A 57,671-nucleotide genomic window follows, 5' to 3' on the forward strand; every position below is an offset into this window, starting at 1 on the left:
GGTGGAGGAGTTGAACGGCATCGACAGCATGTTGCCGTTGGTGTCGGTGTAATAGCCGACGACGGCGGGCAGGAAGGCTTTCGGGTCGAACGCCTGACCGGTGTCCTTCATCATCTGGTAGACGGGATAGACAGCGCCCTCAGCCGCCATCATCGTGCCGGTGCCGACTTCAAAGACCTGAACGATGGTCGGCTGCTCTTTCGCACGGAAGGCGGCGATGGCCGAGGTCATGGTCTCGGAGTAGCTGCCCTTGTAGGTCGGGACAACTTTGTAATCGGACTGGCTGGCGTTGTAGCTCGCGACAATCTCTTCCAGCTTCTGGCCCAGCTCGCCACCCATGGCGTGCCACCACTGGATTTCGGTCTGTGCCTGAGCGGCGGTCAGCGAGGCGACAAGCGCCAGTGCGGAAACGGAAAACGTGCGGATCATAGGAAGCCCCATTGGTTCTGATGGGGCGCTTGTGCTGACCCCGCGTAACAGAACGGTTACAGTTTCTTGAAGCTTTGTGACAGCATGTCGGAATGCGTGAATAATCATCCGCCTGTCATCGAACCGTCACCCAAATGTCATCTTCGCGGCGCCGACTGTCCTTTTCGGGCAGGCGCGCACCGTCTGGTTAACGCGCCGCTGCGTGCGCCGCCTTAACCCGGCCTGTCGCGCGATATCGCACCGCCCGGATACCGTTCAGATACCGACCCGATACCGACAGCCGGATTCGCCGCTTTTCAGAGATTAACCATGATTCGGAGGGGGGCAGGGGCCGCACCCGGTCCAACACCGCCAAACCCCGTTAACCAGCCCCCGCACAAAGGGCCGCCCAGAGGTCGCAGCAAAGGCCTGAACGCCGCGCGCCCACAAAAGGGCATGCGCCCCAAGGGGAGGAAGCCCCTCAGCGCAAGCCGCCGAAATATATAGGGATTTAATGGTAGCGGAGGAGGGACTTGAACCCCCGACACGCGGATTATGATTCCGCTGCTCTAACCAACTGAGCTACTCCGCCAAACCGTGGCGCTACCTAGGGCAGAGATTTTCTGAGGTCAAGGCAAAATCATCGACGAAATTCGCAATTGCTCTCTTGGCGGGGTGTCGTGGCCGGTCCTCCCTTGCTCCCGCCCCTCAGCCAACGCATGATAACCCCGTAATACAAAGGGAAATTCCATGCTCGACCAGCTCCGCTCATGTCTCGGCCCGGCCCATGTCCTGACAGGAAAGGACGCCGAGCCCTACGGGTGGGATTGGGGGCATGAGTCGTTCGAGGCCCCTCTGGCCGTGGTCCGCCCCGGCTCCACCGCCGAGGTCGCCGAAGTTGTGAAATGGGCCAATGCCACCGGCACCCCCCTCATCCCGCTCGGTGGCCGCACCGGCATGGCCGGCGGCGGGCAGGGCGAGGGTGCTCTCGTGGTCTCGCTTGAGCGGATGAACCGCATCCGCGACATCCGCCCCGACGCACGCAGTATTGTCGTCGAAGCCGGTGTGATCATTGCGAAAATTCACGATGCAGTTGAACCGCATGGCCTGATCTTTCCGCTGTTTTTCGGGGCGCGCGGCTCGGCGATGATCGGCGGAGCCCTGGCGACAAATGCGGGCGGCTCCAACGTGCTGCGCTACGGCAATACCCGGGATCTGGTGCTGGGAATCGAAGCGGTGCTGCCCACGGGTGAGGTGGTCGAGCTGATGCACGACCTGCACAAGAACAACTCCGGCTACGATCTGCGGCACCTGCTGATCGGCTCCGAAGGCACGCTGGGCATCATCACCGGCGCCGTGCTGCGGCTTCGTCCCAAACCCGGTGCCTATGCGACGGCGCTGGTGGGGATGAAAAGCCTCGCCCCGGCGCTGGATCTGCTCAATCGGATCCAGCTGGCGACAGGCGGCGCGGTCGAGGCTTTTGAATATATGCCAGATACTTACATCACCGACTTCCTGCGCCTGCGCCCCGAGGCACGCGCGCCCTTTGCGGAAAACCACAAGGCCAATATCCTGATCGAAATCGGTGCCCTGGCGCCGCGCGATTGTGTCCCGCTCGCGGATGGCTCGGTGCCGATCGTGTCCTACCTCGAAGAGGTTCTGGCCGAACTGCATGACGCTGGCGTGATCCAGGATGCGCTGATCGCCACCTCTGAGGCGCAGCGGTCCGAGATCTGGTCCATGCGCGAAGCCGCGAGCGAGGTGGCCGCGATGAAAAAGCCCCTGATGATCATGGATGTCGCCGTGCCGGTGGACCGTATGGAAGCCTTTATTTTTAAAGCAAATATCGCATTGGCCGACCTGGATCCCTCGGCGACCACCTCCATCGTGGCGCATCTCGGGGACGGTAATATTCACTACACGATTTTCCCGACCAGCACCGATCTTTCCCACAAGGACAGGCTGGTGGAGGCCATCGAGGATGTGGTCGTCGAGATGAAAGGATCGTTTTCAGCTGAGCACGGGATCGGAACCCACAAACTCTCGACGATGGCACGGCGAAAGGACCCGGTGGCCCTGGCAGCGATGCGTGCCATCAAGGGGGCTCTGGATCCCAGAGGCATCATGAATCCGGGAAAACTCCTGCCTGGTGAATGAGGAAGGTAAATACTGCACAGCCTATGCCGCCAATGCCCACAAGATATTCGATGGCCCCACCCAATGAGAAACAAAGAGCAGCACTCATTTTATCGGCGTTCGTTTACCGTAAGTGTGCGCACTGCGTCTCGTTAACGGGCCAGAGCAATTGCGCAAAAAGTGGAAGGCTTGCCCAATCTATTCCTCGCAGTGCGCGCTGAAAGCTCGGATGCCTCCGGCGGAAGTATTTTCGGCAAGATGACACCGAGCCCCGCACCACATTATTTCCCTGTTGGAAATATCCCGGGGGAGGCAGCGCAGCTGGCGGGGGCAGAGCCCCCTGTCCCGACCGCAATCAACTGGCGTTGCGCAGCTCGGGTGCGACCTTTGTGCCGAGCACTTCGATGGCTTTGAGCATTTCCTTCTGCTCGATCACGCCAATGGCCATCTGCATGGTCACGCGGTCGAATCCGAGATCCTCTTTCAGGCCGAGGATCTTGTCGACCAGTTGCGCGGGGGAGCCGACGAACATCGCGCCTTCAGGGCTCATCGATGCGTCGAACTGGGCGCGGCTTTGCGGGCCCCAGCCGCGCTCGCGGCCGATCTGGTCCATCACCTGCTTCTGCGCCGGGAAGAAAAGGTCTGCAGCGGCCTTGCCATCTTCACCCACGAAGCCGTGGACGTTGAGGGAGACGCGGGCGGTATCGGCATGTCCGGCTTGTTCCGCGGCGCGGCGGTAGAGGTCGGCGAGGGGGGCGAAGCGACGCGGCTCGCCGCCGATGATGGCCAGAGCGAGGGGCGCGCCATAGGCGCCGGCGCGCACCATGCTTTGCGGTGTACCGCCGGCCGCGATCCAGATCGGCAGCTTGCCGTTCACGGGGCGCGGATAAACTCCCACGCCCTTGACACCTTGGGTATGCGCTGTCGCCTTCCAGTTCAGCTTTTCATCTTCATTGATGGCCATCAACATGGCCAGCTTTTCCTCGAACAATGCGTCGTAATCGTTCAGGTCATAGCCGAACAGCGGGAAGCTTTCGATGAAGCTGCCGCGCCCGACCATCAGTTCGGCACGCCCGTTTGTCAGGTTGTCGAGCGTAGCGAACTGCTGGTAGGCGCGCACCGGGTCCTCGGAGCTGAGGACGGTCACGGCGGAGCTGAGCTTGATGTTTTTCGTCGTGCGCGCGGCGGCGGCCAGCACGGTCGAGGGCGCGGTCACGGCGTAGTTCGGGCGGTGGTGTTCGCCCAGGCCGAAGACGTCGAGGCCAACCTGATCGGCCAGCTCGATCTCTTCCATCAGGTTGTTCAGGCGTTTCTGCGCATCGACCTTTTCGCCCGTGACCGGGTTGGTGCCGACGTCGCCAAATGTGTACAGACCGATTTCCATGAGTGCCTCCGAATTGCTTTGGCATCACCCTATGCGCGCGGCGCCGGGCGGGTTAGCCCCGCCGGGCGCACAGGGTCTGTGCGTATGGGAAGGGGCGTTACTTCGCTCGCCGCTCCTCCCGCCAGCGCGCAAAGCGGCTGCGGTCGTAGCTGTCTTCGACGTTTTCCAGCATCGGGTCGATACGGCGGCGGCGAAACCGCAGCCAGCGCACGCGGATCGCCCAGAACAGCGCGAAGACCAGGGCCAGGATGATGATGTTCAGCCAGGGGATCGACGTGACATCGGGGCCAGAGACACCCTTGAGGCCGACGGCATTCGGGAAGGTCGACAGAAACTCGTTGCGCCAGCCGTAATGTGTCACCTGAACCCATTGCGGATTGGCCGAGGTGGATTTCAGATCCGACGCCCTGGCCTGCAGGTTGTTGGTGTCGAACTTGAAATAGGGCGGCCAACCCCAGCCGGTATCTTCGTTGCGATAGACCATCGGCTTGCCGTTTTCACGGATCGACTGGATGAAGAAGACATCGCGGTTGGTGGTTCCGGTGGCGTTGCCGGTATTGGCATCGGCCCAGAAGATCGAATTGCTGCCGTAATCGACGCGTTTCTCGAACGTGTCGGTGATCCGCACGATGTCTTGCTGTGGCAGGGTATAGTGAAAGAAGGCTGCGACCACGGCCGCGATGATGCCCCAGAAAGCCCACTTAACATAGCGCATGCGCCGGTTCTCCTTACATGAAATTCACGGCGTAGATGATGAAGGCAACAATGACCACTGGCACGATATAGATCAGCAGGATCAGCTTGCGCGCCATGCTGTCGTCATAGTCGGCCAGCCCTTGCGCGACGTGCTCGTCACGGCTGCCGGGCAGGGCGTCTTCTTCCCATTCCTGCTCCAGCCGCGCGCGACGGGCGTGGCGCGCATAGAGCGAGACCACCACGTAAAGCAGCGTCAGAACGATGAAGGAGACGAAGGCGAGGCGAAACATGGCCCTATGATAACCGCTCTTGCGCGGGAGTGCATCCCGCAGGTGTATCGTTGCCGTGCAGGGGGCCTGCAGGCGTATCTGTTCATCAGATGGGGCGCGGGGGCGAGGCTGGAAACCCCGGCAGGCGAATAAACTTTACCGGCGCGACCGGACCCATCGCTGAGGCGAGTGCGGGCCGGAGGTGGCGCTCCGGCCCGCATGGTCAGGCGATGATGTTGTGTTCGGGGCCATAGGGAAAGCCGGTGATGTCTTCGGCGCCGTCCTCGGTCATCACGAGGATGTCGTGCTCGCGGTAGCCGCCGGCACCGGGCGTGCCCTGCGGCAGGGTCAGCATCGGCTCCATCGAGATCACCATGTCGGCGTGCAGCACGGTGTCGATATCCTCGCGCAGTTCCAGACCGGCTTCGCGGCCATAGTAATGCGACAGGACCCCGAAGGAGTGGCCATAGCCGAAGGTGCGGTATTGCAGCAGGTCGCGCTCCTCAAGGAAGGCATTGATCTGCTGGGTGACTTCGGCGCAGCTGACGCCGGGTTTCAGCAGCGACATGCCATACTCATGCGTGTCGACATTGGCCTGCCAGATCTTCAGCGAGGCGGCGTCAGGCTCGCCCAGAAACAGCGTCCGCTCCAGCGCGGTGTAGTAGCCCGAGATCATCGGGAAGGTGTTCAGCGACAGGATGTCGCCCTGCTTCAACTTGCGCGAGGTGACGGGGTTATGCGCGCCGTCCGTGTTCAGGCCGGACTGGAACCAGACCCAGGTGTCGCGGTATTCGGCGTCGGGAAAGGCGCGGGCAATCTCAAGCTCCATCGCGTTGCGGCCTGCCATGGCGACGTCGATCTCGCGCGTGCCTTCGCGGATGGCGTCGCGGATCGCTTGGCCGCCGATGTCGGCAACGCGCGCTCCGGCGCGGATCAGGGCGATCTCGGCCTCGCTCTTGAACAGGCGCTGACGCATGGTGGCGGGGGCGATGTCGACCATGACGATCGGGTCGAGGAACTCCTCCAGCTTGTCGCGCATGCTCAGGGTCAGGTGATCGCCCTCATAGCCCACAAGCTTGCCCTTGCCGGTGACATGGGCGACGGCGCGCCAGAAGTTGTCGCGCCCCCAGTCGGTATAGGTCAGGCTGTCGCCATGGCAGCGCCGCCAGGGCTGGCCCGCGTCAATCCCGGCTGAGATGGTAACGCAGGTCTCCTCGGTCACGACCAGCGCGTAGGGCCGCCCAAAGCTGCAATAAAGAAAGCCCGAATAATAGGCGATGTTGTGCATCGATGTCAGGACAACGACGCCAGCACCGGTGAACTCCATCGCTTCGCGCAGACCGGCGAGGCGGGCGTCATATTCGGCCGGGGAAAAGGGCAGAGCGACCTTGTCGCCGTTGTGGACAGGGTGAAAGGCGGGGCGTTTGGTCAAGGTGACCTCCTGAGACAGAGGTCCCGGCGTGCAGGACGTGGTAAGGCCCGCCCGGAGAGCTCCCGGGTTGCGACGCCATCGCTTGGGCCGGGGCCATCTTGCCCATCCCGCGCCATCTGGCAAGATGCGCCGCGATGACAGAGGCACTCTCAGCCCCGAATGAAGGACAACGTGATGACCATTTCAGCTTCGCAAGCCTGGCGGCCCGGCCCGCGCAATGCGATTTCCGATATCAAGGGGCTGCTGGTCGGTCAGTCACAGGATCTGGCGGTGAAGACGGGTGTGACGGTGCTGAGCGCGGATCGCCCCTTCACCGCCGGGGTCAGCGTCATGGGTGGCGCGCCGGGCAGCCGGGAGACGGATCTGCTGGCCCCCGACAAGACGGTGCAACAGGTGGATGCGCTGGTGCTGTCGGGCGGCTCGGCCTTCGGGCTGGATGCGGCGGGCGGTGTCACGGATGCGCTGCGCGAGGCCGGGCGCGGCTATCAGGCGGGGCCGGTGCGTGTGCCCATCGTGCCCTCGGCGATCCTGTTCGACCTGATCAATGGCGGCAACAAGGACTGGGTGGATAACCCCTACAAGGCGCTTGGGCGTCAGGCCTACGGTGCGCTGAGCGATCAGATCCAGCTGGGCAGCCATGGCGCGGGCACTGGTGCTGTGACGGCGGGGCTGAAGGGCGGGCTCGGCACCGCCTCTGTCGTGCTGCCCTCGGGGCATATCGTGGCGGCGATCGTGGCGGTGAATGCGCTCGGCACGGCGACGGTCAATGCGGGCGAACACTTCTGGGCCGCCCCATGGGAGATGGACGACGAGTTCGGCGGTCGTGGTATGGCGCAGACCTTTCCCAACCCGCATGAGCCCCTGACCAAGCTGACCATGCTGGAGCGGATGGGCCTGCCCTCACCCGGGACGCGCGGCAACACCACCATCGGCATCGTCGCGACCGACGCCGATCTCAATCAGGCGCAATGCACCCGCCTTGCCACCACGGCCCACGACGGCTTTGCCCGCGCATTGGTGCCCAGCCATACGCCCGCCGACGGAGACCTGATCTTTGGTGCCGCCACCGGAGAGAAACCGTTGGACCAGCCTGAGGTCGATATGCTGACGCTGTGTCATGCCGCCGCCATCGTCATGGCGCGCGCCATTGCGCGGGGGGTGCATGCCGCGACCCCGGCAGCGGGCGATCCGTTCCCCTGCTGGCAGGCTCAATTTGGCTGAGTCGCGTCGAAAACGGGTGGCGTCGCGGCGCTTCGGCGCTAGGTTGCGACGCATACCCAAACCTCGGCCCGCGTCAGGGGATGCGGCGCCACTCTGATAAAGGGATACCCCATGCTCGATTCCAAGACGGACCTGCGGTCCTTGCTGAAAGACCCCTCGCTGCTGGTCGAAGCGGCCTATCTGGCCGGCGACTGGGTCGAGGGCGACGAGGGCACCTTTGACGTGCTCAACCCTGCGCGCGGCGATGTCATCGCCCGCGTCGCCGACCTCAGCCGCGACCAGATGGCTCTGGCCATCGACAAGGCCTACGTCGCGCAAAAGGAATGGGCGGCGATGACCGGCAAGGAACGCGCCAACATCATGCGCAAATGGTACGATCTGATGATGGAGAACCAGGACGATCTGGGCACCATCCTGACCGCCGAACAGGGCAAGCCGCTGGCCGAAGCCAAGGGCGAGATCGCCTATGGCGCGTCCTTCATCGAGTTCTTCGCCGAAGAGGCCAAGCGCATCTACGGTGAAACCATCCCCGGCCACCAGCGCGACAAGCGCATCACCGTGATCAAGCAGCCCATCGGTGTGGCCGCCTCGATCACGCCGTGGAACTTCCCCAACGCGATGATCACCCGCAAGGCCGCCCCCGCGTTGGCCGCAGGCTGTGCCTTCGTCGGTCGCCCTGCCAAGGAAACGCCGCTGTCGGCGCTTGTCATGGGCGTGCTGGCGGAACGCGCGGGCATCCCGAAGGGCGTCTTCTCGATCCTGACCTCCTCCAGGGCCTCCGATGCCGGCAAGGAGTTCTGCGAGAACCCGAAAGTGCGCAAGATCACCTTTACCGGTTCGACAGAGGTGGGGCGCATCCTGCTGAAGCAATCCGCCGAGCAGATCAAGAAATGCTCGATGGAGCTGGGCGGCAACGCACCCTTCATCGTCTTTGATGACGCCGATCTGGATGCGGCAGTCGAAGGCGCGATCATGTGCAAGTTCCGCAACAACGGCCAGACCTGCGTCTGCGCCAACCGGATCTATGTGCAGGACGGTGTCTATGACGCCTTCGCCGAAAAGCTGCGCGTCCGTGTCAGCCAGATGAAGGTGGGCGACGGGCTGGAAGAGGGCACGGACCTCGGTCCTCTCATCAACGCCGACGCCATCACCAAGGTGCAGGAACATATCGCCGACGCCAAAGCCAAGGGCGGCAAGGTGATCCTCGGCGGCGAGGCGCATGAGATGGAGGGCACGTTCTTCGGCCCGACCATCGTCACCGGTGCCACGAAAGAGATGCTGTTCTCGACCGAGGAAACCTTCGGCCCCCTCGCGCCGCTGTTCCGCTTCGACACCGTGGACGATGTGATCGAGCTGGCCAACGACACGATCTTCGGTCTGGCGAGCTATTTCTATGCCAAGGATCTCAGCCGTGTCTACAAGGTGGCCGAGGCGCTGGAATATGGCATCGTCGGCGTCAACACCGGCATCATCTCGACCGAGGTGGCCCCGTTCGGCGGCGTCAAGCAATCCGGTCTGGGCCGCGAAGGCAGCCACCACGGGATCGAGGATTATCTTGAGATGAAATACATCTGCATGTCGGTCTGATCTGACCGCTTGCAGGGATCTGGACCGGCGCCGAGCAGATCGGCGCCGGTCTTTTTTTATGCGAGCGCCGTGCGGGCGCGCATCCGGGCAGCGCTCAGGTGCACAGCGGCACCACCGCAATAGGCCACGACGCCGAAGATCACGAGGCCGGTCAGCCCCATGGCGCCGGTCATCGCCAGCAGGATCGGCGTGCCGATGAAGTTGCCAAGGTTGCCCATCTGCGCCAGCGCGCCATTCGCCAGCGCCCGGTCGGCAGGGTCGTGGTTGATCTGTGGGATGCTGGCAAAGCTGCTGCCCTGCACGAAGCCAAGCGCGCAGAACAACAGCACCGGCGGCCACGACGCGCCCGGCAGCACGCCCATCAGCAGCGCACATGTCGCCGCCGCCAGAAAGCCGCAGATCGCCACCGGCACCGCAGGCACCAGCCGCAGACAGAGCGCGCCAAGCGTCAGACCCGTCACGATCCCCGCCACCGGCAGCACCGTCACCAGCCCGTCTCGTGTGGCGTCGGGCAGGAACGGCGGCAGCACCGTCAGGATCGCCACGAAGGTCGCCGTGTAGCACACAAAGCCAAGGGCCGGCGCCGCGACATGAGGCGAGGTGTAAGCTTGGACATGACGCCTCAGGATCATCCCAAGGCCCAGCCGCTGCGCCGGGTGCGCGACCGCTCCGTCGCGTGGCAGCCGGTCATCGGGCAGCGTCATGAACAGCACGCCCGCCAGCACGACCATGTAGGCCGCGTGGCTCATCAGCACGACCGGCAGCCCGCCGAACGACAGCAGCGCCGGTCCGATCAGCGCGTACAGGGCGAAGGCGACGCCGAAGTACGTCCCCCACAGCGACATGGCGAGGGGGCGCGACTTGTCGTCGGTGATCTCGGCCATCAGGGTCGGGGCGGCGACGACAATGGCCAGATGCGACAGGCCTTCGATACCGCGCAGCACCAGCATCACCGGCAGCGGCAGCATCAGCGATTCAACCGCCGACAGGGCCGCACCCAGCAGCAGCGCCGCGATCATCATGCGCCGGAAGCCGACGCGCGCCACGACCATGCCAGCGACCAGCCCCAGCACCACCCCGATCAGCGAAATCATCGACAGCAGAAACCCAAGGCCCGCCCCGGAGTCCGGATAGGCGGCGGCCCAAGCGGGAAACAGCACCGAGATCTTGCCGAACTGCGCCGCCGCTCCCAGACCGGCAGCAAACAGAGCAAAAACGCGCAGCAGGATCATGCTTCGCGCCCCGGAATGTTGTTGCGGGTCTCGCCTGCGCCATCCCAGTTCTCGATCGCCTCAAACGCCTCGGCGGCGGTTTCGACGAACTTGAACAGCTTGAGGTCCTCGGGCGAGATCGTGCCTGCCTCGCAGAGGGCCTCGAAGTTGATGACCTTTTCCCAGAAGGCGCGGCCGAACAGCAGGAAGGGGATCTTCTGCATCCGTCCGGTCTGGATCAGGGTCAGCGCCTCAAAGGTCTCGTCCATGGTGCCGAAACCGCCGGGAAACACGCAGACGGCCCGCGCCCGCATCAGGAAGTGCATCTTGCGGATCGCGAAGTAATGGAAGTTGAAGCACAGATCCGGCGTGACGTATTCGTTCGGCGTCTGCTCATGCGGCAGCACGATGTTGAGGCCGATGGAGCTGCCACCGGCATCCTGTGCGCCACGGTTGCCCGCCTCCATCACGCCGGGGCCACCGCCGGTGCAGATGACGTTCTGCTTGCCGTAGGATTCCAGCGACTTCATCGTCATCAGCCGGGCAAACTCGCGCGCTTCGCTGTAAAAATGCGACAGATCGGCCATGCCTTTGGAGCGCGCCGTCTTGCCCGGCTCGGGGATGCGCGCGCCACCGAACAGCACCACGGTGCTCTCGATCCCGCGTTCGTCCATCACCATCTGCGGCTTGAGCAGCTCCAGCTGCAGGCGGACCGCGCGCAATTCGTCGCGGCACAGGAAATCGTTGTCGGCAAAGGCCAGGCGATAGGCGGGGGCGCGGCTTTGCGGGGTGTCGGGCAGGCTATGCGTGCTCTCGACGTCCTTCTGGGCTTCGCGGAGGGGGGATTGGCGGCTGTCGTCAGTCATGAGGCGTCCTTTGTGTTGCGCCTTTGCTAGCGCAGGGCGCAGGGCGGCGCCAGCGCAAGGCAGCCCGCAAAACGCGGGCAAGGGCGGGCACCAGCAAGATTGCGGCGCGGCGCACAAGTGATTATAGGGCCAAAGACCCGTATTTCAGGAGACGCCCCATGTCGAACGCTGCATTGGAAACCGCCATCGAAGCCGCCTGGGAGGCGCGCGATACGATTACCCCCGCCACCACCGGCGAAACCCGCGACGCCATCGAGACGACGCTGGCCGCGCTCGACGGCGGCACTCTGCGCGTCGCTGAAAAGCAGGACGACGGCAGCTGGTTCGTCAATCAGTGGGCCAAGAAAGCGGTTCTGCTCGGCTTTCGTCTCAAGGACATGGAAGAACAGTCCGGCGGCCCGCAAGGCGGCACCTGGTGGGACAAGGTCGACAGCAAGTTCAAGGGCTGGACCCCGGCCGAGTGGAAAGCTGCAGGCTTTCGCGCCGTGCCGAACTGCGTTGTCCGCAAATCCGCCTATATCGCGCCGGGCGTGGTGCTGATGCCGTCCTTCGTGAACCTCGGCGCTTATGTCGACACCGGCACGATGGTCGATGCCTGGGCGACCGTCGGCAGCTGCGCGCAGATCGGCAAGAACGTGCACCTGTCGGGCGGCGTGGGGATCGGCGGCGTGCTGGAGCCTATGCAGGCCGGCCCCACGATCATCGAGGACAACTGCTTCATCGGGGCGCGCTCCGAAGTGGTTGAGGGCGTGATCATCCGCGAAGGCTCGGTTCTGGGGATGGGCGTCTACATCGGCCAGTCGACCAAGATCGTCGATCGTGAAACCGGCGAAGTCACCTATGGCGAAGTGCCGCCCTATTCCGTCGTCGTCTCCGGCACGATGCCCTCGAAGAACGGCGTGAACCTCTATTGCGCCGTCATCGTCAAGCGCGTCGACGAACGGACCCGTTCGAAAACCGGCGTCAACGAGCTGTTGCGCGACTGATCCAGCCTCCCGGGCTAAGGATTATTTTGGGCGTCTGCGGTCTGTTACGGAACCGCAGGCGCCTTTTTCCGTTGTATCCTCGAAGCCGCGGATAGCTGCGGCACAGATATTTATTTGGATATTGAGGAAGGACCGTCTGATGGAAGGTTTGGGTTGGATTGCGGCGATCATCGTGGGTGCGCTCGCGGGGTGGATCGCCGAAAAGATCATGAAATCCGATATGGGGCTGATCCTGAACATCATCCTCGGCATCGTCGGTGCGATCGTGATGAACTTCCTGCTGATGGCCATCCTCGGCTCGACCCTGGGCGGCTGGATCGGTCAGCTGATCGTCGGCGTCATCGGTGCCTGTCTTCTGATCTTCCTCGCGCGGGCCTTCCGTCGCGGGTAAGCGTTAACGATTAGTCTTTTTCAGCGCCCGGAGCCTGCACAGGCCCCGGGCGTTTTGCGTTTTGCAGGGCGGATTTCAGGGGTCCTGCGGCAGGTTGTGCGGGCGATAATCGGGGTCCGCGTCCATGCGCGCGGTGACTGACAGGGCAATGCTGGCGCTCTGGGGGATGGTGCGCGCCGCGCCAAGCGGAAACGTCAGCCCGCAGAACTGCCTGCCCTGCGGAAACGCGCCTTTCGGGGTGCGGCCGGGGATGCACTCCAGCAGCCACCAGCCGCTTTTCAGCGACACATGCATCGGGGCCAGCGGGTCAGGGCGGGAGTATTTGCTCTGGCCTTCGCCCAGCACGATAGAGTTGATGGTGCGCGTCGAATAGGCCAGCCCCATGGCGCGGGTCTCCTCGATCATCCACTCCAGCGTCAGTTTGCCGAGGCCCGACTCCGGCTCCGGGTAGCCGCCGCCGATGTCACCGTGGACCCCGGCAAACCAACGCTCCTTCACGTCCTGCGGCTGGCTGTCTTCGGGGCGAAAGGGGTTGAGCAGGAACGCGCGGTCCTCGCCCCAGAGCTTGGGTCGGAACATCGCGCGGCGCTCGTCTATAGCCAGCGCCTGACGCACCGCCATGACACTGGGGTTGTTGCTGGTGAAGGCATGCGAGCGGACGCGCGGCCAGAACCGCCCCGGCTCGATCACAGAAGCGACGGTATCGAACAGCCCGAGGCAGCGGATCTTGGGTTTGGTCGGGTTGAGGATCCGTTCGTGCATGCGGATCTCGGCAAAGACCTCCGCGCTTTCTGCGGCGTCCGAGGCACCCTCGCCGATGCTCTTGTAGGCGCGATAGGCGTAGTGCAGCAGGTTGAACTGTTCCGGCGCGATCAGCCCGAAGGCATGCAGGAAACCCGCCAGCACCCGCGCCGAATAGGCCCCCCGGCTGAACCCGAACAGCCAGATCCGGTCGCTGTCGCGTGTGCCGTCCGCGCCTTTTTCACCATGCTGGTAATGGGTGCAGAGAAAGCGATAGGCCTCCATCACGTTTTCATCCAGACCATAGCCGGTGGCCTGGCCGAACAGCTCGACCAGCCAGCGACGGCTGGTGGACCAGGCATTGTCAGCCCCAAACGTGCCGACGCCCGGGTCGTAATAGACCACCTGCTCCGGTGTTTTCTTCAACGTGCCATAGAGGCGCAACACATTGCTGCGCTTGCGCGAAATCTGGTTCGATGTCCCGTCCAGCAGGATCACGATATCCTTGGCCATGGCGCTCTGCCCCTTCCGCGCCCGATGCCTGACGCCGCTGCACCAGGAGGAGCAGTTGAAATGTCTCGCTCAATCTGCAGGAGAGGTTAGCAGCTTTCGCACCCCAACGGAATATGGCCGCCCGTGCTGCGGGGCCTTTACTCAACGGGGTGTTTCTGACAGGCAGCGCGGATTGAGGTCCGGAGGCCCATGTGATGAACGACGAAGACGACAAGAGCATCCCGGCAGAGTCCTCTGCCGAAGCGCCCACACAGGCGCCTGCAGAGGTCAGTGCTGACAAGCCTGCCGAAAAGCCGGCCAAGAAAGCGCCCAAGCGGCAGCAGGTCTTTACCCTGCTGGTCGAAGTGGGCCGCAAGGCGGATGATGGTCTGCCCGAGGGCTGCACCGGTGCCGCGCTGATGTGCTACGCTTCTGGTATCGACGAGGCCGAGGCGGTGCGCGAAACCGTGGCTGTGCTCAAGCTGGCCGACCTCGCCCCGCTTGACGTGTCGGGCTATGGCACGCTTGAGGAACGGCTCGAGGAAGGCCACGACATTCCTGAGGAAGAGCGTGAGCTGATGGACCGCGCGCTGGCGGAAAACGCCGTGATCGTCGCCCAGATGACCCCGTTTTACGAGACGCCAGAGGGCGGCAAGCAACGCCCGAACTGACCGCAGCGGGCGCTTAGACGCGCCGGTGCAGGGCCAGGGTGATCGCCTCGAAGGGACGCAGCACGGGGATGTCCTCGGCCTGCGTCCGCGCAGCGGCACGCGGAAGTTTTTCGCGCGGATAGCTGGACAGCAGACTGGCGCGGTGCATCTCGGGCGATCTCAGCAAGGCATCGACGGGCAGGCTCTCCACGCGCACACCGGCGATGCCCAAGGGCTGCTGATCCTGCAGCAACAGCTGATACCAGGTGATCAGCGGCGGGCTCTGGGTGAACTGCGCCATGCGGTCACTGACAAGATAGGCCGCGGGAACCCGCACCGTTTCACAGCCAAACAGGTAATCGACGTCCGTGCCACTGACCAGCAGCCGCTGTTCGGCGGCCAGCGTGACGTCCTTGCGCAGCCCGAACCAGGGGGCCAGCAGACGCACGGGGCGGAACATGCCGCGCGCGGGCATCTGGCGGCGCAGCACGGCCAGCACGATGCGGGGCCCGGCGTCCGGGGTCAGCACCTGCGCGCCGGGGCGCAGCGTCTCGATCGGCGCGGGGCCTGCGGGTGTGTCGATTTCGGTGCCCGGGGCCAGACCGGGAATGGGGCCGACCGGCGCAATGCCCTCGGACAGCGAGATCGCTTCGACATGCGGGCCAAGATGCGCCCCGGCACGCGGGGTGCGGCTGGTGTCGAGGTCATGATCCGCCTCGACGACGGCCTGACACAGGGCGCGGCGGGGCAGCGCCGGCGGCGCGGGCAGGCGGGTGAAGCGGGCCGAGTTGGCATGGCAGGGCTGTTCGGCCACCAGCAGCGCCGCGCGGGCGCGCGCATCCCAGCAATAGCTGACCCTCAGCCGACCGGGAAAGGCCTCGGGCGGCAGCAGCAGACTGGCCTCGCGCTCGGTCCCGTTTTGCAGCAGGCGCAACGTCAGACGGCCCCCGGCGGCGGTGTCGGGGTGCGCGTCGCGGTCTTTTTCGATGTTCAGCGTGATGCGGCCGCGAAAGGGGGTCTCGTGCACCAGATCCAGCAAGGGGGCGTCGCTGTCAGGGGCGCTCAGCTCGGCCTCCAGCATCAAGGTGCCACGCACCAGCAGATCGTCTGCATCCTCCTGCCCGTCGGCCTGCCAGCCAGCGGCCCCGAAACCGGGGGAAATCGCAATCCAGCCCATCTGTCAGGCAGAACGCAATCTGCAAGGCTGAGGCCATCCATCACAGGATCGCCCGGCCGTAAACGCCATTTTTCAGGTGCCTCAATACACTCGACCCTGTCCCCCAGGGCCGTCCTTGCCAGAGGGTAGTCAGTGGTTGTGCAATTGTTAAGCAATATTTGACGCTGAGGCGCGTCATTCTCCTCCCGCTGTCGTCGCCGGGCTGGCCGCGGCCCCTTGCCTGCGGGCGCAGGGATGGCTTTCGCCTTTGCAGCGCTGATCAAAACCCGCTAGCCATGCCCCCGAGCAAGGAGACGACAATGACTGACACCCCCGCTGCCGCGCCTGCCGGCGTTGATCCCGTCGCGCTGACGGCCCGTTTGATCCAATGCCCCTCGGTCACGCCCGAAGACGGTGGCGCCCTGACGCTGCTGTCGGATCTGCTGAGCGAGGCCGGTTTCGAGTGCACGCATATCGAGCGCGGCGGCATCGCCAACCTCTTTGCCCGCTGGGGTGAAAAGGGCCATGCGCGCAGCTTCGGCTTCAACGGCCATACCGATGTCGTGCCGGTCGGCGATGCCGCTGCCTGGACCCACGCGCCCTTCAGCGGTGAGGTCCACGAGGGCGAGCTTTGGGGCCGGGGTGCGCAGGACATGAAGTCCGGTGTGGCTGCCTTCGCCGCTGCCGCTGTCGATTTTGTCCGCGACACGCCGCCCGACGGCGCGGTGGTGCTGGCGATCACGGGTGATGAGGAGGGCGATGCCACCGATGGCACCGTCGCTCTGCTCGACTGGATGCGCGAAAACGGCGAAACCCTCAGCCATTGCATCGTGGGCGAGCCGACCTCGCCCGACAGCATGGGTCAGATGATGAAGATCGGGCGGCGCGGCAGCATGACCGCCTGGTTCACGGCGACCGGCGTGCAGGGGCATTCCGCCTATCCGCACCGCGCGAAAAACCCGCTGCCCGCGATGGCGCGCCTGATCGACCGGCTGGCCAGCGCGACACTGGACGAAGGCACCGATCACTTCGATGCCTCGACCCTGGCCGTGGTGCAGTTCGACACCGGCAATACCGCCACCAACGTGATCCCCGCGCAGTGCCGCGCCGCCGTCAACATCCGCTTCAACGACACCCACACCGGGGCAGAGCTGAGCCAGTGGCTGCGGCGCGAGGCGCAGGATGTCAGCCGGATGTTCGACATCACCATCGACACAGAGGTGAAGATCAGCGGCGAAAGCTTCCTGACGCCTCCGGGCGAGCTGAGCGATCTGATCGGCAAGGCCGTCGCGGCGGAAACCGGCGTCACGCCGGACCTGTCGACAACGGGGGGCACGTCGGACGCACGCTTCGTCAAGGATCTCTGCCCGGTGGTCGAGTTCGGTCTGGTCGGCAACCGCATGCATCAGGTCGACGAACGCGTCCCGGTCGAGCAGATCACCCAGCTCAAGGCAATCTATGCCCGCATCCTGCGCGATTACTTCGCATGAGCTGGCATTTCGAGGAGGTCTCCGACCTCGCGCCCTGCTTTGCGCTGCGCCGTGCCGTTTTCATCGAAGAACAGGGCTTTGCCGAGGCGGATGAGTGGGATGCGCTGGACGCCGACGCCGTGCACCTGCTGGCCTCGGATGCCACAGGCCCCCTCGGCACCGCGCGGCTGCTGCGCGAAGGCGCGGAGTTCGCGGGCAACACTGGCAGGATCGGGCGGATCTGCGTCGCGAAATCGGCGCGTGGCACAGGCCTCGGCGCGGCCATCGTGCGCGACGCGATCGAGCGACTGCGCGCAAGGGGCTGCACCCGTGTGATCCTCGGCGGTCAGATGCGCGCGGCGGGGTTCTACGAAAAGCTCGGCTTTCGTCCCATCGGCCCGGTCTATGACGACGGCGGCGTGCCACATCAGGAGATGGAGCAGGCCCTGTAATCGCTGCTGCTTTCCCGGATGACCTGCCCTTCGGGGCGTGTTAATCAGGGGCATGTCACAACTCCCCTCCAAGCAGCAGATCCTTGACTGGATCGCCGCGAACCCCACCCAGACCGCCAAACGCGACATCGCCAAGGCGTTCAGCATCAAGGGCGCCGCCCGGATTGACCTCAAGCGTATCCTGAAGGAGCTTGAGGACGAAGGTCATCTTGAAAAACGCAAGAAGACCTATCGCGATCCCGACAGCCTGCCCCCCGTCAGCGTGCTGATGGTCAACGAACCTGACGCCGATGGCGACCTCACCGCCCGCCCGCTGGAATGGCAGGGCGAGGGGCCAGAGCCGCTGATCCGCATGATCACGCGCGCCGGCGAACCCGCGCTTGGCGCTGGCGACCGGATCCTCGCCAAGATGGCCCGTATCGGTAATGAAAACGCCTATGAGGCGCGGCTGATCCGCAAGATCGGCAGCAACCCTCTGCGCATCCTCGGCGTGTTCCGCGCCAACTCGGAAGGCGGGCGCATCCTGCCCGTCGACAAGGGCAGCGACCGCGAATGGATGGTGCCGATGGGCGCGACCCACGGCGCGCAGGACGGCGAGCTGGTCGAGGGCGAACAGAGCGGCCCCAAGGCCCGCATGGGTCTGCCGCGCGCCCGCATCGTCGCCCGTCTGGGCGACCCTTCGGCCCCCCGCGCCGTCAGCCTGATCGCGATCCACCAGCACGGCATCCCCGACGCCTTTCCCGATGAGGTCGTGGCCGAGGCCGATGCCCAGAAACCCGCAGGCCTGTCTGGCCGCGAGGATCTGCGCGAACTGCCCCTCGTCACCATCGACCCCTCGGACGCGCGCGACCACGATGACGCCTGCTTTGCCGAAGCCGATGACGATCCCAAGAACCCCGGTGGCCACCTGCTCTGGGTGGCAATTGCCGATGTCGCACACTACGTCCGCTCCGGCTCTGAGCTGGACCGCGAGGCGAAGAAACGCGGCAACTCGACCTATTTCCCCGACCGCGTCGTGCCGATGCTGCCCGACCGCCTGTCTGGCGACCTGTGCAGCCTGCACGAAGGCGTGCCGCGCGCCTGTATCGTGGTGCGCATGCAGATCGATGCGCAGGGCAACAAGCTGGCCCATACCTTCTACCGTGGCCTGATGCGCTCGGCCGCGTCGCTGCACTACGGCGAGGTGCAGGATGCCATCGAGGGGCGCACCAACGACAAGACCGGCCCCCTGATGGAGGACGTGATCGAGCCGCTGTATGCCGCCTATTACGCCCTGCGCGAGGCCCGCAAGGTGCGCCAGCCGCTCGACCTCGACCTGCCGGAACGCCGGATCGAGCTGTCCGAGGATGGCAAGGTCGCCTCGGTCAAGTTCCGCGATCGTCTCGATGCGCACCGTATGATCGAAGAGTTCATGGTGCTGGCCAACGTCGCCGCCGCCGAAACTCTGGTCGCCAAGGGGCAGCCGCTGCTGTTCAGGGTGCACGAAGAGCCGACGCCGGAAAAGATGGAATCGCTGCGCGAAACCGCTCAGGCCTCGGGCTACAACCTGCCCAAAGGGCAGGTGCTGAAGACCGCGCACCTGAACCGTCTGCTGAACGACGCCGCCGGTTCCGAGCAGGCCGAGCTGATCAACATGTCGACGCTGCGCGCCATGATGCAGGCCTATTACGCGCCGCACAACTTCGGCCACTTCGGGCTGGCGCTGCGCAACTATGCCCACTTCACCTCGCCCATCCGCCGCTACGCCGACCTGATCGTGCACCGCGCCCTGATCCGCGCCCACAGCTGGGGCAAGGACGGGCTGAACGAGCATGACATCGAGGCGCTGGATGTCACTGCCGGCCATATCTCGGAAACCGAGCGGCGCTCGATGACCGCCGAACGCGACACCACCGACCGCTATCTTGCCGCCTATCTGGCGGACCGGGTCGGGTCGGAATTTACCGGCCGGATCAGTGGTGTGGCGCGTTTTGGTGCCTTCGTGCGGCTGGATGAAACCGGCGCAGACGGGCTGATTCCGATCCGCTCTCTGGGGCGCGAATTCTTCCATCACGACCGTGAGGCGAATACCCTCATGGGCTCCGAGACCGGCATCATGATCCGGCCCGGTCAGCGCGTCACCGTCAAGCTGGCCGAAGCGACGCCCGTTACGGGCGGCATCGCGCTGGAGCTGCTGACGCTGGAGGGGGCAGAGGTCGCGCGCGGCCCCTCGCTGGATCGTGGGCGCGGGCGCAGGCCCGGTGGCAAACCCAAAAGCAGCGCCGGTGCGTCCAAACGCAAACTGGTGCGCGCCAAGGTCAAAAAAGACAAGACGGCCCGCAAACTCAAGCGGACCCGTTGATCCAATGGTGCTGCGCCGGTCGGCGCGGCACCGCCTGTTCCCCGCTGCAGACCACCCGAAAGCGAAAGCCCGCTGTAAATTGTCGCGCAAGCGACGGCTTTGCTTTGGTTTTGCGCCGGATCAGGCTATGCTTGGTTAACAATAAAAAATCGAGCAGCCGGAAAATATCAGATATGCGCGCACCATTTCGGGCGATCGCCCATACTCTTCTGGTCCTGCCGCTGACGGGCGCGGCACTGACCCCTTTCGCTTTCACCGTGGCGGCTCTGGCCAATCCGGTGGACCAGTCGTTGCGCCCCAAGGCGCGGCCGGCTGGCGCTTTGCTGGCGGCCAAAAGCGCAAAGGTCAACGTGCCACAGGTCAGCACACAGGACGCGATTGCGCTCGCCTCGGCGACGCTCGCGATCCTTGGCGCGCATCCCTTGCCCACGCCCGCCAAGGCCAGCCCCGTCACTTCGGTCGAGCCGAAAGCACCGCCTGCCGTCCTGCTTGCCTCCGCCGTCACCCCGCTGGAGAGCAGCCCCGTCGTGCAGCGCAGCCTGCGCCCGCGCATCCGCCCCGACGGGATCGCCTCAACCGCCGTCGCGCCCGCGCCCGCAGAGCCCGAGATCGCTCAGACCGTCTCCGACCCCGGTTTCACCCGCTGGGTGCAGGGCTTTCGTGGTCGCGCCATGGCGCAGGGCATCTCTGCGGCGACCTTTGACCGGGCGTTCCGCAATGTGAACTTCATGCCCGACGTGATCCGTAAGGACGGCAATCAGGCCGAATTCACCAAGGGCATCGGCGATTATATGGAGGGCGCGATCTCGGACACGCGCATCCGCAATGGCCGGACCGAGTTCGCCAAGAACGCCAGCATCTTCAACAAGATCCAGGGTCACTACGGTGTGCAGTCGCAATATATCGCGGCGATCTGGGGGATGGAGACCGCCTATGGCAGCTACCGGGGCAACACGCCGCTGATCTCCTCCATGGCGACGCTGGCCTATGAGGGGCGGCGCGGCGCGTTTTACGAGGAGCAGCTGATCTCGCTTCTGCGCACTGTCCAGCATGGCGACACCACGCCCGAACGCATGGTCGGCAGCTGGGCCGGGGCGATGGGTCACACCCAGTTCATGCCCACCTCGTACGAGACTTATGCCGTCGATTTCACCGGCGACGGGCGGCGCGACATATGGGCGGATGATCCGACCGATGCGCTGGCCTCCTCTGCCGCCTATCTCAAACGCTTCGGCTGGGTGGCCGGTCAGCCCTGGGGGATGGAAGTCAGCCTGCCTGCCAATTTCGACTACAACCTGATCAACGGGCCTGAGAAAATGCCCTCGCAATGGGCGCGCCTGGGTCTTCGTGCGACGCAGGGCGAGATGCGCGATTACGGCTCGGCGCGGGTCCTGATGTTGACCGGCGCCAAGGGACCGGCGTTTCTGGTGTTCAAGAACTTCGACGTCATCAAGCGCTACAACAACGCAGACACCTATGCGCTGGCGGTGGGTCTGCTGGGCGACCGGATCGCCGGGGCAGGGCCGCTGCAGGCCAGCTGGCCGCACGGCGAGCGCGCTCTGAAAAAGGCCGAGCGGATCGAGCTGCAGACCCTGCTGACCCGACGTGGCTTTGATACGGGTGGCGTCGACGGCATCCTCGGGTCGGGCAGCGCCAAGGCGATCCGCGCCTATCAGCGCAGCATCGGTGCAGTGCCGGACGGCTATGCCACGGTCGGGCTGCTGACCCGGTTGCGCTAAGCGCGTCTGACCGGGGCACATGGCTTTGCCCCCGTCCGCGCTGAGCGGCGGGGGGTGCCGGTGTGGCTTAATCAACCATCCGCTGCGGTTGCCATTTGAAGCCGGGCGTGCGCAGGCTATGTTCAGTTCAATGCCTGTTTTCAACCGCTTTTGCGGATCGGACCCCGCCTGAGATGACCAGCGATGTGACCCTGAGCGATCTGAGCCAGCCCGCCACGCGGGCAGGGGCATCGGCGCATGCGTCACCAACGCGCTCGGCGGCGGATCTCGCGGCGCTGATCGCCTGTCCGCGCTGTGATGCGGTGTTCCGCATGGTAGAGCCTGCAAACAACCAGCGCGCCATCTGCAACCGCTGCCATCACGTTCTGGTCGCGCCACGTCTGAGGGCGGGCAAGCGCATCATCGCGGTTCAGCTGGCCATCCTGATCCTGCTGGTCGCGGCCTCGGCCTATCCGTTTCTCAGCATCTCGACCAAGGGGCTGAAGCACTCCAGCTCGATCCTCGACGCGGCGCTGGCCTTCACCTCGGACGGGGCGCTGGCGGCACTGTCGTTCGTGCTGGCCGGGCTGATCGTTTTCATCCCGGCGGCGCGGGCCATCCTGTCGATCTATGTGCTGGCCCCGCTGACATTGGACCGGGGGCCGTTCCGCGGCGCCGCCTTCGCCTTCCGCCTCTCCGAGCACCTGCGCCCCTGGTCGATGGCCGAGATCTTTGCCATCGGTTGCGCCGTGGCGCTGATCAAGGTCGCGGACCTCGCCACCGTCAGCTTCGGCCCGGCGTTCTGGATGTTTTCGCTGCTGGTGCTGCTGGTGGTCGTGCAGGAAAATCTGGCCTGCCGCTATTCCATCTGGAAGGCGCTCGGCGCATGAAGTCTGCCCGCCAGATGGGCCTTGTGGCCTGCCAGTATTGCACCCGGGTCTGGCCCGGCGGCACCCGGGTCTGCGGGCATTGCGGCCACCACATCGCATCGCGCGATCCGATGTCGCTGCAAAAGGTCTGGGGACTCTGGACCGTCGGCATGATGTGCTACATCCCGGCCAATATCTATCCCATGCTCGACACCCACACTCTGGTGTCGGACCAGAAGAACACCATCGTCGGCGGCGCGCTGGAGCTGGGGCAGCACGGCTCCTGGGGGATCGCCATCGTGATCCTTGTCGCCTCGGTGCTGATCCCGGTGGGCAAGTTCATCGTCATCGCCGCGCTGGCCTTCGGTGTCACCTCTGGCAGCCGCCTGAAGCCGCACACCCGGCAGGTCCTGCACGAGGTCGTGGAATACGTCGGGCGCTGGTCGATGATCGACGTCTTCGTCGTGGCGATCCTGTCGTCTCTGGTGCAGCTCGGCACGATCGCATCGATCCAGCCGGGGCGGGCGGCGCTGTTCTTTGCGCTGTCGGTCTTCTTCACCATGCTCTCGGCGCAGGCCTTCGACAGCCGGCTGATCTGGGACGCTGAAGTCCCGCCGCCCGAAGACCTCAGGGCGTCCGATGACTTTGGCCCGGTCTCGCAGATCACCCCTGACACCACGTTCGACTTTCCCTTCAGCGCAGGGGCGGAGACACTGACCGTTGCCGGACCCGACGACCGGCGCGCCGATCCGCCTTTTACCGACCCCCAGACCCGCAAGGATTCCCCGACGTGAGCGATGATGTAAGAAAAAGCGATGCGCCCGAGGATGTCACCGTCACTGGCGCGCGGTCAGGCTTCTGGGAGCGGATTTCCCTGATCTGGATCGTGCCGGTCATGGCGCTGGTCATCGCCCTTGGCGTGGCCTTCGACAACTACATCAAGCGGGGGCCGCTTATTCAGATCACCTTCGACAACGCCGAGGGGATCGCCGCCAACCAGACCGAACTGCGCTATCGTGACCTTGCCGTCGGGGTGGTCGAGAAAGTCGGCTTTTCAAATGGTCTGGAAAAGGTGCAGGTCTTTGTGCGGCTGGATCGGAATGTCGCAGATTACGTCGACACGGATGCCGCCTTCTGGGTCGTGCGCCCCGAGGTCACGGCGCGCGGTGTCACCGGCCTCGGCACCGTGCTGTCGGGCGTCTACATTCAGGGCATCTGGAACAGCACCCCCGGCGGGCTGAAAACCGAATTTGAAGGCGCCTCGCAGCCGCCGCTCAATCCCGAAGGGCGTCCGGGCCTCAAGATCCGGCTGCGCGCCTCTCCCGATGGCAGCCTGACGGGCAATACGCCCATCGAATATCGCGGCATCGACGTCGGCCAGATGGGCCAGGCCGAGATTTCGCAGGACGGCACCACGATCGAGGCTGACGCCATCATCTACGAACCCCACAACCGGCTGATCTCCTCCGCGACACGGTTCTGGGATGCCTCGGGTTTCAAGTTCAGCTTCGGCGCCAACGGGGCCTCGCTCGATTTCTCGTCGCTGGCGACGGTCCTGTCGGGGGGCACCTCCTTCTCGACGCAGATCTCCGGCGGCACGGCGGTGCCTCCGGGCACCATCTTCACCGTTTATTCAGATGAAAGCGCTGCGCGCTCCAGCATGTTCAGCGAAGAGAACGGCGTGCTGCTGACCTATTCCGCCATATTTGACGAAAACGTGCCGGGTCTGGCCCCGGATGCTCAGGTCACCTACGGCGGGCTGCGCATCGGTCAGGTCAGCTCGGTCAACGGCTTCATCGACCGCGACCGCTTCGGCGATGACAAGGTCCGTCTGGCCGTCACCATGCAGCTGCGCCCGGCGCGGCTGGGTCTGGATGATGCGACGGGCAAGTCGGCTGCGCTGAAGTTCTTTGCCGACCACGTCGCCGACAACGACCTGCGCGCACGCCTTGTGACTGCCTCGATCCTGACCGGCGGGCTGAAGGTTGAACTTGTCGAGGTGCCGGGGGCCGCGCCCGCGACCATCGATGCCAACGCCGATCCCTTCCCGGTGTTTCCCACCGCGCCCAGCCGGATCACCGATGTGTCGGCTTCTGCGGACGGGATCTTCAAGCGCGTCAGTGCCCTGCCGATCGAACAGCTGATGAACAGCGCGGTCGGGATGCTGGACAATATTTCACGTCTGACCGGCAGCGACGATATTCAGGCCGTCCCGGGAGAGGTGCGCGCCCTGCTTGGCGACGCGCGTGATTTCGTCGAATCGGATTCTCTGCAAAGCCTGCCGGAGCAGATCGGCTCCATCGCGGCCGAGGTCGAAAAGGTGGTGCAGGCGATCAACACCCGCGACGCCGTGGGCCGCATCGTGGCCGCCGTCGACAACGTCTCCGAGGCAGCTGGCTCCGTCTCCGGTGCCGTGGCGGGCATTCCGCAGCTGGTGGAGCGGATCGACAGCGTCGCCGCACGCGCCGAAACGGTGCCGCTGGATGATCTGGCCAAATCGCTGGACGGTCTGCTGCAAAGCGCCGACGCCCTCATCGGCACACCCGAGGCCCGCGCCCTTCCCGGCGATGTCTCGGCCTCGCTGGACGAACTGCGCAAGCTTCTGGCTGATCTGCGCACCGGCGGTCTGATCGAAAACGCCAATACCACGATGCTCTCGGCCCGCGACGCGGCGGACAATATCGCCCGTGCCGCGGACGACCTGCCGGCGCTGATGGCGCGGGTCCAGGCCACGCTGGATCAGGCAGGCACGACGCTGAAAGGCTATGACGCCCAGAGCGGCCTTGGCCGCGAAGCGACGGATACCCTGCGCCAGCTGCAAAGCGCCGCCGCCGCCATCTCGGCCCTGGCGAGAGAGCTGCAACGCAATCCCAATTCCCTGCTGTTCGGAAGGTGACATCATGATGACCCCTCGCGCCCTCGTGCTTCGCGCCCCGCTGCTGTCGATCCTCGCCGCCCTGGCGCTGAGCGGCTGTAGCGCGGAAAAGCTCTATACCGTCCCCAACCCGACGCCCGCTCAGGCCACGGCAAACCGCATCGCCATCGCCTACGGCACGGTCGAGGTGCAGGACGTCTCTCTGCCCGACTATGCCTCCAGCCAGTCGATCGCGATGCGCGGCCCGGACGGCAGCGTCACCGCTGCCAAAAAGCTGCTCTGGGCTGACCTGCCGACCCGCGCCGTGACGCTGGAGCTGTCACGCTATCTGCGCCAGATCACGGGCGCCGAGGTCGCGCCCTCGCCCTGGCCGTTCCTTGACCGCGCGCAGGTCCGCGTCGATGTCCGAGTCGAGCAGATGCTGGCCGAGGCAGATGGCACCTTCCGCCTGTCCGGGCAGTACTTCATTGCCCCCGAAACCGGCGCGCGCGGGCGCTCGGCGCTGTTCGACGTCGTGGTGCCGATCGGCGGCGACGGCGACGCCACCGCCATCGCTGCAGCGCGCGGTCAGGCCATGCTGCAGCTGGCAGAGAAGATGGCACGTGACGGGCTGCGCTAGGCGCGCGCCCTTCAGCGGGAGGCTGGCATGACACCGGCTCTGAGAGCAAAAGCCCTTGCCGTCTGCGACGGTAAAATCGCCCGCAAGGGCGAGGGTGTTGGCCTGTCCTTCTACGCCTTCTTTGCCAACCGGAATGATGACCCCGAGACGCTGATGGACGCCGCAGAATGGTGGATCAGAACGCACCGCCTCGACCACTTCGAGAAGGCTGTGAAGATCCGCGATATGCTCCGCGCCGGCATCTGAGCCGGGACGCTTCCTCCCGCTCTCTCGCCAAGAGCCCTCCACGCTACTGCTGGACACAACGTCGCGCCATGTCCGCAAGATCTGTGCCAGGACATAGACCGCCAGCCGGGGCCGTTCCCCGATGTTCCTTATCTGAGAAGGCATCGCCCAGATCGCTGGATCAACCTTCCGCACGCTGGAAAGATATAACCGCAGCCATCTCAGAGGGTATGTCGAGCAAAAGAGAAGTCGAAGCGATGATGCCCGGACATGAAAGCCATTGGCGTGGTGCCGCAGAACACCAGCAATCGAGGTGTAGGCATCCGGGCTAACCACGAAGGGCACGAGGGTGGCAAAGCCTTCTTGGTCTATTAGGGACAGGCGAGCCATCTGTAGTATTGAATATATCGCGATGAAATCAGTGGCGGGCAATCTTTCGCCCAGCGAAACGAGCGAGAATAGCTCCAGCCGAAGATCATAAAACGGTGAACTATAGTGCCCAACCTCACCTCGGGAGCCGCCACATACCCTCGATACATTTATGAGTTCTGGGCGCAAATGAGGGAGCTTAAACAAGCGGTCAGGCACGAATCAAACCACATTATGATCGGGTGCTGCTGGCATATGTTATTTCCATGGCCTGTTTTGCAGCAGGGGGCTCTGCCCCCGTCAGCTGCGCTGCCTCCCCCGGGATATTTGGACCAGGGAAACGATGCAGGGACGGCTCCTCTGTCATCTTGCTCTAAATACTTCCGCCGGAGGCGGAGCAGCCTCTGGGTGCGGCGCGGAGCGATCCGGTTCGCGCGACATTTACTTCTTTCCGGGGGGGGGGGAGCGCACCGCCGGGATACCGCTTTGATACCGACGTAATACCGACGTGCAAAAAGGGCCGCCCCACCCTGTTAACCAGGGCAGGGCGGTGGCTTAGGGCAAAGGTCAGCCGAAGACGCGGGTCAGGGCGACATCCATCGCCGCTGCGATCTCGTCGATATTGTCCTCGGTAGCGATCAGCGCTGGTGAGAGGCAGAGCGTGTTGTTGCGCCCCGGCAATGAGCGGTTGGTGACTCCGATCAGCACGCCCTGGGCGCTGCATTCCGCGACGACCTGCTGGGCGAGTTTTTCGGCCACCGGCTCTTTCGTGAGCCGGTCGGCGACCAGCTCGGCGCCGCAGAACAGGCCCTTGCCGCGTACGTCGCCAACGACCTTGTGCTTCTCCTTCAGCTCCTCGAGCCGCATCATCAGGCGGGTGCCCATGGCCAGCGTATTGTCCAGCAGGCCTTCGTCCTCGATGATGCGGATGTTTTCCAGAGCTGCCGCCGGGCCTGCGGTGCAGCCGCCGAAGGTGCTGATATCGCGGAAGTAATTCAGCGGGTCGGTGCTGTCGTCCTTGAACATGTCGAAGACTTTTTCGGTCGTCACGAGGCAGGCGATGGCCGCGTAACCCGAGGCGACGCCCTTGGCCATCGTCACCATGTCGGGCTCGATCCCGTAGTTCTGATAGCCGAACCAGGTGCCGGTGCGCCCGAGGCCACAGACCACCTCGTCGATGTGCAGCAGGATGTCGTACTTGCGGCAGATCTCCTGCACGCGGGGCCAGTAGCCCTCGGGCGGGGCGATGACGCCGCCGCCCGCCGTCACCGGCTCAAGGCAGAGCGCGCCGATGGTGTCGGGGCCTTCGCGCAGGATCACCTCTTCGATGGCATTGGCCGCGAGCTCGCCATAGTTCGCAGCGTTTTCAAGGCCTTGCTCGTGGGCGCGGTATGCCAAGCAGTGCGGCACCTCGACGAAACCGGGGGTGAAGGGCCCGTATTGCGCGTTGCGCTCGGGCTGGCCGCCGGCGGAGAGGCAGGCGATGGTGGTGCCGTGGTAGTCGCGCTCACGGAACAGGATCTTGTGCTTCTTGCCGCCGTAGCGTTTGTGCGCGATCTGGCGCACCATCTTGAAGGCTTTCTCGTTCGCCTCGGAGCCGGAGTTGTTGTAGTAAACTCTTGAAAGACCTGGCATTTTCTCGATCAGGCGCTTGGCGAAGAGGGCTCCGGGGATGGAGCCTGCGGAGCCTGCGAAGTAGTTCAGCTTGACCAGCTGATCGCGCACCGCGTCGGCGATGCTTTCGCGCCCGTAGCCCACGTTGACCGTCCACACGCCGCCCGACACGCCGTCGAGGTAGCGGGTGCCTTTGGCGTCCCAGACGTGGATGCCCTTGCCCTCGACCATGACCCTAGGATCTGTGGTCTCGTAAGGCTTATGCTGCGACATGTGGTGCCAGACATGGGCGCGATCGGCTTCGATGATGCCCGAGATGTCGTTTTCGTTGAGTGCGCCGTCCATGATGGCTCCCCTGTTTTCAGCGAAATTTGCGCGAGCCTAGGCGGCGTTTGCGGCTTTGGCAATCGGGGGTGGCGCCGCGGCGCGGCGCTGCCTAGTCTGGGGGCTAAATTCCCGCAAATGCCGGTTCGGTATCCCGTCTGTATCGCGTCGGTAACCCGTCGGTTTTGCACCGCAGCATTTTCACGGAGCCCTTCGCCATGGACACTGCCACCCGCGCCTTTCTGACCGATCTGTTCGAGGCCGCCGTCGCCGCCGCCGACCCTGCCGAGGCGCTGCGCGGCCAGTTGCCGCAAAAGCCCAAGGGGCGCACCATCGTCATCGGGGCCGGCAAGGGCGCGGCGCAATTGGCCGCGGCCTTTGAGACCGCTTGGGGGGCGCCGGTCGAGGGGATCGTGGTGACACGCTATGGCTACGCGGTGCCCTGTCAGCATCTTGAGGTGATCGAGGCCTCACATCCGGTGCCCGATCAGGCCGGCGCTCACGCAACGCAGAAGGTGCTGACTTTGCTGCAGGGGCTGAGCGAGGACGATCTTGTGGTGTCGTTGATCACGGGGGGCGGGTCGGCTTTGCTGGCAGCCCCGCCAGAGGGACTGACGCTGGAGGATGAGCAGGCGCTGAATCGCGCATTGCTGGCCAGCGGTGCCCCGATCGGGGCGATGAACGCCGTGCGCAAGCAGGTCAGCCGAATCAAGGGCGGTCGTCTGGCGGCTGTTGCCGCCCCGGCGCGGGTCGTCAGCCTGATCGTGTCGGACGTGCCGGGCGATGCACCTTCCGAGGTCGCCTCGGGGCCGACAGTGCCCAGCAGGTCGGGCCGGGCCGAGGCGATGGCGGCGATTCGCACCTATGGCATCGTGCTGCCGGAGTGCATTCAGGCCTTTCTCGACAGCGCACCGGAAGATGCGCCCTCGCCCGATGACGAGCGTTTCGCGCGCAACGAGGTGCGGGTCATCGCCTCGGCGGCGCGATCGCTTGAGGCGGCGGCGCGGCTGTCGGAGGTCAGGGGTATTCCGGCGGTGATCCTGTCGGATGCAATGGAGGGCGAGGCGCGCGAAGTTGCGCGCGTGCAGGCAGCCATTGCACGAGAGGTCCTGCGGCACGGCAGGCCCTTCCCCAAGCCGGTGCTGATCCTGTCGGGGGGCGAGACGACGGTGACTCTGCGCGGCACCGGCCGCGGCGGGCGCAACAGTGAGTTCCTGCTGAGTTTCGCGCTGGAAATGGAGGGCTGGGACGGTGTTGCGGCGCTTGCCGCGGACACCGACGGGATTGATGGGTCCGAGGACAACGCCGGGGCCTTTGCCGACGGCGCAACCGCTGGCGAGATGCGCGCGGTGGGCTGTGATCCGGCCGAGGCGCTGTCGCGCAACGATGCCTATACGGCGTTTGACGCGGTAGAGCTGATCTTTGCGCCGGGTCCGACGGGCACCAATGTGAACGATTTCCGGGCGATCCTGCTGCGCTAGGCCCCGGCGTTTGGCGGATAAAACGCGGGCGGACTTTACCCGGTTTCAGACGTAGTCGAGACGCGGCGCAGTGGTGGAAGCCCCTCACGGGGCACGAAAAGGCAGACGACGGCATGGACGGCAAGACGGATGCGGGCGCTGAGGCTGCGGCGCCCGAAACAGAGGACCTTGGCAGTGGCATTGCCCTGCCTCTGCTGGTGGCGGCGACACTGTTCATGCAGAACCTCGACGCCTCGGTGAACACCCCGGCGATCCCGGATATGGCGGCGGGCTTCGGCGTGGCTCCGGTGGATCTGAACATCGGCGTCAGCACCTATATGATGACGGTGGGGATCTTTATCCCCGCGACGGGCTGGCTGGCGCAGCGGTTCGGGGCGCGGCCTGTGTTCCTGCTGTCGATCCTGATCTTCACCCTCGCCTCGGCGCTATGCGGTATGAGCCAGAGCCTGCCGCAGTTCGTCGCCGCGCGCATCCTGCAGGGTCTTGGCGGGGCGATGATGGTGCCGGTGGGGCGGCTGGTGGTGCTGCAGATGACCCCCAAAGACCGGCTGATGAACGCGATTGCGCTGCTGACATGGCCGGGGCTGGTGGCGCCGGTGCTGGGGCCACCGGTCGGGGGGCTGATCATCGACAATGTCAGTTGGCACTGGATCTTCTGGCTCAACCTGCCGCTGGGGGCGCTGGCGCTGCTGGTGGCGCTGCGCATTGTGCCTCGGGTCGAGCGGGAGCCGGGCAAGTCCTTTGATTTGCTGGGTTTTATACTGCTGGGCGCCGCGGTTTTCTGTCTGCTGTTTGCCGCAGACATGCTGAGCGGAGATGAGGTGAACTGGCTGCTGGAGGGCGCTCTGGCGCTGTCGGGTGTCGCGCTGCTGGGCCTGGGGCTGCGCCATATCCGCCGGGTCGAGCAGCCTGTGCTGCGGCTGGATGCGCTGCAGATTCCGACGTTTCGGGTGACGGTGATCGGGGGCACTCTGTTCCGCCTTGGCATCAACGCGGTGCCGTTCCTGATCCCGCTGCTGTTCCAGCTGGCATTCGGGTGGAGCGCGTTTCGCGCCGGTCTGATGCTGATGGCGGTGTTTCTGGGCAATATCCTGCTGAAACCCTTCACCTCTTGGATCCTGCGGACCTGGGGGTTCCGACGGGTGCTGGTGGTCAATGGTGTGCTGAATGCGGGGACCATTCTGGCCATGGTGCTGATCGGGCCGACCTCGCCGTTTCCGGTGCTGATTGCTCTGCTCGTGGTGGCGGGGATGGCGCGCTCGATGCAGTTCACGGCGCTGAACACGATTGCCTTTGCCGATGTGGAGCGGCCGGGGATGAGCGATGCCAACACGCTGTTCTACACGGTGGTGCAGCTGTCGCGCGGCGTCGGGATTGCGCTTGGCGCGATTGGCTGGCGGCTGGGCGGCGTGCTGTTCCCCGAGGCGGGAGAGGTCGCGGCCTTCCGTTTCGCCTTTGCCGTGGTCGGGCTGATTTCGCTGCTGTCGGTGGTTGAATGCTGGCGGCTGGCACCGAATGCCGGCGATGTCGTGGCGCGGGGGCGGCGTTAGGTCGTCAGCATCCGGAGGCCCTGTGTCACGTCCGAGCGCACGGCAAGGCGCAGGCCCGGTTCGTCGCCAGCCTTGAGGGCGGCGATGATGTGGCGGTGGAAATGCGGCGCTTCGTTGCGGCGCATCTTGCCGTAGAGCTTGCGCATCGTCGGACCCAGCTGCAGCCAGACGGTTTCGGCCATCGCCAGCATCGCCGGGGCCTGAGCCCGCAGGTAGAGCGTGCGGTGAAATTCCAGATTGGTGCGGATGTAACCGACCGAATCATGTGTCTCGACCATGGTGGTGATGGTGCCGTTGATCATCTGCAGCCGGTCGATCAGCGCCATGTGCGCACGCGGCAGGGCGCGCGAGGCCAGCTCCACCTCGATCAGAGAGCGCAGGGCGGCAAGTTCCTCGATCCGCTCGTTCGAAAGATCCGGGGTGGCGACACGACCCGAGGAGGACAGCGACAGCGCCCCTTCGGCGACCAGACGGCGCACCGCTTCGCGCGCCGGGGTCATGGAGACGCCGAACTCCTTGCCGATGCCGCGCAGGGTCAGGGCAAAGCCCGGCTCGATCTCGCCGTGCATGATGCGGGTCCGCAAGCCGCGATAGGTGCGGTCATGGGCCGAGGGAGAGGGATCCGGGCGTGTGTTGATGAGCATGGGTGCGATGTGATCACAAACCGGGTCAGCGTCAAGGGCGCATGTCACAGCGCCCTCGGCGCTCTCAACCGTCGAAACGGTAGCGGTGCAGGTCGGCGCCGTTGCGGCGCAGCCAAGCGCGCGGGCCGCGGTAGTCGCCATAGAGGCGCTGTACGACATCCCAGAAGTCCTGCGAGTGGTTCATCTCGGCCAGGTGGGCGACCTCATGTGCCGCTACATATTGAAGAATTTCCGGCGCAGCGAGGATCAGACGCCAGGAATACATCAGGGCTCCGTCCTGCGTGCACGACCCCCAGCGGGACCGCGTGTCGCGCAAAGTCAGCCGGGAATAGGGCAAGCCAAGCTGCGCGGAATAGTGATCGGATGCCGCGGCAAGCTGATCGCGGGCGCGGGCGCGCAGGTATCCAGCGAGGCGGGCAGGCACGCGATCGGCGCTTCCGGGGACCTCGATCCGGTCCTCGATCAGGCGGACGGTGCGCCCCGTGACGGATGTGATCACACGCATCGCCCCCTCGATTGGCAGCGATACACCGGGCAGCGGCACCACATCATCGGAGCGCGCCGAGAGATGGCCGCGCAGCCAGTCCTCCTTTTCGGCAGCAAAGGCGAGGGCGGCGCGGTCGGACAAATGGCTGGGCAAGGTCAGCGTCACACGCCCGTCCAGCGACGAGACGCGCAGTGAGATCCGGCGTGCCCGCGCCGAGCGGCGCAGAATAAGCGGCACCGGGGGGTTGCCCGGCAGGACGTGCTGGCCCATATGCTCTCCCGTTACGTTTGCGTAAAGTGGCGTCAAAAGGTTTTGACACCCCCCGACCGTTATGGCAGGTGGCGCAGATCGTGGACAAGAGATGTCAGCCAAAAGGGGAACCCAAATGCCCAAGGAAGAATGGGGCACCAAGCGTGTCTGCCCGACCACAGGCAAAAGGTTCTATGATCTGAACCAAAACCCTGCAATCAGCCCCTACACCGGCGAAGTTGTCACGCTCGACACCGGCAAGAGCCGGATGATCGCTGCCGACAACGAAGACGCCGTGACCAAGAAAGCCGCTGCAGCCACCAAAGCAGAGGCCGACGACGATGTTCTGGACGATGATGATGTCGATGTCGATCTGGGCGATGATGTGCTGGAAGACGACGACGACGATGATAACGTCTCGCTCGACGACATCGCCGATGTCGCCAACGACGACGACGACTGAGCGCAAGCAAGGTCGGATCTGCAGCGCCAAAATGGGGGTTGCAAAGACTTTGCCGGGGGCGCGATTTTTCGCTTGATCCCGCCCCGGGCTTCCCTTAGATAGCGCCGCACAGGGTTGAATAACCTTGTAGAATGGGGCCTTAGCTCAGCTGGGAGAGCGCCTGCATGGCATGCAGGAGGTCAGCGGTTCGATCCCGCTAGGCTCCACCATTCTACCAATTTCCCAAAACAACATTATCTCCCAGACACCTGCGAGTGGACGCCTTACCACCCGGTATGGCGCGGCTTTTGCAGCGCAGTCGGTTCTGCTGTGAGCCGGCCCATGCCTTGCGTTCTGCAGCCAGGACGCGGTTTGGCGATGGCCAATCGTGATTTATAAAGTCTTAATTGAATATTAAGCAGTCGTGAACACACTCGACTCGTGCGGGTTTACGTGCAGACTTGATTGATGACGTTGGGTAAGGGGGCGCGCAGCTCCCGCCCGGCGGATTGAAATGCAGGTTTGGCCGGGCTCGGCATGGGTATGATTTTTCGGGGGCTGTTCCCGAGCGGGAGTGAGGATGCGTCAGGGATGTTTCCGAGAAGACGACAAAGGCAGCCCGGTGGCTGAGCGGGACGAGTCGTCTGTGCTGATGCCCTTCGGGCTCCCGTCTCGCCTGGCCGGGGTGAGCTGATGATTCGGATCGACAACAGCGAGCAGATCGAAAAGCTGACCGGCAATCTGCCCGACCTGATGAACGCGCTGAGAAGTGCCGCGACGTTGGCTGAAACCGTGACGGGCGCCTGTACAATCGTCCTGCACCTGTCCTCGGGCATGCTGCCGAATGTCGAGGTGACGGATTGCGTGTCAGGCGATCCCGATGATGTCGCGGCGCTGCGCCAGCTGACCACCGGACTGACCGACCACTACGCCCCGATGGGCCGCATGGCGCGTCACGATGCGGAGGCTTCGCACTACAGATCCTGCACGCTGAGGGGGGCGCAGGCGCGCTCTGGCATCGGGCGGGCGCTATTTTTGCAAACCGGCGAATGCATCGGTGCCATCGGGATCGGCCTGCCGGAGCCGGGCCGCGATGCCCGGACTCCGGGGTTGGATCAGGTGGCGCTGAACTTCGAATTTCTGCTGGATGGCTGGTGGGCGCGTTTCGCGCTGGAGCAGGATCTGTCGGACAGCCGCAAGCGGGCGCTGCGTCTGCAACGGATTTCCGAGACAGACCCGCTGACCGGGCTTGAGAACACCTCGGCCTTTGAGGGCAAGGTGCGTGAGAGGTTGACCGACCCCGACCAGCCTTCGGCCTTCATCCTGATCGACATTGATCACTTCAAGTTGGTGAACGATCTCTACGGGCACCAGTTTGGCGATACCTATCTCAAGGTCGTCTCTAAGGCGATTTACGATTCTTTTCAGTCGGGCTCGATCGTCGGGCGGCTGGGGGGGGATGAGTTCGGCGTGCTGACCGATCTGCCGAAGATGGGCGACAGCTATCTGCGTTCGTTGCTATCGCGCTGCCGCAACACGATCCTGCGCGCCACGGCCTATATGAACAAACCCGAACTTGGGCGGGTCAGCATCGGGGCGGCGCTTTTCCCGGATCAGTCGCTGGAATACGAACATCTCTACAAGCGTGCGGATCTGGCGCTCTATGCCTCCAAGGCGTCGGGGCGTGGCATGGCGACGGTCTATAGCGACGAGGTCGGCAACCGCTTTGATCAGTCCGAACTGGCCAAGACGTTTCAGGCGGCGTGCCGCGCGGGGCAGGTGGTGCCCTATTTCCAGCCGATCATCGATCTGGCGAGTGGCGAGACCCGCGCCTTCGAAGTCCTTTGCCGCTGGGAAAACCCGCGTCACGGAGTGATCACGGCCGAGATGTTCTCGGCCATCTTCGAGGATCACAATCTGGCGACGCTGCTGACCCGGCACATGATCCAGAGCGCGCTGAAACATTTCACGGCCGGGCAGCGCGATCTGAAGGTGCCGGCGAAAATGTCGCTGAACGTCACCTATTTCGACCTCATGGACCGGGAGTTCGTGTTCGATTTTCAGGCCGCGCTGTCGGATTTCAATGTCGAGTGGTCGTCTATCATCATTGAGGTGCAGGAAACCGTCGTCATGGGCGAGCCGAACGGGCAAGTCTTCCGCTCGCTTGAGGAGTTGCGCCGTCGCGGTGCGCAGATCGCGCTGGATGATTTCGGCACCGGCTATGGCGCTCTGCGGCATCTGAAGAACTGGCCGGTGGATATCGTGAAGATCGACCGGTCCTTTGTGCGCGACCTGAGCACGGATTTCCGCGACCGGGCCATCGTCAATTCGATCATCCAACTGGCGAAGGAGCTGGGCTTCAGCGTCGTGGCCGAGGGGATCGAGACCCGGGATCAGGCGACGCAACTTGTCGAGATGGGCTGTGAATTCGGTCAGGGGTTCATCTATGGCCGACCACAGGGGCCGACAGGGTTTGCGACGCGCCTGATGATCGACTGAGAAGCGGCCCCGCCGCTGCTGATCAGTCCTTCGTGGCGTGCAGCCGCTCTTGCGCCGAGGCGGCGATTGCCGCAGCCATTTTTGCCACGCTGACCGGTTTGCGTAGAAAGGTGCCCTGTGTGGCCGGGTCGATGCCTGCCGCTGGGGCGCCGAAACCGGACATGAAGACGACCTTGATATCGGGTTGATGAAGACGCAGCAGATCCGCCACATCGTATCCGTCGCGCGGGCCGGGCAGGTTGATATCGGTCACCAGAACATCGAAGGGCGCGGCTGTGCCCGCCTCGATCAGGAAGGATTCGACCTGCGTTCCGTTCTGGCACATTTCGATGTCGGCCCCGAGAATCCTGAGAGATTCCGCGAGGATGTCTCCGTAGAGCGGGTCATCCTCGACCACCAGAACGCGCAGACCTTTGAGGCTGATGCCGGTGCCGGTGACAAGGGAAGCGGCGGGTTTGACCTCCTTTTCCGCCGCTGGCGCCGAGTGCATGTTTGCAGGCGGCGGCGCTTGGCCCGGGGGCGGCGCGGCGGGCAGCTGCAGGCGCGCGACAGTGCCCATGCCTTCGCGCGAGGTCAGTTCGAAGTGGCCACCGTTTTCCTGAGCGAAGGCCACGGCAGTCGCCAGTCCAAGGCCGCCTTGCGTGTCGCCGCTGGTAAAGAACGGCTCGGTCGCCCTGGACAGGACATCCGGGCTCATCCCCGGGCCGTTGTCGATGATGGTGATGCAGAGGGCATCAGTGCGTTCTTCGATGCAGACCAGGATCTCGCCATCCGTTCGCCCGTCGGCGGCGATGGCATTGCGCGCATTGATCAGCAGGTTCAGCACGACCGTGTTCAGCGCCGCCGGGTCACATCTGACCCAGAGCGCTCTTTCTGGCAGTTCGCCTTCCACCCTGATGGGCGGGGCAATCAGTTTTCGGGCCTGTGCAACGGCATCAAAAAGCGCAACCGTCACATCGAAGACCTGAAGCGGGCGGCTGTCGGCCAGAATGGAGAGAGGGGCGCTCTGGTTGCCCTCGGTCAGGACCATGCCCCGGCTGCAGGCAGTCTTGATGGCGTTGAAGTAGCGCCGTGCGGCATGGTGATCGTCGCGCAAAAGTCCGGCATCAGCGGACAGTCGGATGGCCCCGAAAATATTGCTCAGGTTGTGGATCATGGCCGGTGACAGGCTGTGGCGCGTCCCGTTTGAGGCGTTTTCGTTTGCCGCCTGTGGCGCCGACGGGAGCATCTGGTCCGCCGTACGGTCCTGCACGGACAAGACGAAGAGATCGCCGGAATCGGGGTCGGGCATCCGGTTGACCGTGAAGTGCAGCATCTTCTCCTGGCCATCAGGACCAAGACAGCCAAGATCGATCGGCATCAGCCGCCCGCTGGCCAGAATGCGAGCGGCTGGCCGTTCCGCGGGGCGCAGGATGCGGCGCTCGCCCTCAAGCGTATGGAACGGCGTGTCATAGAGCCAGGCGACTGGCGAGGCCGCCTGCATGGCGTTGGCCAGAGCCTCGGCGCGCTGGTTGGTCATGCGCAGATCTCCGCGACCGTCGAGGGCAAAGACGGCGGCGTCGACTCCGTCGAGGATCTGGCGCAACTGCCGCTCGCCAATGCGGGCGCTGGCCTCGGTGACGTTGATCCGGGCGGCGGCGCGCAGCACCATCACAGCCGCAAAAAGGGTCACGGTCACGGCGAAGAGACCGAGTTGGAAATGGGACCGGGGCAGGGCGTCCTCCAGGCGATGCAGTGGCAGGAAGTGCATCAACAGCGGCAGGATCAGGATCAGCGGCAGGGTGCGGCGGGCCAGTCGCCCACCTCGGCTGGGGGCGAACAGATTGGCGACCCATCCCTCTTCCGCGCTTGCCAGAAGGAGCGCGCAAAACAGCACCGCGAGGCACAGGGCAGTCGGCAGGGCCATTGCGCGAAAGACACCGACCTGCTGTAGCGCCTGTGGATCGAAGAGATAGCCATCAAGCGCCACCAACACGAGGATCAGCCCGCAGCTGGCAGCGACGCGGCACAGCCAGCGCAGTCTTCCATCGCCCTGAGCCGAGGGGGACGACAGGACCATCGTGCTGACAGCCGCCATCAGCAGGCTGAGGGACGTCGCTAGGGACATATCGTCTTTGGGGGGTGCGAAGGGGGCCGCCATCAGATCGGTGTTTTCCATACTGAGGCGTATGCCAAATCGCAGGGCCGCATAGATCCCGACCACCGCCGCAAGAGCAAATCCAACGCGCTGCCAGCGCCTGTCGCGCGGGCCGATGGCCAGCAGTAGCGCGGCTGCGATGCCGCTGAGACTCGCGGCAGTGGCGGGCACCATACCGGGCAGGCCGATTTGTACACGCGTCAGCTGGTCGATGCCCGCCGCGCTGCCGACAAGCAGAATGACCAGCGCCATGGTTCCTGCGGCCAATGCCAGACCGAAGGACCAGGACCGCAGATGCTGGTCCACTTTCGCTTTGTCGCGATAGGGCGCAGGTGGCGTGTCTTCACTGAACATGCGCGAAGCCTAGCGGCGTTTCGGCGATTCACACAGAAAATTCCGCATGACAGTATCTGGGGGACCCGCGTTAGTGGGCGACCGCCTCTCGTCTCAGGAAGTGAACTGACGGACCAGACGCTCAAGATCCACCAGACTTGCTGTTTTGGTGACCTTAGCCTGAGCCTGTCGCAAGCCCTGTTCAAACAGCGGTGAGGCGATGATCTCGGATTTTCCGGTGATGATGACAACCGGGATATTGGTATCGGCGGCGCGCACGGCATGGATCAGAGTGATCGCCCCGCCCCCCTTCATCAGCACGTCTAGGAAGACGATGTCATAAGGATCGGCCTGCAGAATGGGCACGACCTGACTGCCCTGATCGACGCCCGTCACCTGGTGGCCAAGCGCCTTCATCCCATCGCAGAATGCAGCAAGATAGTCGGGGTCGTCATCTGCAATGAGAATGCGTGCCAAGTCTGTCTCCCCGTCATTTCGCGGTTGGGTTGTGCCCGGTCCATGATACGCTCGACAGGTGAGCAGGGGTTTTTACGGGGGGCATTGGTATGCAGACTAGCGGATCAGAGAGCATAACGCGAGAGCAGGTGATGCCTGTCATTGCAATCGGTGCCTCTGCCGGCGGGCTGGAACCTTTGGAGGACTTTTTCCGCAAAGCGCCGTTTCTGGACGGCTGGTGCTTTGTTATCGTTCAGCATTTATCACCCGACTATCGCTCGATGATGGACGAACTTCTGGGACGCTGCACCAAAATGCGGATCGTTCACATTCAGGATGGGATGACGCTGACGCCGGATACGATTTTCCTCAACGGCCCGAATTCGGTCGTCACGCTGGAGGGGGACACGCTGCGGATGCGCCCGTTTCAGGCTGGAGATCGAGTGCCGAATCTGCCGATCGATGCGCTGTTCCTGTCGCTGACACAGCGCCCGGTTGAGAGCACCTTTGCCGTTGTTCTGTCTGGCTCAGGATCAGACGGGACACGCGGCGCTGCGGCGTTTCATACCTTGGGCGGCGCGGTCTTTGTGCAGTCGCCAGAGGAGGCGACGTTTTCCTCGATGCCGAAATCCGTGCTGATCGCGGATTCCGCTGACAGGGTTCTGGCGGCTGCTGCGATCCCCGGTGCGATCCGTGATCACCTGCGCAATGGCGGCAAGATCGCATCGTCGGCTGAGGTGCTGTCAGAGGATTCGGCGCGCGCTATTCTGGAGCTGCTGGAGCGCGCGCATCATGTCGACTTTTCGGCCTACAAGGCGCCGAACGTGCTGCGGCGTATCGAACGGCGTCGGCATCTGCGCGGGATCGAGACAATCGAGGGCTATCATGACCTGCTGCGCGGCAACCCCAATGCGCTGGACGAGCTGTATCAGGACCTGCTGATCGGTGTCACCGAGTTCTACCGCGATCCTGATTCGATCCGGGTTCTGCGCAGCAAGGCGCTGGATGCGCTGGTCGCGCAGTCGAGCGAGGAAAGCTCGATCCGGATCTGGGTGCCGGCCTGCGCCAGTGGCGAGGAGGCCTATACCATCGCCATCGAACTGAGCGAGGCGCTGAAGGCGGCAGGGGTCGAGCGCAAGTTCCGTATCATCGCAACAGATGTGCATCGCCGCTCGATCGACCTTGCGTCGGCCGGGATCTTTCCGCGGTCGGCCATGGAGAATGTCCCGCCGAAGATTCTGGACAGCTATTTCGCACGGCACCGCGACCAGTATGTGATTGACCCGCTGCTGCGTCAGAAGATCGTGTTTTCGGTGCATGACGTCCTCAGCGATCCGCCCTTCATGCAGCTGGACCTGATCTCTTGCCGCAACCTGATGATCTACATGAACGATGACTCTCAGAATCGCATGATCTCGATGTTCCTGTTCGGGCTGCGCAAGGACGGGTATCTGCTGCTGGGGCCATCTGAGAGTCTGGGGCGATATGCGGATCAGTTCGCCGTCATCAACAGTCGCTGGCGGCTGTTTCAGAACGAGTCGAGCAAGCGTGTGCTGGATCGCTCGATCCTGTCGGGGACGCTGCACGCCAGCAGCCGGATCGAGACAAATTTCCCAGAGCAGAGGATTCCACCGCGCCGGACGTTACCGCGTGCGATTCTGGCTGAACCTGTGCATCGCAGCGAGCGCGATAACCTGATCCGAAGCTATGACGCCCTGCTGAAACGCTATGCGCCGTCCTCGATCCTGATCACCACGGATGGCACCGTGCTGGCCTGGTTTGGCTCTGCCAGCGCCTATATCGACACGATGAACAACCTCGCGGAATGGACGGTCGAGGATATCGTGCATCCCGATCTGCATTTCACCATCAACGTTGGCATTGAGCGGCTGCGGCAGGGCCAGACCGACAGTTACGAACGCAGCATCGCCGTCGACATGGCCAGCGGCGACAAGCAACGGCTGGCGATCAAGGTCGAGCCGCTGGAGCTGCATTCAAAATCGCGCTTTCTGCTGGTCGGGCTGAAGCGGGAGGATGTGCCGGAACAGGCCGCAGCCCCCGGCAGCACCGAGGCGCTGTTGCAGATTTCCGGCGAGGATCACTCGCTGCTGGCGCGCCGGATACAGGAGCTGGAGCGTGATCTGCGGCTGACCGAAGAGACCCTGCAGCATGTGACCGAACGGCTGGAAGCCAGTGGCGAAGAGCTGCAGGCGTCGAACGAGGAGTTGCAGGCCTCCAACGAGGAACTGCAGGCGTCCAACGAGGAGCTGCAGAGTTCGAACGAGGAACTGCATGCGGTGAACGAGGAGCTGGTCTCCGTCTCGGCGGAGCACGAGCGCAAGATCGAGTTGCTATCGGAACTGAACCGCGACACCGAAGTGATCCTGGATATACTTCGGGTCGGGGTGATCGTGCTGGACGACCAGCTGCGCATCCGTCGCTTCAGCCAGCTGATCGGCGCGACCTTTCAGCTTGAGGCGCATGACATCGACCGCACGTTGGGCGTGGTGGGGCCGCGCCCGGATTTCGCGGATCTGGCCAATCTTGTGCGCGAGGTGCTGCAGACCGGTGAGGCTGTCACCAGATCCGGGGCCTATGGCGCATCGACGCTGGAAATCGGGGCCTTTCCCTTTGATCGCGACACCGATGATGGGGCCCAGAAGGGGGTCGTGCTGCTGTTCTCCGGCACGGGGGTTTTCAACTGAGGAGGGGACAGGACGCTTAGTGCATAAAATCAGAGGAATCGAGATCTGCGATCTGCACGCCCTTCAGCAGGATTGTATTGCCCAGACCGTCGGAAATCTGTGTGTCCGCCCCGATTTGCGACAGGTGATTGGCGAAGAGATCATCAAGGTCGGCAATGGCGCTGACCTGCCGAAGGTCGATCTTCTCCCAGGGGTTGAAGGCATCGAAATCTGGGATGGTGTCCCGGCCAAAGCCACCGGCAAAGACAAAAACGTCGGCGTTGAAGTTGCCGCGCAGCATGTCGTTGCCGGCCCCGCCCTCAAGCGTATCGAAGCCTGAATTGGCATTCAGTGTGTCATCTCCGGACCCGCCCGACAGATAGTCGTTGCCCGTGCCGGCAAAGAAATTATCACCGCCCTTGCCGCCGTAGAGGCTGTCATTTCCGCTTTCACCGAACATACCGTCGCGCCCGTCTTCGCCAAACAGCACGTCATTGCCCGAGCCCCCGAACAGCCGGTCAAGACCTTGACCGCCATAACCGGTGTCATTGCCAGAGCCGCCAAACAGGTTGTCCGCCTGATCCCCCCCATGGAGCAGATCATTGCCGTCATTCCCTTCAAGCCGGTCAAATCCAGCTTCACCATAAAGGGTGTCGTCCCCGGACCCGCCGTATATGCGATCCTGTTGGCTGCCGCCCATGATCAGGTCGCTGCCTTCGCTGCCATAGAGGTAGTCGTTTTGGCTGCCGCCCATCAGCGTGTCGTCGCCGTTGCCGCCGGTCAAATGGTCACTGCCCTGGTTGCCCATCAGATAGTCATTGCCGGTGCCGCCATACAGATCGTCGGCACCGTCGCCACCGTCCAGAGTGTCATTGTCGCTACCGCCGTCGATCGTATCCGCCCCCGCACCGCCAAAGACCCAGTCATCGCCAATGCTCGCGTCGATCATGTCATTACCGTTGCCACCGTCGATCGTGTCCTGCCCCGAACCGGCATAGATGACATCCTGCCCGTCTCCGCCGTTGATCGAGTCTCTGCCGGACGAGGAGGTGATGGTGTCGTCGCCGAGGCCACCGTTGATCCGGTCATCGCCAGAGTCGCCCGACAGGGAGTCATTGCCGTTGCCGCCGTCCAGCGTGTCCGCGCCCGCCCCTCCGAGCAGAATGTCCGAGCCGCGCCCGCCAATAAAATGGTTGTTGGCCATGTTCCCGACAACCGTGTCATTGCCATCACCGCCCGCGAAGTGTTCCATGGTGCCGCTGATCTCGGTCCAGGTGTAGCCTGCGACCTTGAGCGCGGCCGAGGTGGCTCGCATGTTCACATGCGCGCTGCCCGAAACGGCGGCCATGTTTATCCAGTCCTCGCCGCCATCGCTGTCGGTGATCGAACGCCGGGCCCCCTCGCGCTGCTGCAGGGCGAGGAAATCATCGGTGAACGTGTAGATGTCGTCGTTGGATGCCGCCGCGCCTTCGAAGCTCAAAGAAATGCCTTTCAGAAAACCGGTATCTCGCGATGCGGTATCAGTCGCCTCGACCCGCCATGTTCCCGCGTCGGTCATGCCACGCAGAGAGGCGACTCCAAAGGTCCAGTCGCTATTGTATGAGTTGCGCCCGTCATGGTCAAAAAGGGGCACTTCGGTGCCATCAGGGGCAATCAGGGTGATCGAGATGTCTGAGACCCAGCTATGGCTGAACGACACTTTGACATAGAGGTGCTCGATCTCGACGCTTGCCTCAGCCACGTTGATCGACAGGGAGGTGGTGCTGAAATCTGAGATCGCCAGCGCCGTTGCGGGGGTATTGGACAGGGTGACGGAGGTGGTGTTGCGGCCCGTGTCGGGCGTCATCTCGGTCCAGACCTCGGCCATGCGCACAGCGGCCAGAACATCGACCATCCCGTACCCATAGCTCTGGTTATAGGTCATGCCGCCGCCATTCCAGTTTTCGGCACCATTCGAGAACCAGTTGCCGGCCTCATACCCGGAAGCGTTCTGGCCAAAGCTGGAGCCGGTCTGCGCGGCAGAGGCCGCGAGGATGTTCTGTACGTCGCGCCAATGCAGATCGGGGTTTGCCTGCAACATCAGAGCTGCCACGCCTGACACCACGGGCGCAGCAGCTGAAGTACCGCTGAAGGTCGTTGTCATTCTGCCGGCCGTATAGCCATCGAACCCGGTCATGTCGGTTGTGACCGAAGCTGCCGGGGCTGCAACAAGGATGTTGTGGCCCCAACTGGAATAGCTTGCTGCGTTACCGGAGCGGTCCGTCGCGGAAACGACGATAAGCTCGTGCATGTTGTTCAGGCCTTCGCCCTGTGCATTGCCGTGAATACCGAATTGCCCGTATATCGTGTCGTGGGCAAAATTCCCGACCGCCTTGATGAATATCGTGCCGAGGCCGTCGCGGCCCTCGCTGATCGCCTCTCGCAGAGCCATGGCTTCGCCGGCCGTCTGTGACGCCGCATTGCCCAGATTCGAGCCCGAGAGGAATGCCTGATAATTGCCCCAGGAAAAGTTCACCACGTCAAACCGCTCGGCTGAGCTGAGCACCGAAAGATATTCCGCATAGGTCAGGTCGAAGGCGTCATTCAGGTAATCGACGCCGACGAGGGTCGCGCCATACGACACCCCGATCGCGTCCGTATCGTTGTCGGCAGCTGCAATGATCCCGGCCACCGCCGTACCATGCCCGGAGCTGCCATCGTTCGGCGTTGATCCGACCAGGTCAATTTCCAGCGTCTGGTCATAATTGCTCCGCAGGTCCGCATGGCTGGATTGAACGCCGTCGTCATAGACCGCAACCGTCACGCCATCGCCGCAGTAATCTGCCCATACGGCCCTGATGTCGCCAATCAGCGCAAAGTGCCACTGCGAGGAGAAAAGAGGATTGCTTCCCTGAGGCATGGGGGCTCCGTGTTGCACGAAAGGTTCCCTCAGGAATAAGGACACAAAGCTTAACGTGGCCCCATATTTCAGGCAGCTGAGCGCGCGCAATTCCACTGGCTTTAACGAACAAAGTAACCGTATCGAAACCACGCTGGACAAAGAGGTGGAGGAGTATCTGCACCTTCGGCGGCATTCTGACAGCTGAGATTGGTAAACCTTTGGTTGAGGAATTGGCGCTACACCGGATCATGACAGAACGTCGGACCGGCAGGCAGATATGACAAAAACAGGCATACAACCGGGGCTATTTGGGCACCTTTTCCTGAGCGTCGGGGCGATGAAAGCGGGCACGACCTGGCTGTATTCGGTCCTCGAAAAACACCCCGAGCTGCATTTCACGCCCGAAAAAGAGCTACATTATTTCTATCATCGTTACGTCGATGATCGTCAGCTCTCAGATCGGCGACGTCTGACACTGGCCAAGGATCGCTACCTTGATCCTTTTGATCCGGCGCGTGCCAATCCCGATCGTGTGCGGCTGAACCTGCACTGGGTCGCCAATTACCTGCAGCGCCCTGTCGATGATCTGTGGTATCGCAATCTGTTTACGCGCCTGCGGGGTGAGACCTACAATTGCGACTTCTCGAACCTGTATACCCATCTGCCGCAAGAGGCCTGGCCGAGGATTCACGCCGACTGTACCAAATTGCGCGTGATCTATACCATGCGGCACCCGGTCAAACGTCTGTGGAGCCACGTTAAATTCCACCTACAGATCACAGGGAAAATTGACGCTCTGTCTGACTGGTCGCCGCGTCAGATCCACGATTTCGCCAAGCTGCCCTTTATTTGGGACAATGCTGAATATGGCGCGGCACTGCGCCGCATGAAAGCCGGACTGCCGCAAGAGTGCCTTCTGCCGGTGTTCTACGAAGATATGCGCAGTGACCCCAGGGGCGTATTGGCGCGCATCGAGGATTTTCTGGAAATCCCGCATCACACCTATGATGAGGTGTTGTTGTCGCAGAAGGTCAACGCATCAGCGTCGATCGAGATGCCCGCGCACTTTGGCGAAATGTTCAAGGATGACTTCGCGCGCATTATGGACGAGGTTAGGGCCGAGGGACTGCAGCCGCCTGATAGCTGGATCGCGTGAAAGGGGCCTCGCAGCCTCGGTTGCCTGCAGTCAGCTTCGTATAGGCTGTTAGTGCTGCCTGCGCGGACTACCTGCCTTCAGGTGGGCCCTTACGTCCGTGACCCTTCTCCGGTCCAGCGGTAAACAAGAGCTAAAGCTGCAAGAGGGTGACTGAGATTGCCGGCCCCCTAGGTCTGCGAGCGGGGTGGCACTGCTGCTGCTGCCCGACAGCTTTTATTAACTGAACTCCATAAACATCGAAGGATTAAGAGGTCGCCATGGCCTGCGTGAAGTTGGTCTTCCGCCATGCGTCGGACCGACTGAAACCCAGAACTGCCGCGGCTGTCACTTGAGCATTCAGGCGCGCTTTAGCGTCGTCGCTGCCGTGCTGTTCTTGGTTTTGGCCAGTGATACGATCTGGGAGTCCGGCTCAGCAAGGTTGCGGTTCATGAGCGGCTCTGTCAGCGCCACGAAAGCATCCGCCTGTGCGTTGAAATCCATAACCTCGATCGGTGCGGCAAAAGGGTCTGGCCGGTTCAGGGCATGGAGTATCTCGCTTCTGAGCATGGTGTGACCGTCGCCGATGCCCAGCATGCGATCCCGGTCTGGCCCCAGATGCTCGGATGTGCCGCCGCTGTCTGTCTGGATCACACGCACCCCACGCGCCAGGGCTTCGCGAATGGTAAGGCCAAAGGTCTCTTTCCATTGGGAGGGAAACAGCAACACGTCGATCTCGCTCCAGAAGTCATCCATGCTGGCCTGACTGTAACGCGGATGCACGGACCAGTCGCCCGGCAGAGCTGCAAGATCGGTGGTGTGCCACCAGCTGCCGTCCATGCTGCCATCTGCCAGCAGGACGCGGAAGTCCTTGCGCTTCAGATCCGCGAAGGCACGTTCGATCAGTGGCCAGCCTTTCAGGTCCGACGGACCGCCGCAGTAGCCGAAGACCAGACGCGGATCCCGTTTTCGCCTGCGAGCCTGTCGAGCGGCAAACCCGGGCAGGGGCAGGGTTACGCCATTTTGCCAGACGGCCTGTGCGCGCGGCCGGATGCCGGAGTCATGACACAGGGCGCGGGCAAACTCCGACGGATAGGTCATCAGGTCAATGTTGGCTGCGTCTTCCTGAAGATGCAGGAAACGTGTTCTTGTCTGGGTGATGTCCATCACACATGAGCGGCACTTGCTGACCTCGACCGGGGATTGACCGCAATAGCGGCCATCGGGGCGGATCATGAACTGCCGCTCGCAGATCCACCAGAAATCATGCGCTGAGACAACGACCGGCAGTTTTGCCTGCCTCGCCGCATGCAGGACGCCCGTCCCGAGCTCCTGTATGCAGTGCAGGTGCACCATATCAGGCTCCAGAGACTGGATCAGCCGGCTGGTGGCTTCACCGACCTGCGGGTTCGAATACATCTGCGCATAGGGGCGGGTGGGGGGCAGGTTGATCACGTAATTGACCACGGGGCCGGATTGCACCTTGCGGATGGCATATTGGGGCAGATCCTGCCGGCTGACAGCCGAGAGGACTGAGATATTCCATCCATGTCTGTCCGCGAGGCTGCGTGCCACCTCTTCAGCGACGATGGTCGCCCCTCCGTAGGTGTAGGGCGCAAAGAAGATATTGGCGACCAGCAGATGAGGGGTGCTCATGCGGTGACCCATCTGACCATGTCTGGGTCGATGATGGGCAGTTCTATGCGTGCGCTCCAGCGCTGCTCCAGCAATTTGCGGGCCGATTGCCCCATGGAGCGGGCCAGTTTCGGATCGCGGGCAAGATCCTCCAGTGCGATGGTCCAGTCTGCGCCTTCGCCCAATACGCGGCCTGTGATGCCATCTCTGACCAGTGCAGCCATGTCTGAAACCTTGCCGACAAGGCTCGGGACACCGACAGAACTGGCGTCGATCACCCGTACTCCGCTCTTGCATCGATTAAACAGGTCATCAGCAAGAGGCATGATCGCGACATCGCAAGACGCCAGACGGCCAAGGTAGTCTGCATAGGTGCTGAAGGGATGAGTCTCGAGCTGATCACGGATGTCTTCCGGAAGACGAGTCTTGTCAAAATAGCCCAGGATCACCAGTTTTCGGCTGCGGTCACGCGTCAAGAACCGCAGAACATCCTGCTCGATCACCGCGAAATCAACCTCATGTCCGTGCGAACCGCTGGCAAAGCACAGACGAAATCCGTTGTTGTCTGTCTGGGTGCTTTCGGGTCGGTGCTGATCCAATGTAGAGCGGTCGGCGAAGTTCCGGCGCAAAAAGACCGGGCGCTGGGTGAACTGCTGTGCATGTGCCTGCAAGGCGGGTGTCGAAACCGAGATCACGTCGGCCATGTTCATCACATCTGCATAGGCGGGTGCCTCGGCCATGAAGCGGGTTTTGAACTCGCCAGGAAGCGCGTCCATATTGCCGTAAGTGGCATAGGCCGGAACGGAAAACAGCGGATCGTCGATGTCGTAGAGGATCGGCAGGCGCAGGCGCCGTGCCTCGTAGAGATGGCGGGACACATCGCGGTGGCTGCGCAGGCGATAGAGTGTCAGATGGGTGGCATCCTGCATGATATCCATGCAGCGTGGCAGATCTTCATAATGGGAATAGGCGTATTCGCAGCCTGTTTCGGCAAAGACCTCGGCGAGCTGTTCGACCCGGTATTTTCGGCATTGTGGCAGGTTGAGGTCGCCGATCATCGCCACCTTTCGCCTCTGATGCAAAAGTGGCGGCGCGGCGATCTGGAAGGCCGCCAACCGGGCACTTTCTGCCCAGAACGACTGGATGTCATTTGTCGCATCGAAATGGCTCCGTGGCCCGATCGCTGTCACGCCAGGGGCTATCGACGCCCGATGGCCAGAGCGCGACAGTCTGAACCATGACCGCGTCCGGCCGAGCGTGCTGCGCCATCCTTCGCGACGCAGGTAATAAAAGAAGCGCTGCACGTTCTGGGGCGAAATCTGTCTGAGGTACATTGGCCGACTTCCGTTCTGGATCTCTTTTACGGTGATAGGCGCGTCCTGGTGAACGAAGTCTTTACGGGTGCAATTTAATCATCCGAGTCGAGAATCCCCTAGCACCGGAGCCCGCGGACATGAGTGAATTGAACGTGGTCAAGAACGCCCGAACCACCGATTCCGTCCGCTCTTGCCCGTTGCGGCATGAGGGGAGGCCGGGATTGCGCATTGTGCCCGACACTGGCCGTTCGATCGGGCCCGGCCGGTTGGGTGAGAGCCCGGAGAGGGAGGTCACGATGCTGATACTGATCGGGGTCCGGAACGGAGAGCAGTTTCTGGAGCCGCAGCTTGCCAGTCTGCTCGCCAGTGGTGTCGAGAGCTGGACGCTCTGGGCCAGCGATGACGGCTCCTCCGATGGCAGCGTCGCATTGATCGAACGCTTCGCGGAGGCGCTGGGCGATGGTCCGTGCAATGTCGTGGCGCGTCGTGGTCCGCAACAGGGTTTCGCTGCCAACTATTTGTCCATGCTGGCGGATCTTCCAGATGTCCCAGGCCTGGTGGCGCTGGCGGATCAGGATGACATCTGGTTGCCGAAACGACTGAGCCGCGCGGCCAAGATGTTGAACCGGCTGCCCTCGAGCATCCCTGCCTTTGTCTATGGTCGCCGGTTCGACTGGGGGCCGAGACCAGGGCGGATGCGGGCGTCGCGGATGCCACGCGGGCGGGCCTGTTTCGCCAATGCGCTGGTGGAAAATGTCGCCTTTGGCAATACGCTGGTGCTAAACGGGGCCGCTGCGCGCATCGCGCGGCAGGCGGCGCCTCTGGCCGAAGGAATCTATTCGCACGACTGGTGGCTCTATCAGCTTTTGACCGGTGCCGGTGCAATCTGCCTGATGGATCGCGAACCTTCCGTACTTTATCGTCAGCACGCAGGGAACGTGATTGGAGCACAAGGCTCCTTTGTGGACTGGACCAAGCGCAAGGTTGGCGTGGCGCGAGGGCTTTACGCCGCTCGGGTGCAGGCGCAACTGAATGCCCTTGAGCGATGCGAGGACTTTCTGACCCCCGAAAACAGGGAGATTCTGCGCCTCTTCGTCTCTGCGCGTCAGGCACCCTGGCCGCGTCGTATTCAGGAGATGCGGCGCGCTGGAATCTTCCGTCAGAACCTCGAGGGCAATATCGGTTTCTGGGGGGCGGTGCTGCTTGGCCGTATCTGATACGTCTTTTCCACGCCGCCACCGGGTCGTCCTGATTGGCGGCGATGGCGGTTTTTCCGGTGTCCCCAGGCACTTGCGCCATATCGTGCGAGCCTGCAGCGGGGTGGCTGACCTGATCGTCCTGTCAGAGCGGGACCGTGGCGGCTATGCTTTCATGGCAGAGAGCGGCGCGCGCCATGTCGATGTCCCGGGGTTGCGCACCCGGCTGTCGCCGCTCGCTTTGTGGCGCAGTGCAGACCGCCTCAAGAGCATTCTGTTTCGTGAGGATCCAGCGCTGATCTGGGCGCATTCCCGCATGGGGGTTCTGCTGCTGCGCTGGCTTATACTCATCGGGTACCTTGGTAGGCATAGCCAGCCTGCAGTCGCCATGACCTTTCATGGCTTGCCCTTTGGTCCCGGTCACGCCCCCCTTGCCGCCGCGCTCGCCTGCCGGATCGAACGGATGGCGTTGCGCCGCGGACCGTTGCAGCACCTGATCTTTTTGTCAGATGCCGCAAAGGCCCAGTATCTGGCGACCGTGGGACCGGAGCGGTGCGCGCGACATGTCTGCCATGTTCTGCCAAATTGCTCGGACCTCAATCCCATGCCGCAGGAGATGAGGCCTGCGCAGGGGGCACCGATCTCTCGTCTCGGGCGTCCGGTGCGTAAGGTGGTCATGACCGGGCGGGTGGCGCGGCAAAAGAACCTGCGTCGTGCCCTGCGCATTCTGGCCGAGCTGCCGGGGAACTACCGTCTGTCGATTTGCGGGGCGGGGACGGACAGCCCCGCCTTTCGCAAAACGGCGCGGCAAGTCCTTGGGGCCTGCGGGTTGACCCGGGTTGAGCTTCTGGGCGAAGTGGCCGACGTCCGCCCGCTTCTTGCGGCGTCCGATTGCTATTTGCTGACATCGCTTTACGAGGGGACGCCGATTGGTGCGCTTGAGGCGTTTGAAGCCGGTCTGCCGCTTGCCCTGAGCGCCATTCCGGGCACGGCAGATCTGTTGCTGCGTCATCCGCTGTGCGCCGGGCTCAGCGATCTGGCCGCGGCCTCACCCCAGGAAGACGCGTTGAGGATCGTCGCCCTGACAGAGCATTTTTGCGCCGACCGCAACGCGGCGCAGAGCGAAATTCGTCAGAGATGGAGCGCGCAGTTTTCGTTTTCGGCATGGGCTCCTGAGGTGCGGCGGCTGTTGATGCAGGATCTTTTGCCCGACACCGCCCCAAAACAATGGCCAGAACCCGAAAGGGCCGAAAAGGCGCGGCCCAAAATAACCGTGACGCCAGTTCAGCCCCCTGCGCTCAGGCTTGCCAGTGACAACACGCAGCGTCAGAAAACCGAGCCAGGGTCTGCGCCTCCGCCATGACGGCTCAGGGGCGGGGGAGGTTGCCAAAGCGGATCACGGGCACTTCAACGCTGAAGGTGCTGCCCCGCCCGACCTCCGACTCCAGGGTCAGCGCGTGACCAAGCAGCAGGCAGGCGCGTTCGACAATCGCAAGACCCAGACCCATTCCGTCGGATGAGCTGACAGTGGCATTGAGGCGTGAAAACTCCCGGAAAATCTCCTTGCGCTGATCCTGCGGGATGCCGGGGCCGGTGTCATGGACCTCGACCAGAACGTTGTTGCCGCTGCGGCGCGCGCCGAGCAGCACCGCGCCACCGTCGGTATATCGGATCGCATTGCTCAGCAGGTTTTGCAGAATGCGGCGGAGATAGGTGGCGTCGCTGGCCACCGTGGCGGTGCTGGGCACGATGTGCAGGCGCAGGCCTTTCTGGCGGGCAAGGGGGGCCATTTCGTCGCCAAGTTGCTGCATCAGCCGCTGCAGGGAAACCGCGGTGACATGCACCTCGGCCCGCCCGGAATCGAGCTTTGAGATGTCCAGCAAGGCGCCCATCAGATGCTCGACGCTTTCCAGCGCACGGCGGGCCTTGCCCAGAACGGGGGCGGTGTCGGCACTGGCGCCGCCATCCTCGACTGAGGCCAGAAACAGCTTGGCGGCCGAGAGCGGTTGCAGCAGGTCGTGACTGGCGGCGGCAACAAAGCGTGATTTCGAGGCATTGGCGCGCTCGGCCTCCGCCAGGGCGGCCTCCAGTTCGACAGTGCGCTCCAGCACGCGGGCCTCAAGACGCTCATTGGCGCCGCTGATGGCACGGACGGCGGCACGCTCAGCGGTGACGTCGGTAAAGCTGATGACAAAGCCGTTGTCGGGCATTTCCTGCGCGAAGACCGCCAGTGTCGGAGTGCTGCCGCGCGTCACCTCGAATTGCAGGGGAGGGCGTTGCGCCGGCTGCGCAATCCATTGGCGCAGGTCCACGGGATGGCTGCCGCCGCTGTAGCTGAAGCGGGCGGACATCCAGTCGATCAGCCGTTCGGCGTGGATGCCCATGGTGAACAGGCGCATGGGGAACGACAGCAACTCTCCCACGCGGCGGTTCCAGCCGACCAGCCGCCCGGCCTTGTCGAAAATGCAGACTCCCTGATCAAGGTGTTCCAGAGTTGCGCGCACCAGCTGGGCCTGATCGTCTAACATGCGCGCGCGCTCCTGGCGTTCGATCCGCATCATATCCGTCACGTCGGTTTGCAGGATCACGATGCCACCGTCGGGAGTGCGATGTTCGCTGACCTGCAACCAGCGGTGCCCGGTCAGCCCGACGTTGAACATCACATGCGGTTCGTGATGGCGCGCCATGCGCCGTTGCAGCCAGATTTCGGGTGTTTCATCGGCAGGCAGCGCCAGATGCGCACTGCGGCTGACCAGTGTGACGTAGTCGGTAAAGCTCAGCCCCGGCGACAGGTCTGGCCTGAGGTCGGGCATATGCATCCCGAAGCGGGTGTTGCACAGGATCAGTGTTTCGTCGGGGCTGAACAGGGCAAAACCTTCCTCAACCGCCTCGATCGCATTGGCGAGGTTGGAGCGTGCTGCCTCGGTCTCGCGGTTGGCGCGGGCGAGGTGGTCGTTGGACTGGTTCAGCAGATCCAGCGCTGTCTCAAGCTCTCGTGTGCGGGCGCGGACTTCTTGCTCCAGCAGGGCGGCGCGCTGAAACTGGGCGTAGGCCGCGCTGGAGGTGTCATTGTCCTGCTCGACACGGGCCATAAGCGCGCTGGCGATACGCATCAGTTTTTCGACCTGACGGGCGGGGGGATCGGCAGGATTGATCAGGTCGCGCGTGCTCATGCGGTGCCCTCGGGTGGGGGATAGATCGCGACACCTGTCAGGGTCTGGTTCACATGCATCGCGCCGTGCTGTTCGCCGTAGGTCGAAAAGCCGCGCACCCGGTGGTGGGAAAGAATGGCCGAGAGCGCGCCCGTCACTTGCTTCTGTTCAGCCTCAAGCCGGCGCAGGATGCAATCGCAGCCCAGAATGATATCAGGCGTGATGTCGCTGGCGAGCGCGCTCAGCTCGCGCTCAAGATGCGTCGGCATGTCCTCGGATCCCGCCAGCGTCAGCACCAGCCCTTCACCGATGGCCGAGAAGAAGTGCAGATCTCCCGAAGGAGCGACCCGCTGAATGGCGCGCACATGATGCTGGCCGCCGACCTTCACCACCACGGGATGCGAGGCGAAGGTGAAGGTGTCGAGCTGGGCGGGATCCTTGCCGAGGATACGTGCATACTCCGGGCCAGCAGGGGCGCCGTTGATTTCGCTGACAATCCGGGCCTCGGGGTCGGCCCGGGTGACGACCATGCGCCGGTCAAGCGGCGCGAAGTGATCGGTGCGGAACACCCGTATTGGGCAGCGGGTGCGCACCAGCAGCAGCACGGCCGCCTTTTGCAGCGCGCGCCCGGCGGCAAAGACCTGCGTGCGGGAAAACCGGTTCATGTCGCCTGCGGACCCTCCGAACAGAGGGATCGGGCCGAGGGCGGTGGCGACCTGGGTCACCAGAACGTCTTCGCGCAGGGACATGCCGTCGACCATCAGAAAGGCGAATTCGTGATCCCAGCCGGGGGCCTCGCTGATCAGTTCGTTGCGCGCGGCCAGCAAGCGGGGCACCAGATCGGCGTTGGGGCCATCCCCCAGGTTTTCCAGCAACACGGCACGGCTGCGAAACTGGGCCCGGGGCAGGCCAATGGCGACGATCTCGCCCTCAGTATAGCCATGTGCGTTGATTTCGCCTGCGGTGGTACAGCCGACCACACGTGCCCGTCCCATGCTGCGCTGTGCATCGGCCACCAGCGCAGGAATATTGGCGCGGGGCGAGGCGAACAGGATCACGGTGTCCAGATCATCGGTCCGCAAGATCCGCGCAAGCTGCGCGCCCGCGTCGGGATGATCCGCGCGCAGTGAGGCTGATCTGACGATGGGCCTCTGCGTCACCTCCCCGATGACGGTCTCTGCCTGCATCTGCATCGGGCTCTCCTCCACCCATGCGCACAGCTTGCGGCGTTAGCCCTCGCGACGCAAGACACTTGAGAAACTGGCCTCGCTGGCGAGCAGGGCGGCCTGCGTCCGACTGTGCACGCCAAGTTTGCGCATGATCGCCGTGACATGCGCCTTGACCGTGGTCTCCGCGATCGACAGCTCAAAAGCGATCTGCTTGTTCAGCATCCCGTTGGTAATCAGATCCAGAATGCGGGCCTGCTGGTTGGTCAGCGTGGCGATCCGGGCCAGAGTGTCATCGCGGCTCAGGCCGTCATCCTCGTCCGAACCGAGGTAGCCCTCGGGGACAAAGCGCTGCCCGCGCCGCAGACTGTCGAAGGCGGCCCGGAACACCTCGCGCTGACTGTGTTTGGGGATATAGCCCGCCGCGCCCGCCGCGAGCGCGGAGGAGATTAGCCGATCCTCCGCCATCGAGGAGACGACGACCACCGGCACGCGGGCGACATTGCGCAGTCGCACCAGACCGTCGAGGCCACGCACATCTGGAAGGTTCAGGTCCAGCACCACAACATCTGGTGTGCCGTTGCGGGCAAGATCGTCAAGCGCGCCCTGCAGGGTGGCTGCGGTGCGGATGTCGCGAATGCCCGCCACACTGGTCAGCGTGATCGCCAGCGCATCGCAAAACAGTGGATGATCGTCGACCACAAGGGCCGAGGCCATGCGGATATCTTCCATGACAGACCCTCCCAAGCCGCAAATGGGCCTTGCCGCATCCCGGCGTGGCCCCGCACCCAGCCTATCGCGCGAAGCATTGCTTTGGGAATAGGGCCTTCGTCCCATGGCACGGGTCGGTGCGCGACCTTGGTCGCATAGATGCAGGCCCCCACGCGCGCCTAGCCTGCAAACGGGACGGCGTGGAGTCGCGCGACTCCGTGACACGATAAGTGAGGGAGGAGAAAACCATGAAAGTTCAGATGACGGTCAATTGCCGCCAGGTCTCGGGCGAGGTGGAGGGGCGCACGCTGCTTGTGACCTTCCTGCGCGACGGGCAGGGGCTGACGGGCACCCATACCGGCTGTGACACCAGCCAATGCGGCGCCTGTACGGTCCACGTCAACGGCCAGCAGGTGAAAAGCTGTACCATGTTTGCGGTTGAGGCTGAGGGTGCCGAGGTCGCGACGATTGAAGGCATGGCCAACGCTGATGGCTCGCTTTCGGTGCTGCAACAGGCATTTCAGGACTACCACGGCCTGCAATGCGGCTTTTGCACCCCCGGCATGGTGATGGCTGCGGCCTCCCTGCTGGCGAAGAATCCCCGCCCAAGCGAGGCCGAAGTGCGCCGCCATCTTGAGGGCAATATCTGCCGCTGCACCGGCTATCACAACATCGTCAAGGCGATCATGGCGGCCTCTGGCCAGCATGTGACAGCCGTCGCCGCAGAGTAACCGCCGCAGCATCACCAGGGAGGACAGACCATGCCCAAAGACGGTATCGGCGCCAGCACCAAGCGGCGCGAAGACATTCGCTTTCTCACCGGCAAGGGCCGGTACACCGATGACATCAACCTGCGCGGACAGGCCTATGTGCACTTCCTGCGCTCGGATGTCGCCCATGCCACGCTGAACGGGATCGACACAAGCGCAGCCAAAGATATGCCCGGCGTGCTACGTATTTTCACCGCGAGGGATTTCGACGGCGTCGGCGGCATCCCCTGCGGCTGGCTGATCACCGACCGCCATGGCCAACCCATGCAGGAGCCGAAGCACCCGATCATGGCCGAGGGCAAGATCCGCCACGTCGGCGAAATCGTCGCCGCCGTTGTGGCCGAAACCCTCGATCAGGCGCGCGACGCGGCTGAGGCGATCGTGCTGGACTATGACGAGCTGCCCGCCGTCATCGACATGAAGGCCGCTGTGCAGGCAGACGCGCCAAAGGTGCATGAAGAGCTGACGTCCAATCTCTGCTACGACTGGGGCTTTGTTGAGGAGAACAAGGCCGCCGTCGATGCCGCGTTTGATGTCGCCGCTCATGTCACCACGCTGGAGCTGGTCAACAACCGCCTCGTCGCCAACCCGATGGAGCCGCGCGTTGCCATTGGCGATTACGCCGCCCATGACGACAGCTCGACGCTCTACACCACCTCGCAGAACCCGCATGTCATCCGCCTGCTGATGGGCGCCTTCGTGCTGGGTATTCCAGAGCATAAACTGCGCGTCATTGCCCCCGATGTCGGCGGCGGCTTCGGCACCAAGATCTTTCACTACGCCGAGGAAGCCTTTTGTACCTTCGCTGCCAAGCAGCTGAAATTGCCGGTGAAATGGACCTCGACCCGGTCCGAAGCCTTCATGTCCGACGCCCATGGCCGCGATCACGTCACCAAGATCCAGTTGGCGCTGGACGCCGACAACAACTTCACTGCCCTGCGAACGGACACCTACGCCAACATGGGCGCTTACCTGTCGACCTTCGCGCCCTCGGTCCCGACATGGCTGCACGGTACGCTGATGGCGGGAAACTATCGCACGCCGCTGATCTACGTGAACGTCAAGGCGGTCTTCACCAACACCGTTCCCGTCGACGCCTATCGCGGGGCAGGGCGACCCGAGGCGACCTTCCAGCTGGAGCGTGTCGTCGACATGGCCGCGCGTGAACTGGGCGTCGACCCGGCAGAGCTGCGTCGCCAGAACTTCATCCGCAAGGACCAGTTCCCCTATGCCACCCCTGTCGCCGTCGAATACGACACCGGCGATTACGAGGCGACGCTCGACAAGGGCCTGGAGCTGTCTGACTACGCCGGTTTCGCCACTCGGCTTGCGGAGAGCAAAGCCAACGGCAAGCTGCGCGGCATCGGCCTTGCGCACTACATCGAGGCCTGCGGGATCGCGCCCTCCAACCTCGTCGGCCAGCTGGGCGCGCGAGCGGGATTGTACGAATCCGCGACCGTGCGCGTCAATGCGACCGGGGGGATCGTGGTGATGACCGGCAGCCACAGCCACGGACAAGGGCACGAGACGTCCTTTCCGCAGGTGATTGCCCAGATGATCGGGATCGAACCGGATCAGGTCGAGATCGTGCATGGCGACACCGCCAATACGCCGATGGGCATGGGCACCTATGGCTCCCGCTCCATCGCCGTTGGCGGCTCGGCCATGGTGCGCGCGACGGAAAAGATCATAGCCAAGGCAAAGAAGATCGCCGCCCATATTCTTGAGGCCTCTGACGCCGATATTGAGCTGAAGGATGGCAAGTTTTCTGTCGCGGGCACCGACAAATCGCTGAACTGGGGCGATGTCACGCTGGCCGCCTATGTGCCGCACAACTACCCGCTCAAGGACTTGGAGCCGGGTCTGGAGGAGACGGCGTTTTACGACCCGTCGAACTTCACCTATCCGTCCGGCTGCTACATCTGCGAAGTCGAGATTGACCCCGATACAGGCAAAGTGACCATAGAACGGTTCACGGCAGCGGACGATTTCGGCAACATTATCAACCCGATGATCGTTGAGGGTCAGGTGCAGGGCGGTGTCGCCCAGGGCATCGGTCAGGCGCTGCTGGAAAACTGCAGCTATGACAGCGACGGCCAGCTTCTGTCGGCCAGCTATATGGACTACGCCATGCCGCGCGCCTCGGATGTGCCGATGATTACGGTGGATCATTCCTGCCAGACCCCTTGCACGCACAATCCGCTGGGTGTCAAAGGGTGCGGAGAGGCCGGTGCCATCGGATCGCCCCC

At 63.6% G+C, this 57,671-nt stretch carries 44 protein-coding genes, 2 tRNA genes and 1 pseudogene (2 of these 47 only partly in view); 26 read left to right on the forward strand and 21 right to left on the reverse strand.

Annotated elements, in window-relative coordinates; genetic code table 11:
- Both ugpB and F3W81_RS16500 read right to left on the reverse strand, forming a co-directional pair.
- Positions 1–429 carry the start of a sn-glycerol-3-phosphate ABC transporter substrate-binding protein UgpB gene (ugpB, locus tag F3W81_RS16495; RefSeq protein WP_193080332.1) on the reverse strand. The gene continues 891 nt to the left of window position 1, outside the view, so only the first 429 of its 1,320 coding nucleotides appear in the window; the start codon lies at positions 427–429; its stop codon lies beyond the left edge, outside the window.
- 494 nt (positions 430–923) lie between these two features.
- Positions 924–1,000: transfer RNA gene (locus F3W81_RS16500), tRNA-Met, on the reverse strand.
- Positions 1,001–1,158: 158 nt separating this feature from the next.
- Here F3W81_RS16500 and F3W81_RS16505 point away from each other — a divergent pair.
- Entirely contained in the window at positions 1,159–2,565 is a 1,407-nt protein-coding gene (locus tag F3W81_RS16505) for an FAD-binding oxidoreductase (RefSeq protein ID WP_193080333.1), read from the forward strand.
- A 334-nt stretch (positions 2,566–2,899) separates the two neighbouring features.
- Here F3W81_RS16505 and F3W81_RS16510 read toward each other — a convergent pair whose 3' ends face one another.
- The 4 genes from F3W81_RS16510 to F3W81_RS16525 all read right to left on the reverse strand — a co-directional run bounded on the left by F3W81_RS16510 (position 2,900) and on the right by F3W81_RS16525 (position 6,325).
- On the reverse strand, positions 2,900–3,928 hold the full coding sequence (locus F3W81_RS16510; protein WP_193080334.1) for an LLM class flavin-dependent oxidoreductase: 1,029 nt from the start codon (positions 3,926–3,928) through the stop codon (positions 2,900–2,902).
- A gap of 97 nt (positions 3,929–4,025) precedes the next feature.
- The gene (locus F3W81_RS16515) at positions 4,026–4,643 is read right to left on the reverse strand and encodes a DUF1523 family protein (protein WP_193080335.1); all 618 of its coding nucleotides are present in this window, start codon (positions 4,641–4,643) and stop codon (positions 4,026–4,028) included.
- A 13-nt stretch (positions 4,644–4,656) separates the two neighbouring features.
- On the reverse strand, positions 4,657–4,914 hold the full coding sequence (locus tag F3W81_RS16520; protein ID WP_193080337.1) for a hypothetical protein: 258 nt from the start codon (positions 4,912–4,914) through the stop codon (positions 4,657–4,659).
- 202 nt (positions 4,915–5,116) lie between these two features.
- Positions 5,117–6,325, reverse strand: coding sequence for an aminopeptidase P family protein (locus F3W81_RS16525; RefSeq protein ID WP_193080338.1), 1,209 nt, complete (start codon positions 6,323–6,325; stop codon positions 5,117–5,119).
- A gap of 174 nt (positions 6,326–6,499) precedes the next feature.
- On the opposite strand from F3W81_RS16525, the gene F3W81_RS16530 reads away from it, so the two are divergent.
- The gene (locus F3W81_RS16530; protein WP_193080339.1) at positions 6,500–7,546 is read left to right on the forward strand and encodes a P1 family peptidase; all 1,047 of its coding nucleotides are present in this window, start codon (positions 6,500–6,502) and stop codon (positions 7,544–7,546) included.
- Between the two features lie 111 nt (positions 7,547–7,657).
- The gene (locus tag F3W81_RS16535) at positions 7,658–9,133 is read left to right on the forward strand and encodes an NAD-dependent succinate-semialdehyde dehydrogenase (protein WP_193080340.1); all 1,476 of its coding nucleotides are present in this window, start codon (positions 7,658–7,660) and stop codon (positions 9,131–9,133) included.
- A gap of 56 nt (positions 9,134–9,189) precedes the next feature.
- On the opposite strand, the gene F3W81_RS16540 is transcribed toward F3W81_RS16535, so the two are convergent.
- Together F3W81_RS16540 and F3W81_RS16545 are read right to left on the reverse strand one after the other, a co-directional pair.
- Positions 9,190–10,365 (reverse strand): MFS transporter, encoded by a 1,176-nt coding sequence (locus tag F3W81_RS16540; protein ID WP_193080341.1) that lies wholly within the window; start codon positions 10,363–10,365, stop codon positions 9,190–9,192.
- Positions 10,362–11,210: an LOG family protein gene (locus F3W81_RS16545; protein WP_193080342.1), complete on the reverse strand. Its 849-nt coding sequence runs from the start codon at positions 11,208–11,210 to the stop codon at positions 10,362–10,364. Before F3W81_RS16545 ends, F3W81_RS16540 begins: the two co-directional genes overlap by 4 nt.
- A gap of 158 nt (positions 11,211–11,368) precedes the next feature.
- Between F3W81_RS16545 and dapD the strand changes: the two genes are divergently transcribed.
- On the forward strand, positions 11,369–12,196 hold the full coding sequence (gene dapD / locus F3W81_RS16550) for a 2,3,4,5-tetrahydropyridine-2,6-dicarboxylate N-succinyltransferase (protein WP_193080343.1): 828 nt from the start codon (positions 11,369–11,371) through the stop codon (positions 12,194–12,196).
- 139 nt (positions 12,197–12,335) lie between these two features.
- A complete protein-coding gene (locus tag F3W81_RS16555) occupies positions 12,336–12,587 on the forward strand; it encodes a GlsB/YeaQ/YmgE family stress response membrane protein (protein ID WP_193080344.1) in 252 nt (83 codons plus the stop codon).
- Positions 12,588–12,662: 75 nt separating this feature from the next.
- Here F3W81_RS16555 and F3W81_RS16560 read toward each other — a convergent pair whose 3' ends face one another.
- Positions 12,663–13,841, reverse strand: coding sequence for a T6SS phospholipase effector Tle1-like catalytic domain-containing protein (locus F3W81_RS16560; protein ID WP_193080345.1), 1,179 nt, complete (start codon positions 13,839–13,841; stop codon positions 12,663–12,665).
- 332 nt (positions 13,842–14,173) lie between these two features.
- On the opposite strand from F3W81_RS16560, the gene F3W81_RS16565 reads away from it, so the two are divergent.
- Positions 14,174–14,491 carry a hypothetical protein gene (locus F3W81_RS16565; RefSeq protein ID WP_193083969.1) on the forward strand — a complete coding sequence of 106 codons (318 nt, stop codon included), beginning with the start codon at positions 14,174–14,176 and terminating at the stop codon, positions 14,489–14,491.
- Between the two features lie 13 nt (positions 14,492–14,504).
- On the opposite strand, the gene F3W81_RS16570 is transcribed toward F3W81_RS16565, so the two are convergent.
- Positions 14,505–15,647, reverse strand: a complete 1,143-nt coding sequence (locus F3W81_RS16570) for a Hint domain-containing protein (protein ID WP_193080346.1) — start codon at positions 15,645–15,647, stop codon at positions 14,505–14,507.
- A gap of 299 nt (positions 15,648–15,946) precedes the next feature.
- Here F3W81_RS16570 and dapE point away from each other — a divergent pair, with 299 nt between their 5' ends.
- From dapE to F3W81_RS16615, 9 genes and pseudogenes are all read left to right on the forward strand, one after another.
- Positions 15,947–17,116 (forward strand): succinyl-diaminopimelate desuccinylase, encoded by a 1,170-nt coding sequence (gene dapE / locus F3W81_RS16575; RefSeq protein WP_193080347.1) that lies wholly within the window; start codon positions 15,947–15,949, stop codon positions 17,114–17,116.
- A complete protein-coding gene (locus tag F3W81_RS16580; RefSeq protein WP_193080349.1) occupies positions 17,113–17,547 on the forward strand; it encodes a GNAT family N-acetyltransferase in 435 nt (144 codons plus the stop codon). Before dapE ends, F3W81_RS16580 begins: the two co-directional genes overlap by 4 nt.
- A 52-nt stretch (positions 17,548–17,599) precedes the next feature.
- Positions 17,600–19,888, forward strand: coding sequence for a ribonuclease R (gene rnr / locus F3W81_RS16585; RefSeq protein ID WP_193080351.1), 2,289 nt, complete (start codon positions 17,600–17,602; stop codon positions 19,886–19,888).
- Between the two features lie 173 nt (positions 19,889–20,061).
- A complete protein-coding gene (locus tag F3W81_RS16590) occupies positions 20,062–21,627 on the forward strand; it encodes a lytic murein transglycosylase (RefSeq protein WP_193080353.1) in 1,566 nt (521 codons plus the stop codon).
- A 311-nt stretch (positions 21,628–21,938) separates the two neighbouring features.
- On the forward strand, positions 21,939–22,496 hold the full coding sequence (locus F3W81_RS16595; RefSeq protein WP_226941986.1) for a paraquat-inducible protein A: 558 nt from the start codon (positions 21,939–21,941) through the stop codon (positions 22,494–22,496).
- Positions 22,497–22,510: 14 nt separating this feature from the next.
- Positions 22,511–23,077: pseudogene (locus F3W81_RS16600) on the forward strand (paraquat-inducible protein A); the annotation flags it as partial.
- Positions 23,078–23,265: 188 nt separating this feature from the next.
- Complete coding sequence (locus F3W81_RS16605) at positions 23,266–25,371, forward strand: MlaD family protein (RefSeq protein ID WP_226941716.1); 2,106 nt, start codon at positions 23,266–23,268, stop codon at positions 25,369–25,371.
- A 4-nt stretch (positions 25,372–25,375) separates the two neighbouring features.
- Positions 25,376–25,969, forward strand: coding sequence for a PqiC family protein (locus F3W81_RS16610; protein ID WP_226941717.1), 594 nt, complete (start codon positions 25,376–25,378; stop codon positions 25,967–25,969).
- A gap of 27 nt (positions 25,970–25,996) precedes the next feature.
- Complete coding sequence (locus F3W81_RS16615; RefSeq protein ID WP_193080357.1) at positions 25,997–26,215, forward strand: DUF6500 family protein; 219 nt, start codon at positions 25,997–25,999, stop codon at positions 26,213–26,215.
- A 915-nt stretch (positions 26,216–27,130) separates the two neighbouring features.
- On the opposite strand, the gene F3W81_RS16620 is transcribed toward F3W81_RS16615, so the two are convergent.
- Complete coding sequence (locus F3W81_RS16620) at positions 27,131–28,522, reverse strand: aminotransferase family protein (RefSeq protein ID WP_193080359.1); 1,392 nt, start codon at positions 28,520–28,522, stop codon at positions 27,131–27,133.
- 197 nt (positions 28,523–28,719) lie between these two features.
- Here F3W81_RS16620 and F3W81_RS16625 point away from each other — a divergent pair, with 197 nt between their 5' ends.
- Positions 28,720–29,982, forward strand: a complete 1,263-nt coding sequence (locus tag F3W81_RS16625; RefSeq protein ID WP_193080361.1) for a glycerate kinase type-2 family protein — start codon at positions 28,720–28,722, stop codon at positions 29,980–29,982.
- A 113-nt stretch (positions 29,983–30,095) separates the two neighbouring features.
- Positions 30,096–31,532: an MFS transporter gene (locus tag F3W81_RS16630; protein WP_193080363.1), complete on the forward strand. Its 1,437-nt coding sequence runs from the start codon at positions 30,096–30,098 to the stop codon at positions 31,530–31,532.
- Here the strand turns inward: F3W81_RS16630 and F3W81_RS16635 are convergent.
- Together F3W81_RS16635 and F3W81_RS16640 are read right to left on the reverse strand one after the other, a co-directional pair.
- Entirely contained in the window at positions 31,529–32,176 is a 648-nt protein-coding gene (locus tag F3W81_RS16635; protein WP_193080365.1) for a GntR family transcriptional regulator, read from the reverse strand. The genes F3W81_RS16630 and F3W81_RS16635 overlap by 4 nt on opposite strands.
- Before the next feature lie 64 nt (positions 32,177–32,240).
- Complete coding sequence (locus F3W81_RS16640) at positions 32,241–32,933, reverse strand: M48 family metallopeptidase (RefSeq protein ID WP_193080367.1); 693 nt, start codon at positions 32,931–32,933, stop codon at positions 32,241–32,243.
- 115 nt (positions 32,934–33,048) lie between these two features.
- Here F3W81_RS16640 and F3W81_RS16645 point away from each other — a divergent pair, with 115 nt between their 5' ends.
- The 3 genes from F3W81_RS16645 (at position 33,049) to F3W81_RS16655 (ending at position 35,853) form a co-directional block, all read left to right on the forward strand.
- On the forward strand, positions 33,049–33,375 hold the full coding sequence (locus F3W81_RS16645) for a TIGR02300 family protein (RefSeq protein ID WP_119400063.1): 327 nt from the start codon (positions 33,049–33,051) through the stop codon (positions 33,373–33,375).
- Positions 33,376–33,508: 133 nt separating this feature from the next.
- Positions 33,509–33,584, forward strand: a tRNA-Ala gene (locus F3W81_RS16650).
- A gap of 463 nt (positions 33,585–34,047) precedes the next feature.
- Entirely contained in the window at positions 34,048–35,853 is a 1,806-nt protein-coding gene (locus tag F3W81_RS16655) for a putative bifunctional diguanylate cyclase/phosphodiesterase (protein ID WP_193080369.1), read from the forward strand.
- A 22-nt stretch (positions 35,854–35,875) separates the two neighbouring features.
- On the opposite strand, the gene F3W81_RS16660 is transcribed toward F3W81_RS16655, so the two are convergent.
- Together F3W81_RS16660 and F3W81_RS16665 are read right to left on the reverse strand one after the other, a co-directional pair.
- A complete protein-coding gene (locus F3W81_RS16660) occupies positions 35,876–38,344 on the reverse strand; it encodes an ATP-binding protein (protein ID WP_193080371.1) in 2,469 nt (822 codons plus the stop codon).
- Positions 38,345–38,437: 93 nt separating this feature from the next.
- On the reverse strand, positions 38,438–38,800 hold the full coding sequence (locus F3W81_RS16665; protein ID WP_193080372.1) for a response regulator: 363 nt from the start codon (positions 38,798–38,800) through the stop codon (positions 38,438–38,440).
- Between the two features lie 131 nt (positions 38,801–38,931).
- Here F3W81_RS16665 and F3W81_RS16670 point away from each other — a divergent pair, with 131 nt between their 5' ends.
- Positions 38,932–41,484, forward strand: a complete 2,553-nt coding sequence (locus F3W81_RS16670) for a CheR family methyltransferase (protein WP_226941718.1) — start codon at positions 38,932–38,934, stop codon at positions 41,482–41,484.
- Positions 41,485–41,500: 16 nt separating this feature from the next.
- On the opposite strand, the gene F3W81_RS21045 is transcribed toward F3W81_RS16670, so the two are convergent.
- Positions 41,501–44,452: a S8 family serine peptidase gene (locus F3W81_RS21045; RefSeq protein ID WP_193080374.1), complete on the reverse strand. Its 2,952-nt coding sequence runs from the start codon at positions 44,450–44,452 to the stop codon at positions 41,501–41,503.
- Positions 44,453–44,621: 169 nt separating this feature from the next.
- Between F3W81_RS21045 and F3W81_RS16680 the strand changes: the two genes are divergently transcribed.
- Positions 44,622–45,500 carry a sulfotransferase gene (locus tag F3W81_RS16680; RefSeq protein ID WP_193080376.1) on the forward strand — a complete coding sequence of 293 codons (879 nt, stop codon included), beginning with the start codon at positions 44,622–44,624 and terminating at the stop codon, positions 45,498–45,500.
- A gap of 336 nt (positions 45,501–45,836) precedes the next feature.
- On the opposite strand, the gene F3W81_RS16685 is transcribed toward F3W81_RS16680, so the two are convergent.
- Positions 45,837–47,132 (reverse strand): glycosyltransferase, encoded by a 1,296-nt coding sequence (locus F3W81_RS16685; protein ID WP_193080378.1) that lies wholly within the window; start codon positions 47,130–47,132, stop codon positions 45,837–45,839.
- Positions 47,129–48,445 (reverse strand): glycosyltransferase family protein, encoded by a 1,317-nt coding sequence (locus F3W81_RS16690; protein ID WP_193080380.1) that lies wholly within the window; start codon positions 48,443–48,445, stop codon positions 47,129–47,131. Before F3W81_RS16690 ends, F3W81_RS16685 begins: the two co-directional genes overlap by 4 nt.
- Before the next feature lie 278 nt (positions 48,446–48,723).
- On the opposite strand from F3W81_RS16690, the gene F3W81_RS16695 reads away from it, so the two are divergent.
- Both F3W81_RS16695 and F3W81_RS16700 read left to right on the forward strand, forming a co-directional pair.
- Entirely contained in the window at positions 48,724–49,644 is a 921-nt protein-coding gene (locus F3W81_RS16695) for a glycosyltransferase (protein WP_193080382.1), read from the forward strand.
- 103 nt (positions 49,645–49,747) lie between these two features.
- Complete coding sequence (locus F3W81_RS16700; protein WP_193080384.1) at positions 49,748–50,986, forward strand: glycosyltransferase; 1,239 nt, start codon at positions 49,748–49,750, stop codon at positions 50,984–50,986.
- 4 nt (positions 50,987–50,990) lie between these two features.
- Here the strand turns inward: F3W81_RS16700 and F3W81_RS16705 are convergent, their stop codons facing one another.
- From F3W81_RS16705 to F3W81_RS16715, 3 genes are read right to left on the reverse strand one after another with little or no spacing between them, the layout of a single operon-like run.
- Entirely contained in the window at positions 50,991–52,796 is a 1,806-nt protein-coding gene (locus F3W81_RS16705) for a sensor histidine kinase (protein ID WP_193080386.1), read from the reverse strand.
- Positions 52,793–53,968, reverse strand: a complete 1,176-nt coding sequence (locus F3W81_RS16710; RefSeq protein WP_193080388.1) for an FIST N-terminal domain-containing protein — start codon at positions 53,966–53,968, stop codon at positions 52,793–52,795. The genes F3W81_RS16705 and F3W81_RS16710 overlap by 4 nt, the downstream gene beginning before the upstream one ends.
- 36 nt (positions 53,969–54,004) lie before the next feature.
- Positions 54,005–54,673 (reverse strand): response regulator transcription factor, encoded by a 669-nt coding sequence (locus F3W81_RS16715; protein WP_193080390.1) that lies wholly within the window; start codon positions 54,671–54,673, stop codon positions 54,005–54,007.
- A gap of 227 nt (positions 54,674–54,900) precedes the next feature.
- Between F3W81_RS16715 and F3W81_RS16720 the strand changes: the two genes are divergently transcribed.
- The gene (locus F3W81_RS16720; RefSeq protein ID WP_193080391.1) at positions 54,901–55,383 is read left to right on the forward strand and encodes a (2Fe-2S)-binding protein; all 483 of its coding nucleotides are present in this window, start codon (positions 54,901–54,903) and stop codon (positions 55,381–55,383) included.
- A gap of 30 nt (positions 55,384–55,413) precedes the next feature.
- A protein-coding gene (locus F3W81_RS16725) for a xanthine dehydrogenase family protein molybdopterin-binding subunit (protein WP_193080393.1) crosses the window boundary here: on the forward strand, positions 55,414–57,671 show its 5' portion. 109 nt of this gene lie beyond the right edge of the window; 2,258 of the gene's 2,367 nt are visible here — the first part of the coding sequence; its start codon is at positions 55,414–55,416; its stop codon lies off the right edge, out of view.

The organism is Pseudooceanicola spongiae, from assembly GCF_014899185.1.
Taxonomy (GTDB): Bacteria; Pseudomonadota; Alphaproteobacteria; order Rhodobacterales; family Rhodobacteraceae; genus Pseudooceanicola; species Pseudooceanicola spongiae.

Excerpts from the sequence above, each read along its gene's own strand:
- F3W81_RS16505 (WP_193080333.1), top strand. The coding sequence starts at position 1,159 with ATGCTCGACCAGCTCCGCTCATGTCTCGGCCCGGCCCATGTCCTGACA.
- F3W81_RS16510 (WP_193080334.1), bottom strand. The coding sequence starts at position 3,928 with ATGGAAATCGGTCTGTACACATTTGGCGACGTCGGCACCAACCCGGTC.
- F3W81_RS16515 (WP_193080335.1), bottom strand. The coding sequence starts at position 4,643 with ATGCGCTATGTTAAGTGGGCTTTCTGGGGCATCATCGCGGCCGTGGTC.
- F3W81_RS16520 (WP_193080337.1), bottom strand. The coding sequence starts at position 4,914 with ATGTTTCGCCTCGCCTTCGTCTCCTTCATCGTTCTGACGCTGCTTTAC.
- F3W81_RS16530 (WP_193080339.1), top strand. The coding sequence starts at position 6,500 with ATGACCATTTCAGCTTCGCAAGCCTGGCGGCCCGGCCCGCGCAATGCG.
- F3W81_RS16535 (WP_193080340.1), top strand. The coding sequence starts at position 7,658 with ATGCTCGATTCCAAGACGGACCTGCGGTCCTTGCTGAAAGACCCCTCG.
- F3W81_RS16540 (WP_193080341.1), bottom strand. The coding sequence starts at position 10,365 with ATGATCCTGCTGCGCGTTTTTGCTCTGTTTGCTGCCGGTCTGGGAGCG.
- F3W81_RS16545 (WP_193080342.1), bottom strand. The coding sequence starts at position 11,210 with ATGACTGACGACAGCCGCCAATCCCCCCTCCGCGAAGCCCAGAAGGAC.
- dapD (WP_193080343.1), top strand. The coding sequence starts at position 11,369 with ATGTCGAACGCTGCATTGGAAACCGCCATCGAAGCCGCCTGGGAGGCG.
- F3W81_RS16555 (WP_193080344.1), top strand. The coding sequence starts at position 12,336 with ATGGAAGGTTTGGGTTGGATTGCGGCGATCATCGTGGGTGCGCTCGCG.
- F3W81_RS16560 (WP_193080345.1), bottom strand. The coding sequence starts at position 13,841 with ATGGCCAAGGATATCGTGATCCTGCTGGACGGGACATCGAACCAGATT.
- F3W81_RS16570 (WP_193080346.1), bottom strand. The coding sequence starts at position 15,647 with ATGGGCTGGATTGCGATTTCCCCCGGTTTCGGGGCCGCTGGCTGGCAG.
- dapE (WP_193080347.1), top strand. The coding sequence starts at position 15,947 with ATGACTGACACCCCCGCTGCCGCGCCTGCCGGCGTTGATCCCGTCGCG.
- F3W81_RS16580 (WP_193080349.1), top strand. The coding sequence starts at position 17,113 with ATGAGCTGGCATTTCGAGGAGGTCTCCGACCTCGCGCCCTGCTTTGCG.
- rnr (WP_193080351.1), top strand. The coding sequence starts at position 17,600 with ATGTCACAACTCCCCTCCAAGCAGCAGATCCTTGACTGGATCGCCGCG.
- F3W81_RS16590 (WP_193080353.1), top strand. The coding sequence starts at position 20,062 with ATGCGCGCACCATTTCGGGCGATCGCCCATACTCTTCTGGTCCTGCCG.
- F3W81_RS16595 (WP_226941986.1), top strand. The coding sequence starts at position 21,939 with ATGGTAGAGCCTGCAAACAACCAGCGCGCCATCTGCAACCGCTGCCAT.
- F3W81_RS16610 (WP_226941717.1), top strand. The coding sequence starts at position 25,376 with ATGATGACCCCTCGCGCCCTCGTGCTTCGCGCCCCGCTGCTGTCGATC.
- F3W81_RS16615 (WP_193080357.1), top strand. The coding sequence starts at position 25,997 with ATGACACCGGCTCTGAGAGCAAAAGCCCTTGCCGTCTGCGACGGTAAA.
- F3W81_RS16620 (WP_193080359.1), bottom strand. The coding sequence starts at position 28,522 with ATGGACGGCGCACTCAACGAAAACGACATCTCGGGCATCATCGAAGCC.
- F3W81_RS16625 (WP_193080361.1), top strand. The coding sequence starts at position 28,720 with ATGGACACTGCCACCCGCGCCTTTCTGACCGATCTGTTCGAGGCCGCC.
- F3W81_RS16630 (WP_193080363.1), top strand. The coding sequence starts at position 30,096 with ATGGACGGCAAGACGGATGCGGGCGCTGAGGCTGCGGCGCCCGAAACA.
- F3W81_RS16635 (WP_193080365.1), bottom strand. The coding sequence starts at position 32,176 with ATGCTCATCAACACACGCCCGGATCCCTCTCCCTCGGCCCATGACCGC.
- F3W81_RS16640 (WP_193080367.1), bottom strand. The coding sequence starts at position 32,933 with ATGGGCCAGCACGTCCTGCCGGGCAACCCCCCGGTGCCGCTTATTCTG.
- F3W81_RS16645 (WP_119400063.1), top strand. The coding sequence starts at position 33,049 with ATGCCCAAGGAAGAATGGGGCACCAAGCGTGTCTGCCCGACCACAGGC.
- F3W81_RS16655 (WP_193080369.1), top strand. The coding sequence starts at position 34,048 with ATGATTCGGATCGACAACAGCGAGCAGATCGAAAAGCTGACCGGCAAT.
- F3W81_RS16660 (WP_193080371.1), bottom strand. The coding sequence starts at position 38,344 with ATGTTCAGTGAAGACACGCCACCTGCGCCCTATCGCGACAAAGCGAAA.
- F3W81_RS16670 (WP_226941718.1), top strand. The coding sequence starts at position 38,932 with ATGCCTGTCATTGCAATCGGTGCCTCTGCCGGCGGGCTGGAACCTTTG.
- F3W81_RS16680 (WP_193080376.1), top strand. The coding sequence starts at position 44,622 with ATGACAAAAACAGGCATACAACCGGGGCTATTTGGGCACCTTTTCCTG.
- F3W81_RS16685 (WP_193080378.1), bottom strand. The coding sequence starts at position 47,132 with ATGAGCACCCCTCATCTGCTGGTCGCCAATATCTTCTTTGCGCCCTAC.
- F3W81_RS16690 (WP_193080380.1), bottom strand. The coding sequence starts at position 48,445 with ATGTACCTCAGACAGATTTCGCCCCAGAACGTGCAGCGCTTCTTTTAT.
- F3W81_RS16695 (WP_193080382.1), top strand. The coding sequence starts at position 48,724 with ATGCTGATACTGATCGGGGTCCGGAACGGAGAGCAGTTTCTGGAGCCG.
- F3W81_RS16705 (WP_193080386.1), bottom strand. The coding sequence starts at position 52,796 with ATGAGCACGCGCGACCTGATCAATCCTGCCGATCCCCCCGCCCGTCAG.
- F3W81_RS16710 (WP_193080388.1), bottom strand. The coding sequence starts at position 53,968 with ATGCAGATGCAGGCAGAGACCGTCATCGGGGAGGTGACGCAGAGGCCC.
- F3W81_RS16715 (WP_193080390.1), bottom strand. The coding sequence starts at position 54,673 with ATGGAAGATATCCGCATGGCCTCGGCCCTTGTGGTCGACGATCATCCA.
- F3W81_RS16720 (WP_193080391.1), top strand. The coding sequence starts at position 54,901 with ATGAAAGTTCAGATGACGGTCAATTGCCGCCAGGTCTCGGGCGAGGTG.